General features: G+C 71.9%; 54 protein-coding genes (2 of these 54 only partly in view). 15 read left to right on the plus strand and 39 right to left on the minus strand.

Going from position 1 to position 55,913, the window contains the following annotated elements; genetic code table 11:
• The 9 genes from BEK98_RS21275 to BEK98_RS21315 all read right to left on the minus strand — a co-directional run.
• Nucleotides 1-1,370 carry the 5' portion of a DUF1996 domain-containing protein gene (locus BEK98_RS21275; RefSeq protein WP_094218182.1) on the minus strand. The gene continues 193 nt to the left of window position 1, outside the view, so the window shows 1,370 of its 1,563 coding nt (coding positions 1-1,370); the start codon lies at nt 1,368-1,370; the stop codon falls past the left edge of the window.
• Nucleotides 1,371-1,544: 174 nt separating this feature from the next.
• Nucleotides 1,545-2,198: a LuxR C-terminal-related transcriptional regulator gene (locus tag BEK98_RS21280; RefSeq protein WP_094218183.1), complete on the minus strand. Its 654-nt coding sequence runs from the start codon at nt 2,196-2,198 to the stop codon at nt 1,545-1,547.
• Nucleotides 2,183-3,454, minus strand: coding sequence for a sensor histidine kinase (locus BEK98_RS21285; protein ID WP_094218184.1), 1,272 nt, complete (start codon nt 3,452-3,454; stop codon nt 2,183-2,185). The genes BEK98_RS21280 and BEK98_RS21285 overlap by 16 nt, the downstream gene beginning before the upstream one ends.
• Before the next feature lie 52 nt (nt 3,455-3,506).
• Nucleotides 3,507-4,529, minus strand: coding sequence for an SDR family oxidoreductase (locus BEK98_RS21290; RefSeq protein ID WP_094218185.1), 1,023 nt, complete (start codon nt 4,527-4,529; stop codon nt 3,507-3,509).
• Between the two features lie 67 nt (nt 4,530-4,596).
• The gene (locus BEK98_RS21295; protein ID WP_094218186.1) at nt 4,597-5,172 is read right to left on the minus strand and encodes a winged helix-turn-helix domain-containing protein; all 576 of its coding nucleotides are present in this window, start codon (nt 5,170-5,172) and stop codon (nt 4,597-4,599) included.
• 119 nt (nt 5,173-5,291) lie between these two features.
• Nucleotides 5,292-5,414, minus strand: a complete 123-nt coding sequence (locus tag BEK98_RS50895) for a hypothetical protein (protein WP_094218187.1) — start codon at nt 5,412-5,414, stop codon at nt 5,292-5,294.
• A 251-nt stretch (nt 5,415-5,665) separates the two neighbouring features.
• The gene (gene glnII / locus BEK98_RS21305; protein WP_094218188.1) at nt 5,666-6,697 is read right to left on the minus strand and encodes a glutamine synthetase; all 1,032 of its coding nucleotides are present in this window, start codon (nt 6,695-6,697) and stop codon (nt 5,666-5,668) included.
• A 421-nt stretch (nt 6,698-7,118) separates the two neighbouring features.
• A complete protein-coding gene (locus BEK98_RS21310; RefSeq protein WP_094218189.1) occupies nt 7,119-7,841 on the minus strand; it encodes an RlpA-like double-psi beta-barrel domain-containing protein in 723 nt (240 codons plus the stop codon).
• 120 nt (nt 7,842-7,961) lie between these two features.
• Nucleotides 7,962-8,330: an arsenate reductase family protein gene (locus tag BEK98_RS21315; RefSeq protein ID WP_179851726.1), complete on the minus strand. Its 369-nt coding sequence runs from the start codon at nt 8,328-8,330 to the stop codon at nt 7,962-7,964.
• 349 nt (nt 8,331-8,679) lie between these two features.
• On the opposite strand from BEK98_RS21315, the gene BEK98_RS21320 reads away from it, so the two are divergent.
• A complete protein-coding gene (locus tag BEK98_RS21320) occupies nt 8,680-8,994 on the plus strand; it encodes a hypothetical protein (protein ID WP_094218190.1) in 315 nt (104 codons plus the stop codon).
• Between the two features lie 45 nt (nt 8,995-9,039).
• On the opposite strand, the gene BEK98_RS21325 is transcribed toward BEK98_RS21320, so the two are convergent.
• Nucleotides 9,040-10,224 (minus strand): winged helix DNA-binding domain-containing protein, encoded by a 1,185-nt coding sequence (locus tag BEK98_RS21325; protein ID WP_094218274.1) that lies wholly within the window; start codon nt 10,222-10,224, stop codon nt 9,040-9,042.
• Between the two features lie 170 nt (nt 10,225-10,394).
• Between BEK98_RS21325 and BEK98_RS21330 the strand changes: the two genes are divergently transcribed.
• Nucleotides 10,395-11,762, plus strand: a complete 1,368-nt coding sequence (locus BEK98_RS21330; protein WP_094218191.1) for a DUF2252 domain-containing protein — start codon at nt 10,395-10,397, stop codon at nt 11,760-11,762.
• Nucleotides 11,763-11,781: 19 nt separating this feature from the next.
• Here the strand turns inward: BEK98_RS21330 and BEK98_RS21335 are convergent, their stop codons facing one another.
• Nucleotides 11,782-13,428 carry an alpha/beta fold hydrolase gene (locus tag BEK98_RS21335; RefSeq protein WP_094218192.1) on the minus strand — a complete coding sequence of 549 codons (1,647 nt, stop codon included), beginning with the start codon at nt 13,426-13,428 and terminating at the stop codon, nt 11,782-11,784.
• A 90-nt stretch (nt 13,429-13,518) separates the two neighbouring features.
• Here BEK98_RS21335 and BEK98_RS21340 point away from each other — a divergent pair, with 90 nt between their 5' ends.
• Entirely contained in the window at nt 13,519-13,788 is a 270-nt protein-coding gene (locus BEK98_RS21340) for a hypothetical protein (RefSeq protein ID WP_094218193.1), read from the plus strand.
• 16 nt (nt 13,789-13,804) lie between these two features.
• Here BEK98_RS21340 and pspAB read toward each other — a convergent pair whose 3' ends face one another.
• The 4 genes from pspAB to BEK98_RS21360 all read right to left on the minus strand — a co-directional run bounded on the left by pspAB (nt 13,805) and on the right by BEK98_RS21360 (nt 17,170).
• A complete protein-coding gene (gene pspAB / locus BEK98_RS21345) occupies nt 13,805-14,389 on the minus strand; it encodes a PspA-associated protein PspAB (protein WP_094218194.1) in 585 nt (194 codons plus the stop codon).
• A gap of 53 nt (nt 14,390-14,442) precedes the next feature.
• The gene (gene htpX, locus BEK98_RS21350) at nt 14,443-15,363 is read right to left on the minus strand and encodes a zinc metalloprotease HtpX (protein WP_094218195.1); all 921 of its coding nucleotides are present in this window, start codon (nt 15,361-15,363) and stop codon (nt 14,443-14,445) included.
• Between the two features lie 101 nt (nt 15,364-15,464).
• Nucleotides 15,465-16,865 carry a HEAT repeat domain-containing protein gene (locus BEK98_RS21355; RefSeq protein ID WP_094218275.1) on the minus strand — a complete coding sequence of 467 codons (1,401 nt, stop codon included), beginning with the start codon at nt 16,863-16,865 and terminating at the stop codon, nt 15,465-15,467.
• 47 nt (nt 16,866-16,912) lie between these two features.
• On the minus strand, nt 16,913-17,170 hold the full coding sequence (locus tag BEK98_RS21360) for an SCO2583/SCO2584 N-terminal domain-containing protein (RefSeq protein WP_094218196.1): 258 nt from the start codon (nt 17,168-17,170) through the stop codon (nt 16,913-16,915).
• Nucleotides 17,171-17,445: 275 nt separating this feature from the next.
• Between BEK98_RS21360 and BEK98_RS21365 the strand changes: the two genes are divergently transcribed.
• Entirely contained in the window at nt 17,446-17,691 is a 246-nt protein-coding gene (locus BEK98_RS21365) for a hypothetical protein (protein ID WP_094218197.1), read from the plus strand.
• A gap of 82 nt (nt 17,692-17,773) precedes the next feature.
• Here BEK98_RS21365 and glnA read toward each other — a convergent pair whose 3' ends face one another.
• Nucleotides 17,774-19,183: a type I glutamate--ammonia ligase gene (glnA, locus tag BEK98_RS21370; RefSeq protein WP_094218198.1), complete on the minus strand. Its 1,410-nt coding sequence runs from the start codon at nt 19,181-19,183 to the stop codon at nt 17,774-17,776.
• Between the two features lie 208 nt (nt 19,184-19,391).
• Between glnA and BEK98_RS21375 the strand changes: the two genes are divergently transcribed.
• The gene (locus BEK98_RS21375) at nt 19,392-19,859 is read left to right on the plus strand and encodes an RDD family protein (RefSeq protein ID WP_094218199.1); all 468 of its coding nucleotides are present in this window, start codon (nt 19,392-19,394) and stop codon (nt 19,857-19,859) included.
• A gap of 73 nt (nt 19,860-19,932) precedes the next feature.
• On the opposite strand, the gene BEK98_RS21380 is transcribed toward BEK98_RS21375, so the two are convergent.
• The 4 genes from BEK98_RS21380 to lipB form a co-directional block, all read right to left on the minus strand.
• The gene (locus BEK98_RS21380; RefSeq protein ID WP_094218200.1) at nt 19,933-20,634 is read right to left on the minus strand and encodes a DUF4191 domain-containing protein; all 702 of its coding nucleotides are present in this window, start codon (nt 20,632-20,634) and stop codon (nt 19,933-19,935) included.
• 58 nt (nt 20,635-20,692) lie between these two features.
• On the minus strand, nt 20,693-20,890 hold the full coding sequence (locus tag BEK98_RS21385; protein WP_094218201.1) for an SCO2195 family GlnR-regulated protein: 198 nt from the start codon (nt 20,888-20,890) through the stop codon (nt 20,693-20,695).
• A gap of 226 nt (nt 20,891-21,116) precedes the next feature.
• Complete coding sequence (lipA, locus tag BEK98_RS21390) at nt 21,117-22,082, minus strand: lipoyl synthase (RefSeq protein WP_094218202.1); 966 nt, start codon at nt 22,080-22,082, stop codon at nt 21,117-21,119.
• 123 nt (nt 22,083-22,205) lie between these two features.
• Nucleotides 22,206-23,003, minus strand: a complete 798-nt coding sequence (gene lipB, locus BEK98_RS21395) for a lipoyl(octanoyl) transferase LipB (protein WP_094218203.1) — start codon at nt 23,001-23,003, stop codon at nt 22,206-22,208.
• A 239-nt stretch (nt 23,004-23,242) separates the two neighbouring features.
• On the opposite strand from lipB, the gene BEK98_RS21400 reads away from it, so the two are divergent.
• The gene (locus BEK98_RS21400) at nt 23,243-24,706 is read left to right on the plus strand and encodes an NsdA family TPR-like regulatory protein (RefSeq protein ID WP_094218204.1); all 1,464 of its coding nucleotides are present in this window, start codon (nt 23,243-23,245) and stop codon (nt 24,704-24,706) included.
• Nucleotides 24,707-24,828: 122 nt separating this feature from the next.
• Here BEK98_RS21400 and BEK98_RS21405 read toward each other — a convergent pair whose 3' ends face one another.
• The 3 genes from BEK98_RS21405 to BEK98_RS21415 all read right to left on the minus strand — a co-directional run bounded on the left by BEK98_RS21405 (nt 24,829) and on the right by BEK98_RS21415 (nt 28,578).
• Nucleotides 24,829-26,193 carry an NAD(P)/FAD-dependent oxidoreductase gene (locus BEK98_RS21405; protein WP_094218205.1) on the minus strand — a complete coding sequence of 455 codons (1,365 nt, stop codon included), beginning with the start codon at nt 26,191-26,193 and terminating at the stop codon, nt 24,829-24,831.
• Between the two features lie 204 nt (nt 26,194-26,397).
• Nucleotides 26,398-27,291, minus strand: coding sequence for a TIGR01777 family oxidoreductase (locus BEK98_RS21410; RefSeq protein WP_094218206.1), 894 nt, complete (start codon nt 27,289-27,291; stop codon nt 26,398-26,400).
• Between the two features lie 93 nt (nt 27,292-27,384).
• A complete protein-coding gene (locus tag BEK98_RS21415; protein ID WP_094218207.1) occupies nt 27,385-28,578 on the minus strand; it encodes a MarP family serine protease in 1,194 nt (397 codons plus the stop codon).
• Nucleotides 28,579-28,775: 197 nt separating this feature from the next.
• On the opposite strand from BEK98_RS21415, the gene BEK98_RS21420 reads away from it, so the two are divergent.
• Nucleotides 28,776-29,639: a peptidoglycan recognition protein family protein gene (locus BEK98_RS21420; RefSeq protein ID WP_244201917.1), complete on the plus strand. Its 864-nt coding sequence runs from the start codon at nt 28,776-28,778 to the stop codon at nt 29,637-29,639.
• Between the two features lie 64 nt (nt 29,640-29,703).
• Entirely contained in the window at nt 29,704-29,886 is a 183-nt protein-coding gene (locus BEK98_RS21425; RefSeq protein ID WP_094218209.1) for a hypothetical protein, read from the plus strand.
• Here the strand turns inward: BEK98_RS21425 and BEK98_RS21430 are convergent.
• The 8 genes from BEK98_RS21430 to BEK98_RS21465 form a co-directional block, all read right to left on the minus strand.
• A complete protein-coding gene (locus BEK98_RS21430; RefSeq protein ID WP_167444225.1) occupies nt 29,866-30,384 on the minus strand; it encodes a DUF4240 domain-containing protein in 519 nt (172 codons plus the stop codon). The two genes, BEK98_RS21425 and BEK98_RS21430, sit on opposite strands and share 21 nt — an antisense overlap.
• Before the next feature lie 59 nt (nt 30,385-30,443).
• Nucleotides 30,444-31,427: a helix-turn-helix transcriptional regulator gene (locus tag BEK98_RS21435; RefSeq protein ID WP_094218211.1), complete on the minus strand. Its 984-nt coding sequence runs from the start codon at nt 31,425-31,427 to the stop codon at nt 30,444-30,446.
• 75 nt (nt 31,428-31,502) lie between these two features.
• Nucleotides 31,503-34,214 (minus strand): pyruvate dehydrogenase (acetyl-transferring), homodimeric type, encoded by a 2,712-nt coding sequence (aceE, locus tag BEK98_RS21440; RefSeq protein ID WP_094218212.1) that lies wholly within the window; start codon nt 34,212-34,214, stop codon nt 31,503-31,505.
• A gap of 272 nt (nt 34,215-34,486) precedes the next feature.
• Entirely contained in the window at nt 34,487-35,110 is a 624-nt protein-coding gene (locus BEK98_RS21445) for a GntR family transcriptional regulator (RefSeq protein ID WP_094218213.1), read from the minus strand.
• A 182-nt stretch (nt 35,111-35,292) separates the two neighbouring features.
• Entirely contained in the window at nt 35,293-37,068 is a 1,776-nt protein-coding gene (sucB, locus tag BEK98_RS21450; RefSeq protein ID WP_094218214.1) for a 2-oxoglutarate dehydrogenase, E2 component, dihydrolipoamide succinyltransferase, read from the minus strand.
• 60 nt (nt 37,069-37,128) lie between these two features.
• Nucleotides 37,129-38,517: a dihydrolipoyl dehydrogenase gene (gene lpdA, locus BEK98_RS21455; RefSeq protein WP_094218215.1), complete on the minus strand. Its 1,389-nt coding sequence runs from the start codon at nt 38,515-38,517 to the stop codon at nt 37,129-37,131.
• Between the two features lie 246 nt (nt 38,518-38,763).
• Nucleotides 38,764-40,290: a leucyl aminopeptidase gene (locus tag BEK98_RS21460; protein ID WP_094218216.1), complete on the minus strand. Its 1,527-nt coding sequence runs from the start codon at nt 40,288-40,290 to the stop codon at nt 38,764-38,766.
• 239 nt (nt 40,291-40,529) lie between these two features.
• Nucleotides 40,530-41,312 (minus strand): adenosylcobinamide-GDP ribazoletransferase, encoded by a 783-nt coding sequence (locus BEK98_RS21465; RefSeq protein WP_094218217.1) that lies wholly within the window; start codon nt 41,310-41,312, stop codon nt 40,530-40,532.
• 60 nt (nt 41,313-41,372) lie between these two features.
• Between BEK98_RS21465 and BEK98_RS21470 the strand changes: the two genes are divergently transcribed.
• Nucleotides 41,373-42,149: a hypothetical protein gene (locus tag BEK98_RS21470; protein WP_094218218.1), complete on the plus strand. Its 777-nt coding sequence runs from the start codon at nt 41,373-41,375 to the stop codon at nt 42,147-42,149.
• Here the strand turns inward: BEK98_RS21470 and BEK98_RS49585 are convergent.
• The 3 genes from BEK98_RS49585 to cobT all read right to left on the minus strand — a co-directional run bounded on the left by BEK98_RS49585 (nt 42,077) and on the right by cobT (nt 45,771).
• Complete coding sequence (locus BEK98_RS49585; protein WP_208643180.1) at nt 42,077-42,817, minus strand: hypothetical protein; 741 nt, start codon at nt 42,815-42,817, stop codon at nt 42,077-42,079. The two genes, BEK98_RS21470 and BEK98_RS49585, sit on opposite strands and share 73 nt — an antisense overlap.
• A 10-nt stretch (nt 42,818-42,827) precedes the next feature.
• Nucleotides 42,828-44,615, minus strand: coding sequence for a phosphatidylglycerol lysyltransferase domain-containing protein (locus BEK98_RS21480; protein WP_094218219.1), 1,788 nt, complete (start codon nt 44,613-44,615; stop codon nt 42,828-42,830).
• 61 nt (nt 44,616-44,676) lie between these two features.
• Nucleotides 44,677-45,771 (minus strand): nicotinate-nucleotide--dimethylbenzimidazole phosphoribosyltransferase, encoded by a 1,095-nt coding sequence (gene cobT / locus BEK98_RS21485; RefSeq protein WP_094218220.1) that lies wholly within the window; start codon nt 45,769-45,771, stop codon nt 44,677-44,679.
• Between the two features lie 132 nt (nt 45,772-45,903).
• Here cobT and BEK98_RS21490 point away from each other — a divergent pair, with 132 nt between their 5' ends.
• Complete coding sequence (locus tag BEK98_RS21490; protein WP_094218221.1) at nt 45,904-46,899, plus strand: class I SAM-dependent methyltransferase; 996 nt, start codon at nt 45,904-45,906, stop codon at nt 46,897-46,899.
• Nucleotides 46,900-47,008: 109 nt separating this feature from the next.
• Here BEK98_RS21490 and BEK98_RS21495 read toward each other — a convergent pair whose 3' ends face one another.
• Nucleotides 47,009-48,211: a bifunctional adenosylcobinamide kinase/adenosylcobinamide-phosphate guanylyltransferase gene (locus tag BEK98_RS21495; protein ID WP_094218222.1), complete on the minus strand. Its 1,203-nt coding sequence runs from the start codon at nt 48,209-48,211 to the stop codon at nt 47,009-47,011.
• A 79-nt stretch (nt 48,212-48,290) separates the two neighbouring features.
• On the opposite strand from BEK98_RS21495, the gene BEK98_RS21500 reads away from it, so the two are divergent.
• Entirely contained in the window at nt 48,291-48,503 is a 213-nt protein-coding gene (locus tag BEK98_RS21500) for a hypothetical protein (RefSeq protein ID WP_094218223.1), read from the plus strand.
• Between the two features lie 48 nt (nt 48,504-48,551).
• On the opposite strand, the gene BEK98_RS21505 is transcribed toward BEK98_RS21500, so the two are convergent.
• The 3 genes from BEK98_RS21505 to BEK98_RS21515 all read right to left on the minus strand — a co-directional run bounded on the left by BEK98_RS21505 (nt 48,552) and on the right by BEK98_RS21515 (nt 51,119).
• Complete coding sequence (locus BEK98_RS21505) at nt 48,552-49,622, minus strand: S1C family serine protease (protein WP_094218224.1); 1,071 nt, start codon at nt 49,620-49,622, stop codon at nt 48,552-48,554.
• A gap of 85 nt (nt 49,623-49,707) precedes the next feature.
• On the minus strand, nt 49,708-50,409 hold the full coding sequence (locus BEK98_RS21510) for a class I SAM-dependent methyltransferase (protein WP_094218225.1): 702 nt from the start codon (nt 50,407-50,409) through the stop codon (nt 49,708-49,710).
• 83 nt (nt 50,410-50,492) lie between these two features.
• Complete coding sequence (locus tag BEK98_RS21515; protein ID WP_094218226.1) at nt 50,493-51,119, minus strand: DUF3043 domain-containing protein; 627 nt, start codon at nt 51,117-51,119, stop codon at nt 50,493-50,495.
• Between the two features lie 278 nt (nt 51,120-51,397).
• On the opposite strand from BEK98_RS21515, the gene BEK98_RS21520 reads away from it, so the two are divergent.
• The gene (locus BEK98_RS21520) at nt 51,398-52,189 is read left to right on the plus strand and encodes a PspA/IM30 family protein (protein WP_094218227.1); all 792 of its coding nucleotides are present in this window, start codon (nt 51,398-51,400) and stop codon (nt 52,187-52,189) included.
• 34 nt (nt 52,190-52,223) lie between these two features.
• Nucleotides 52,224-52,502 carry a PspA-associated protein PspAA gene (pspAA, locus tag BEK98_RS21525; RefSeq protein WP_094218228.1) on the plus strand — a complete coding sequence of 93 codons (279 nt, stop codon included), beginning with the start codon at nt 52,224-52,226 and terminating at the stop codon, nt 52,500-52,502.
• On the opposite strand, the gene BEK98_RS21530 is transcribed toward pspAA, so the two are convergent.
• Nucleotides 52,499-53,851 carry a DUF3616 domain-containing protein gene (locus BEK98_RS21530; protein WP_094218229.1) on the minus strand — a complete coding sequence of 451 codons (1,353 nt, stop codon included), beginning with the start codon at nt 53,849-53,851 and terminating at the stop codon, nt 52,499-52,501. The genes pspAA and BEK98_RS21530 overlap by 4 nt on opposite strands.
• Before the next feature lie 207 nt (nt 53,852-54,058).
• Between BEK98_RS21530 and BEK98_RS21535 the strand changes: the two genes are divergently transcribed.
• Both BEK98_RS21535 and BEK98_RS21540 read left to right on the plus strand, forming a co-directional pair.
• Nucleotides 54,059-55,279: a sensor histidine kinase gene (locus BEK98_RS21535; RefSeq protein ID WP_094218230.1), complete on the plus strand. Its 1,221-nt coding sequence runs from the start codon at nt 54,059-54,061 to the stop codon at nt 55,277-55,279.
• Nucleotides 55,276-55,913 carry the 5' portion of a response regulator gene (locus BEK98_RS21540; protein ID WP_094218231.1) on the plus strand. The gene runs 43 nt beyond the window's last position, so 638 of the gene's 681 nt are visible here — the first part of the coding sequence; it begins with the start codon at nt 55,276-55,278; its stop codon lies beyond the right edge, outside the window. Before BEK98_RS21535 ends, BEK98_RS21540 begins: the two co-directional genes overlap by 4 nt.

Here is a 55,913-nt window from a genome sequence, read left to right on the forward strand (position 1 = left end):
GTCAGCTGCGGGATCGCCTTGAAGCCGTTCCCGCAGACACCGCTCGCCGGATCGGCGAAGGCCACGTGCGTACGGTGGTTGGCGCTGTCGATGTTCTGCCCGTCCCAGCAGCTCTGGAAGGCGAACGTACGCACCACCTTGCTGCCCTGCGGGCAGATCGGGTACTGCGTCGTCAGCTGCACCTTGTTCTCGAAGCCGGTGCAGCTCCAGTGCGCGTTGGCGTTCGCCAGACCGTTGGTCGTGGTCTTGGCGTCACCGGTGATGATGCGCAGGAACTGCGGCATCGCGACGACCTTGCTGGCCGGGCTGCCGACGTACTTGATCTGCGCCGACACCGGCGTCAGGATCTTGCCGACGTTGCCTTCCTTGCCACCGCCGTCCGCGTTCTGGTCGAAGTCCTGCGAGCCGTCCTGGATCCGGACCACCGGCCAGTAGTACGACGACAGGTCGCTCTTGTTCTGGCAGCTGGTGCCGCCCTGCAGGAACGTCTGGTTGCTGGAGAACGCGTTGACCTTCTGGTTGCCGACGTAGTCGTGCAGGTGGTGCGCACCGTTGGTCACGCCGGGCGCCACGATCACGTTGTCGGTGTTGTGGTTCTTGTTCGCGTTCACACCGCAGCGCGTGGTGAACGTGCCCGTCGAGGCGTTGCCGGACTTCTGCGGCTTCGCCAGGACGTTCGCCGCGACCTTCGTGATGTCCACGAAGTCGGCCGCGACCGGGCCGTTGCCGGCCTGCCCGCCGATGTTCTGCTGCTGACCGGCGTTGCCCTGCTGCTGGCCGCCGTTCTGCTGCTGACCACCGGTGTTCTGCTGCTGCCCACCGTTCTGCTGCTGACCACCGGTGTTCTGCTGCTGCCCACCGTTCTGCTGCTGACCACCGGCGTTGGTCTGGTTGGCGGTCTGCGTCGTACACGCGGCGAGCTGCTTGAGCGAGTTGTCGAAGGAACCGCCGACCCGCTGGATGTCGATCCTGATCCGGTCGATCGTCGCGGCCCGCTTCTCCTTGAGGGGGCCGACGATCGCGTTCTGCACGAAGCTCGGATCGTTCGTCTGCGCCTGCCGGGTGGAGGCGAGCCGGGAGTAGGCCTCGGTGATCTGCTTGTCGAGGTTCGCCAGCTCCGTCGCCACGCCCTGGCGGGCCTGGTTCGGCACGTTCGTCAGCTTCTGGCCGACGTCCGGGCAGGAGATCGTCGCGACCGAAGCCGTCGCGGCCTTGGTCTGGTTGCCTCCCCACGACTGGTTGTTCGACTCGTGCGCCGAGGCGTAGAAGTTCGCCCAGATCAGCCCGCCCCCACCGAGCGCTAGGGCCGCCGATGCGGCTATGGCCTTGGTGGCCAGCGGCGTACGGCGTTTTCGTGTGTTGCGTCCCATGGAACTCCTCTGACTTCCTTGCGGGGCAGCATCGAGGCGCCCGACAGGAGTGAAGCGGCGTCCATCCATACGGACGCCGCCCCAGAGGTGTTCAGCCGTCTCACAAATTAGTCAGAGGATTACCCCGCACTCGGGTCTCAAATGCCCCCTGAGCAGCGGAAGTTGATGCGAGGCTCAGTGGTCGTGGTCGAGGTAGGCGAGCACGGCCAGAACGCGGCGATTGTCGTCGTCCGACACCTCAAGGCCCAGTTTGCCGAAGATGTTGGAGGTGTGTTTGGCGATGGCCCGTTCCGTCACCACCAGCTGCGCGGCGATCGCCGCGTTGGACCGACCCTGCGCCATCAGCTCCAGCACCTCCCGCTCCCGCGGGGTGAGGTTGCCCAACGGCCGGTCCTCCGCCGACCGCCGCGACAGCAGCTGCTGGATCACCTGCGGGTCCATGGCCGTACCGCCCGCGGCCACCCGTCGTACGGCGTCCACGAACTGGTCGGCGTCGAAGACCCGGTCCTTGAGCAGATAGCCCACCCCGCCGCTGCCGTCGGCCAGCAGCTCCCGCGCGTACAGCTGCTCCACGTGCTGGGAGAGGACCAGCACCGGCAGCCCGGGCCGCTCCCGCCGCGCCCGCAGCGCGCACTGCAGGCCCTCGTCGGTGTGCGTGGGCGGCAGCCGTACGTCGACCACGGCGACGTCCGGCTCCAACTCGGCGAGCGCGCGGGTGAGTTCGGGCCCGGACTCGACGGCCGCCGCGATCTCGAAGCCGTAGGCCTCCAGCAGCCGGACCAGTCCGTCGCGCAGCAGGAAGAGGTCTTCGGCTAGGACAACACGCACGGGATCTCCATGGTCACCAGGGTGGGACCGCCCGCGGGGCTGCTGACGGCCAGGACGCCGTCGAATGTACCGAGCCGCCGCTCGACTCCGGCGAGCCCCGAGCCCGCGCCGATCACGGCACCGCCCCTGCCGTTGTCGGTGACCGTGATCCGCAGCAGGTCGCCGGCCTGGTGCAGGTCCACCCAGAGCCGGTCGGCCCCGGAGTGCTTGACGGCGTTGGTGAGCACCTCGCTGACCGCGAAGTAGGCGGCCGACTCGACGGGTGCCTCCGCGCGGCCGGACAGCTCCACGCTCACCTCGCTCGGCAGGGGCAGCCGCAGCGCCAACGCCCGTACGGCGTCCCCGAGTCCGCGCTCGGCCAGCACCGGCGGGTGGATGCCCCGGACCAGGTCGCGCAGTTCCTCCAGGGCCTCGGCGGAGCTCCGGCGGGCCTGGGAGAGGAGCTTCTTCGCCTGCGCCGGGTCCTTGTCCAGCAGCATCTCGATCGTGCCGAGGTCCATGCCCATCGCGACCAGCCGGGCCTGCGCCCCGTCGTGCAGGTCCCGCTCGATGCGGCGCAGCTCGGCGGCCGAGGTGTCCACGGCGTCGCGCCGGGTCTCGGTCAGCACCCGTACCCGTTCGGCGAGTTCGCCTTGGTCGGCGCCGAGGACGGCCCGGGTCAGCGTGAAGTGGGCCGTCAGCAGGCGCGGGGTGAGGCGGTAGGCGGCGACCAGGAGGACCGCGGCGGTGGCGGCGGCGCCGAGCGCGGAGGGCTGGTCGGTGACCGGCACGAAGCCGTACCAGTACGTCTCGTCCTTCGCGAGCACCCGCCACAGCCCGGCCGCCACCGCGAACCCCTCGAAGGGGTAGAAGAGCAGGACGGCCGGCAGCAGCGCGGTCACGAAGCCGGCCGTCATGTCCACCGGCAGCCACAGCAGGTCCCGCCGGACCTGCGGGTCGTGCAGCATCGCGAACGTCCGCGTCCAGGGGTTCGCGCCGGCGGGGACCGGCCGGTAGACCGACGGGATCCGCACCCCGCACCACTCGGCCGCGAGTTCCCGGCGCTTGTCCGCGAGGGCCCGTACCGCGGTCAGGATCGGCGGGGTCGTGACGAGGCCGACACCGATCGGGATGAGCGCGACGGAGACGAGGGTCAGCACGAGGAACAGCACCGAGAAGGGCAGCACGGCCACGGCCAGCGCGAGTCCCTGTACGGCGGCCAGCAGTACCTCTCGGGTCCGCGCGCGGGCACGGCCACTGTTCGTTTCGGTGTTCATGCCGCAAGTCTCGCCGACCCGTCGGCCCCGGTCACTGGGCCGAAGTCCCATGTCAGGGGGTGGTGTCAGGTACACCCCCGCCCGCGGCCAGCACCTTCGCCTCCACCTCCGGGTCCAGGCCCTTGGCCGTACGGTCCGGGCGCTGCGGTGCGGTGTCGCCGATCTCCGTCAGCCACCGCCAGGTGTCGGCGACGGTCTCGCCCACCGGCCGGCACTCCAGCCCGGTGGCCAGCGCCCGGGACACGTCCGCGCGGTGTACGCAGGACAGCTCGCCGTCCGGCGGCACCCACACCGGCAGCTGCGTCCACGGCTCGATCCCGGCGTCCAGGATCACCTCCGGGTCGGTCCAGCGCAGGTCGGCGTCCGCGCCGGTGACGTGCACGCAGGCGCGGAGCAGCTCGCCCATGGTGGTGTGGCCGGGCGGGCTCACGAGGTTGTACGGCCCGTTCAACTCCCGCTCCACCGCCCCGACGACCCAGTCGGCGAGGTCGCGCGCGTCGACGTACTGGAGCGGCAGGTCCTGCGGCCCCGGTGCCAGGACCGGGCCGCCGCGGGCGATCCGGGTCAGCCACCAGGGCAGCCGGCCGACGTTCTCGTACGGGCCGAGGATCAGCCCGGCCCGTACCAGCAGCGAGTCCTCGGTGCCGAAGGCCTCGACGGCGGCCAACTCGCCACCCCGCTTGTCCTTCGCGTACTCCGTCGCCCCGGCGTCGGCGGCGGCGCCCTCGACCAGCGGAGCGTCCTCGCCGGCTCCGGGGGGCCAGGGCCAGGCGTACACGGACCGGCTGGAGACGTACACGTACCGTCCGGCACGGCCCCGCAGCAGCCGTGCCGCCTCCCGGACCGCGCGCGGCGCGGCCGACCAGGTGTCGACCACGGCGTCCCAGGTGCCGTCGTCACCGGCGAGGGCGGCCAGGCCGTCGGGGGCGGTGCGGTCGCCGTGCAGCGACCGCACCCCCTCGGGAGGCCGGTGCCGTCCCCGGTGGAAGACGGTCACCTCCCAGCCGCGCCCGAGCGCGGCCTCCACGACGGCCCGCCCCACGAACTCCGTACCGCCCAGCACGAGAAGTCTCATGCCAGGGAGCGTGCCCGGTACGGGCCCGGGGAGGGAAGAGCTGTCTGCCGTCGGCAGACAGCCCGGGTCAACGCCCGGTCGGCGGGGTGTACTTGTAGCCGACCCGGCGCACCGTCTGGATCGTCTGGCGGTGCTGTGCGCCCAGCTTGCGGCGCAGCCGGGCGATGTGGACGTCGACGGTGCGGCCGTCGCCGACGTGGCCGTAGCCCCAGACCGTGGTGACGAGCTGGTCGCGGGTGTGCACCCGGTGCGGGTGTGCCACCAGGTGTGCGAGCAGCTCGAACTCCAGGTAGGTGAGGTCGAGTTCGCGGCCGTCGACGCTGGCGGTGCGCTGCACGGAGTCGATCCGCACCAGCGCGTCGCCGTCCGCCTGCGCGGCCGTCTCCGGCTGGTCCGGCACCGCGACCGGCAGGAACGGGGGCCGCTGGTCGGCCGGGACCAGCACCAGGTAGCCGACCATCGGCGGCTGGCCGGGCAGGGTGGGCAGGGTGTGCTGCGGCGCGGGCAGCCAGGTGGCGCCCGGCGGCAGGAAGTCCGCCACGTCCACGACCTCGTCCCGGTCGACGGCCCGCAGCCGGTGCCGGGTGCCGCTCGGGGCGGGGGTGGTGAGGGTGGCGGTGGAAAGAGAACGAGTGGTCGCCATGAGGGGTCAGCTCTTTCGCGCGAGAAGTTCGTCGGGCAGGACGACGGCCGCGATTCGTGGTCGGGCGCGCCGGGGGACGTACGTCGTTTCGCGCTGGCCGAAGGCCGGGGTGTACGGCTTTAGAGGGCCCGCGCGTTCATCGCGCGGCAACACACCCGGTCGAAGTCGTGGTGCTGACGGGAAGGCCAGAACGGCTCGAGGTCATGGCGACCTGTCGCGGTGTAGTACTGGAAGCTGGCCATGCGCTCATTGAAGCAGAAGAGCGCGCCGAGCAGGACCCTCCTCTCACTGCTTGGACGCTTCCTTGACGTGAAGTTGGCGTTGCATGTGCCCTTCGGGCGGTCGTACGGCCCTGGTCAGCGGCTTTCCGGTCGTCGGCACGTCCGAAATGCCGTCTCACGATCCGGACGAGTGCTGTTCGGCAGGCCACTTGGGGCATGCGGAAGGGGCGCCCACCAGGTCGGTGGGCGCCCCTTCGTGCAGAGCGTGCGGATCAGACCTGGCCGGCCTTCTCCAGGGCGGAGCAGCAGGTGTCCACCAGGAGGCGGGTCACCACGTACGGGTCGACGTTGGCGTTCGGGCGGCGGTCCTCGATGTAGCCCTTGCCGTCCTTCTCGACCTGCCACGGGATGCGGACCGAGGCACCGCGGTTGGAGACGCCGTAGGAGTACTCGTTCCACGGGGCGGTCTCGTGCAGACCCGTCAGGCGGTCGTCGATGCCGGCGCCGTAGTTCTTGACGTGGTCGAGCGGCTTGGAGCCCTCACCGAGCGACTCGCAGGCGGTGATGATCGCGTCGTAGCCCTCGCGCATCGCCTTGGTGGAGAAGTTGGTGTGCGCACCGGCGCCGTTCCAGTCGCCCTTGACCGGCTTCGGGTCCAGGGTCGCGGAGATGCCGAAGTCCTCGGCGGTGCGGTACAGCAGCCAGCGGGCCACCCACAGGTGGTCGGAGACCTCCAGCGGGGAGACCGGGCCGACCTGGAACTCCCACTGGCCGGGCATGACCTCGGCGTTGATGCCGGAGATGGCGAGACCCGCCTTCAGGCAGTTGTCGAGGTGGGCCTCGACGATCTCGCGGCCGAAGATCTCGTCGGCGCCGACGCCGCAGTAGTAGCCGCCCTGGGGGGCCGGGAAGCCGCCCTCGGGGAAGCCCAGCGGGCGGGCGCCGTCGAAGAAGGTGTACTCCTGCTCGATGCCGAAGATCGGCTCCTGCGCGGCGAACTTCTCGGCGACCTCGGCCAGCGCGGCACGCGTGTTGGAGGAGTGCGGGGTGAAGTCGATGTCCAGGACCTCGCACAGGACGAGGATGTCGTCGCCGCCGCGGATCGGGTCCGGGCAGGTGAAGACCGGCTTGAGCACACGGTCCGAGGAGTGCCCCTCGGCCTGGTTGGTGGACGACCCGTCGAAGCCCCAGATCGGCAGCGCGTCGAGACCGGCGGGGGAACCCGTGATGATCTTCGTCTTGGAACGCAGCTTGGCCGTCGGCTCGGTGCCGTCGATCCAGATGTACTCAGCCTTGAAGGTCACGGGGCCACATCCTTCGGGGGTGGGTCGGGTGCACTCGCGGGTGCTTGCGGCGCTGCGGCACTGGGGCGCCGCGTCGATCTGCCGGGCAGCCTGTCAACAGGCGATTTCCCGTCCATTGCTCGCGTGTGAACCCCGTGTTACCTGGTGGTTCTGTGTCCCGACTCACGTTGTGAGGGCGGGGGCGGCGGGGTATGGGCCACCCCCTGGGCCCCCGAAGGCCGTTCGCGGGGCGGCGGCCGGAGACGGCCGGATCGCGGTGAGCCGGCCGGCCCCGGCCGGTGAGCCGGGGAACGGTTGCGTACGACAAGGCGCTGACCGGAGCCCCCGCCCCGAACACCCCGGCCGGCGACCGCCACCCCCGTAACGGTCGCCGCCCGGGGCGCCTGATCACCTCATCGATGTCCTGTCCGGTGGCCGAGCCTCACCCCACCTTCTCGATCACCGCACGGCGGATGAGGAACTTGCCCGGCTCCCGGACCTGTTCGAAGGCCGCGTTGTTCAGCAGGACACAGCTGCCGGAGACCGAGGTGACCTTCACCGTCGTGGACTTGTTGTTGTCCAGGTTGGTGACCTTCAGGGTCGTACCCGCCGGGAACTGGTTACTGGACGCGGCCGGGGCACCGCCCTCGCCGGAGAGCGTCACGGTGGAGCCCTTGCAGACCTGCTGACCGGAGGCCGCGGCAGCGCCACCGCCGGCGTTTCCCGCGGCGCCGGTCTGCGCGGGCTGCGCGGACTGCTGGGCGCCGCCCGCCTGCTGGTTGCCCTGCTGACCCGCGTTGCCCTGCTGACCCGCGTTGCCCTGCGCCGCCTGGGAGCCCTGAGCCGACTCCCCAACGGTGCATCCGGCAGCCTTCTGCTGGACCTCGATCTGTTTGATGACCGCCTCGCGGTTGGCGATCCGGGCCGCCGACTGCGCGTCCGGGTTCGCCTTCTGGTCCGCGATGAACTTGTCGTTGTTGCCGTGGGCCGTGGCCAGCCCCTGGCATACGGTCGAGTCCCCGGCGGACAGCGTCTTGGCGTTCTGCGGGCTCTGCGCGGCGTTCGAGGTGGACGCCAGCGCGAAGGCCCCGCCGCCCGCCACCGCCGCGGCGCTGAGGAGCAGCGCGAGCTTCTTCTTGGTGCTGAGAGTTCGCCTACGCGACATGCGCGCCTCCTGAAGAGGTAGGGGAGCGTACGCCGCTATGTACGAGATCCCGAACGAGGTTACTCAGCGGTTTACAGGAGTCACCGAAGTAACCTGCGTCACAAAGGAGTTGAGTCGCGCTCAGCTCTTGTTCCGGGAAAGCGCCTCCTGTACGGCCTCTTCGGTGCGGGCGACCAGGGCGGTTCCGTCCTCGGCCGTGATGATCGGGCGCTGGATGAGCTTGGGATGCTCGGCGAGGGCCGTGATCCACCGGTCCCGTGCCGTCTCGTCGCGCGCCCACTCCTTGAGCCCCAGCTCCTTGGCCGCGGCCTCCTGGGTGCGGGTGATGTCCCACGGTTCGAGCCCGAGCCGGTCGAGTACGGCCCTGATCTCGTCCTCGCTCGGCACGTCCTCCAGATAACGCCGGACGGTGTAGTCGGCCCCCTCGGCGTCGAGCAGGCTGAGCGCGCTACGGCACTTGGAGCAGGCCGGATTGATCCAGATTTCCATGCGGTCCACGGTATGCGAGAACGGTCTCCCGCCGGTGTCGCGGGTGGGGGCCACTCTGGGTGGCTTCATGGTGCAATGCGGTCATACGCTCGTTGCGTGCCATGGTCGCGGCCGTCGGCACCGGCCCGGGCGGACCACCCTCGCCGGTGGGCTCTGTTCGATTTTGACGCCACCTCACGCGTACCTCTCGAACCTGCCGTGACATGGCGGCAATTTCCCTGCTGACCTGGACCTTTGACGGACCCTCCGGACTCCCTCATTGTCAGTGCCCGGCAGTAGAATGGAGTCAGTGTTCGAGGGTATCGCCGGAGCCTGCCGGTGCTGCCCTGACCGCGACAGGAGGATGCCTGTGCCCGCTGCCGCCCTGACGACCAAGCCGTTGCCGACCCAGTCCACCGCCAAGCGTTCCGTTCGGCTCGACTCGCCCTACGTGCCGATGGAGAAGCGTGCCCTGCCGGCCGGGCGGCCGCGCGAGTGGTACGTGACGCACAACCGGCGCCTGAAGGCCATGCGCCTCGCCATAGCCCTGCTCGACCTGGGCATCTACCTGCCCAACCAGGCGCGCAACGAGACGATCCGCAGCACCGCGGAGAAGATCGGCGTGCACCCGCCGTCGGACACGACGTGCCACATGGTGCGGGCGTTCATGCGGTACTCGCGCTGAGCCGTGGTGCCGGGTGCCCCGCGTCCGTGCGGGGCACCCGGCACCTCACGCCGACAACTCCCGCTCCCACGGCGTCCGGAACCGCGGAGTCACCTTCGTCGCCCCCACCCACGCCCGCAGCCGCTCCGCCTCCGCCGCGACCGCCGCCTCGGCCTCCCGGCGTACCCCAGGCTCGGCGATGCGCCAGACGATCTCCCCGTCCGCCCGCTGGGCCCAGCCGCCCACCACCCTGCCGTCCCACCACACCGTCGGGCCCACGTTGCCGCTGCGGTCGAAGAGGTACGGGCGCAGGTCCGGGGCGAGATACCAGTCGCGCTGCTGCCAGGCCATGGCCGTCGGGTCGAGGCCGGGCAGCAGGGCCGCCCAGGGCTCCCCGGGGGCCGCCACCGGGTCCGCGTCACCGTCGGCGACGTAGCCCGTGCCCTCGTCCAGAACGACCTCCTGTGCGCCGATCGCGGACAGGGCGCGGCGCACCTCGGTGACCCGCCAGCCGGTCCACCACTTCAGGTCCGCCTCCGTCGCCGGGCCGCACGCCCGCAGCCAGCGGTCCAGCAGGTCCGCCTGGGCCCGTGCCGTGTCCAGTTCGGGGTGCTCGGGTGCCGGCGCCCAGCGGAACTGGCTGGACGTCCAGGAGCCGAGCGGGCGGCCGCGGATCACCTTGCCCTCGACGCCGAGCACGCGCAGCAGGCGGGAGGAGACCGTGTGGACGCCCTCGTAGCTCTTCCCGGCCGCGTACACGAACTGCTCGCGCAGGCGCGGCTCGTCGGCCGTCAGCTCCGCCGCCGTCGCCTGGCCCCGCCGGGCCAGCGCGGCCAGCGCGGACGCCTCGACCTCGGCCAGCCAGGCCGCGTCCGGGGCGCCTGCCTTGGCCATGTCCTTGAGCAGGTGGGCCCGTTCGCGGGCGGCCACCGTGAGACCCGTCGACGCGTGGACGACGGCCGTCAGCTCGGCGGGGAACACGAACACCGTGTGCCGCATGCCGTGCATCCGGACCAGTGTGCGGTCCTCGTACAGCGCCCGCTCCGTCTCCGGCACCGCCTTCGCCGGGTCGGCGAGCCGCGCCGCCACCGCCAGGTACACCGTCGCCGGGTCCGAGCCGTGCAGGGCCACCAGCGAGGCAGCGACCTCCTCGGGCGTCGCAGCCCGTGCCGTACCCGCCAGGCGGTGCCGCAGGGCGAGCCGGGCCCGCCGCTCCGCCACGTCGATGTGCCGCCGCCGTCCGTCACCCATGCCGACCTCCCCGTCGCTCACGCTGCCCTTCCCTGCATGGTCGCCGACGCCACTGACAGTCGCCCCCTTCACCCGATCGCCGTGCCCGGCATGCGCACGACCGCCCCCGCGTCCTTCACTGCGAACAGGAGGTGGCGGGAGGGCGAGGCCCCGGAGAGAGAGGCTGTCGTATGAGCATCCCCGAGGTCCATCCGGCGCGCGGTACCCCCGAGGACCGGGCCCGGCGCGGCAAAGAGGCCCGCAAGCACGCCCCCCGCTCCGCGCACGCCCTCTGGCTCCCGTCCGCCGACCGACGCGACCCCGTCGCCGTACTGGAGCGGCAGGGCCGGGACCGGCTGCCGGAGCTGCTGCCGATCCGGTACGGGCGGATGGCCGGCTCGCCGCTGGCCTTCCTGCGCGGCGCCGCCGCGGTGATGGCCGCCGACCTCGCCGGCCAGCCGCACACCGGGCTCACCGTGCAGCTGTGCGGCGACGCCCACCTGCTCAACTTCGGGCTCTACGCCTCCCCGGAACGTGCCCTGCTCTTCGACCTCAACGACTTCGACGAGACCCACCCCGGGCCCTTCGAGTGGGACGTCAAACGGCTCGCGGCCAGTGTGGCCGTGGCCGCCCGGGAGAACGGGCACACCAAGGCCGGGGAACGGGTCGCGGCCCGGGCGGCCGCCGCCGGGTACCGCACCGCCATACGCCGGATGGCCGGACTCGGGGAGCTGGCCGTCTGGTACGAGCAGGTCGACGCCGAGAGCCTGCTGCCCCTCGTCCGCTCCGCCCGCCGCCGGCGCCGCCTGGAGTCCAGCCTCACCCGGGCGCGCCGCCGCACCAGCCTCCAGGCGCTCGGCAGCCTGACCGAGGTGGTGGGCGGGCGGCGCCGGATCATCCACGACCCGCCGCTCCTGGAACCCGCCGGCGTGCCGGACATGGCCTCCCTGCGCAAGATCTTCTGCGACTACCGCTCCACCCTCGCCGAGGAGCGCCGCCACCTCCTCGACCGCTACCGCTTCGTCGACGCCGCCCGCAAGGTCGTCGGCGTCGGCAGCGTCGGCACCCGCTGCTTCATCGTGCTGCTCGCCGGGCGGGACGCCGACGACCCGCTGTTCCTGCAGATCAAGGAGGCGCGGGCCTCGGTGCTCGAGGAGCATCTGCCGAGCGGTCCGTACGTCCATCCCGGGCACCGGGTGGTCGCCGGACAGCGGCTGCTGCAGTCCGCCACCGACATCTTCCTCGGCTGGATGAACGGGCCGCAGGGCCGCTCCTTCTACTGGCGCCAGCTGCGCGACATGAAGGGCTCCGCCGAGGTCGCCGGCCTGGACCCGGCCGGTCTGCTCGCCTACGCCCGGCTGTGCGGCGCCACCCTGGCCCGCGCCCACGCCCGCTCCGGCGACCGCATCGCCATCGCCGCCTACCTCGGCACCGCCGACACCTTCGACCACGCCGTCGCCGACTTCGCCGTGGCCTACGCCGACCGGACCACCGCCGACCACGCCACCCTCGGCGCGGCCATCACTGCGGGCGTGGTGACGGCGACGCCGGGGGTGTGACCGGGGCCGGGGGCGCCGCTCAGCCGTACCGCTCCAGCAGCCCGCGCACATACGCCTCCAGCCGCCCGCCCAGCACCTCCGGCGTCAGATCGGTACGCCCCAGCTCACGCCACGGTCCGGCCAGCTTCTCCGCGTCGGGGGAGTAGGCCAGGGCGTCCAGCAGCCGCCAGTACAGGTGGTCCGGCCCGTCCGCGAGCCCGTGGGCGCCCTGTTCCTCGTACCGGTCCCCGAAGGCGAGCCCGTGCGCCGGGCCGTGCAGCAGGGCCAGCGCGGTCGAGCAGTGGGCGACGTCGAGGTCGGCGGGGCCCCACGAGGTCTCCACCCAGTCGACGACCCCGCTGACCCGCATTCCGTCGCCGGCCCCGGTGAAGAGCACGTTCCCGGGGTGGTAGTCCCGGTGCAGGAAGCGGCCCCGGTACGGCGGCGGGTCGCGGCGGATCACGTCCACCGCCCGCTCCCACATCCCGCCCTCCGGGGTGCGCACCCGCTCCGGCGAGGTCCACGCCTGGTACGGGCGCGGACGCTCCTCGGGGTCGACCGTGTGGATCCGCACCAGCTGGGCGGCGAGCAGGTCCAGACGCCGGTCCAGGGACTCCCGGTCCTCCTCGTCCACCCGCACCAGACCCGGCAGCCGGGTCATCAGCAGCGAGGGGTGGTCGCAGTGTTCGCCGCCTGCGTCCACGGCGACCAGCGCCGGGGCCGGGATGCCCTCCTGCCCCGCCAGCAGGCCGAGAACGCCCGCCTCACGGGACAGCAGGCCCGGGGCGTGCCGCCGGAAGAAGGGCTTCACGAAGGTGCGCAGCACCAGCTCCTTGCCGTCGTCCAGGGTGAGCCCGCGCATCTGCGAGGACCAACCCCCTGAGAGCGGGCGGGAGTCGGTGACCGAACGCCCCTGCGGAAGCTGCTTGGCCACCCACCTCCGCGTCGCCGCCCAGCCCTGCTCCTCCAGCCCGCCCAGCAGAGCCGCGACGAACTCCCGCCGGTCTCCGGCGTGGTCGCGGAACCACAGCCCCAACCGGTGCTCGGCGTCCGGGAGTTCGAAGCGGGTGTACTGGGCGCGCGCCGCCAGCGCGTCCTGGACGGCCTCCGTCACCTCCGGCGGGATGACCGCGTCCGTGCCGGGTACGGCGAGCACCGCCCGGCCCTCGTACGCCCGCAGGGCCGTGAGGGCGGGGGAGTTCCGCCAGCTGCCGGGCGTCCGGATGATCTCGCTGAACCTGCCGTTGCCCTCCCCGAAGGGCACGTCATGGGCCTCCGGCGCGTACACGGCGGGTGCGCACAGGCCCACGGCGGCCACCCGTGGGCCGTAGTGCCGTACGAGATCCGCGACCGTCTGGCCGCTCATGCTGAACCCCACCAGGACCAGCGGGTCGTTCGCCGGAGCGTGTGCGTCGAGCACGGCCACCGCCTGTTCGAACCGCCGGCGCAGGCTCAACTCGGCGAGCGCGCCGGTGCTTTCGCCGTGTCCGGAGAAGTCGAAGGCCAGGGCCCGGCAGCCGTGCGAGGCGGCCTCGGTGAGCAGGGGCAGCAGCCGCTCCTTGCTGCCGTTGCCCGCGCCGTGCAGGCAGACGACGGTGGCCCGGCCGGGACCGCCGCCGTACAGACCGCTGAGGCGTTCACCGTCGTACGCGTGAGTGAAGGAGATCGGCTCGCTCATGACACCCATTCACTCACGGAAATCGGGATGCACTCCGAGTGACCGGATCCCTACGCTGGATGCACGCCGATCACACATCCACGCGAACGGAGGACCGTCATGGGCACCATCGTCCTGTCCGGGACCGCCGTCCTGGTGATCCTCGGATTCGGAAACCACACCTGGTGGCTCGCCGCCGTCGCCGTGCTCTTCCTCTACGTGCGGTACGGGCGGGGCGAAACCCCGTCCGCCGGGGGAGGACAGCCGGGCGCGCCCACCACCTACCAGGCCTACCGCGAGCGCCGGGACCGCCAGGCCAAGTGGGAGCGCCGCTACCGTCGCGAGCGCCCCTACGAGGCCCGGCGCCAGGAGCGCGAGAAGAGCAAGTGAGCCAGGGAGCCCCCGGTCACAGGCCGGGGGCTCCCCACACCGGGAACCAGCGGCTCAGGTCCTGCTCGATCCTGAGGTCGTTCACGAGCTGCGCCTTCACCTGCAACTCCAGCGCGCTGTCCCGGCGTTCGGCGGCGCCGGGCAGGGGCGCGAAGGGATAGAAGGTGCCGCGCTTGTAGAGGTAGACGAGGGCCAGGCGCCGTCCCCGCTCGTCCTCGAAGGCGGCCAGGGAGCACAGCAGCTGCGGTCCAAAGCCGTTGACCTCCATCGAGCTGTTCACCGCGTGCAGGTCGTTGACCAGCTGGGGCAGCTGGTCGGGGGCCCGCCGGGAGACCAGCCAGGAGTAGCCGTAACCGTCCTGGGTCAGTTCCACCGGGGGACCGGCGCGGTCGGCGTCCGCGTCGAGCAGGGCCTGCACCTCCCGGTGGGTCTGCTCGAAGGCCGCGCCCTCGACCGTGGCGAAGCACACCGCACCCACCCCGGTCGGCGTGAACCCCGCTGCCGCCTGGAGCGTGATCGCCGCCGAGGGCAGCGCGAACAGCTGGTCGAGGTCGGGCGCGACGGGTTTCGTCCGCCCGAGCAGGATGTCCAGCAGCCCCAAAGTTCAGCCCGCCTTCCGCAGCTGCCTCATGTGTTCAGCCCGCCCACGAATGTTCAGCCCGCCTTCCCGGGAGCCGCCGCCTCGCCCAGCTCAGCGGAGATCCGCCCGAGCTGGTCCAGCCGCTGCTCCAGGGTCGGGTGGGTGGAGAAGAAGCGCTCGATGCCGGGCTCCTTGCCGGTCGCCGGGGTGAAGTAGAAGGCGTTGAAGGCCTGGGCCGTGCGCAGGTCCTTGGTCGGGATCCGGGCGATGTCCCCGGTGACCTTGGTGAGCGCCGAGGCCAGTGCCGAGGGCCGGCCGGTCAGATGCGCGGCCGCCCGGTCGGCCGCCAGCTCCCGGTACCGGGACAGGGTCCGGATCAGCAGGAAGCTGATCGCGTACACGGCCGCCGAGACGCCCATCACGGCGGCGAACACGACGGCGGTGTTCTGGTCCCTGCGGCCCCCGCCGAAGAGCTGCGAGTAGAAGGCGAACCGGACGATCAGTCCCGCGATCACCCCGAGGAAGGACGCGATCGTGATCACGGCGACGTCCTTGTGCGCCACGTGCGACAGCTCGTGCGCGAGCACACCCTCCAGCTCGGCGGGCTCCAGCCGCCGCAGCAGGCCCGTGGTCACACAGACCACGGCGTGGTCGGGATTGCGCCCGGTCGCGAACGCGTTCGGCATGTCCATGTTGGAGACGGCGACCACCGGCTTGGGCATGTCCGCGATCGCGCACAGCCGGTCGACCACCGCGTGCAGCTCGGGATACTCCTCCCGCTCCACGACCCGCCCGTGCATGGCGAACATCGCGATCCGGTCGGAGAACCAGAACTGGGCCACGAACATCGCCCCGATCAGGACGACGACCAGCAGCCAGGACTTGAGCAGCACGATCAACGCGGCGACGAAGGCCACGTACAGCAGCCCGAGCAGGAACATCGTGACCGTCATCCGCACGGTCAGCCGCCGATCGCTCCTAAAGCGGCTCTGCATCTTGCATCACCCCGCAGTCAGGCACTCGTCCCGATGTCCAGTGTGCACCTGCGGAATCCCATAAGGAGGTCGCGAGCAGACCTAGGGGCAGCAAAGGCTTCCTATGAATCCTGGGCCGGAACCGGGGCGCCTCGGCCCAGGTGGGAACGGGCCCGGGCGAGCAGCTCCGCGACCTCGGCGTCCGGTCCCCACGGACCTGCCCACCGCACGGTCAGCTCGGCCCGCGTCCGCAGCCGCTCGTCCGCGTCGGCGAGCAGCGCCACGGCCGCCCGCAGCCGTACGACACCGCCGCGCGCGTCCAGCAGCCGGTACGCCGACACCCGTACCCACCGCGGCCGCCCGGCCGCCAGCCGCTCCGCCAGCCATGCCTCGGGCAGCAGCCCGGCGGAGGGGAGCAGCGCGAGGGTGGCCTCGCCGACGACCCCGGGCGCCGGATCGTCCAGCAGCCGCAGCATCCGCGGCACGTCCGTCACATCCAGCGAGCGCAGCCCGGCCACCGCCTTGGCCCGCACGCCGGGCGCCGGGTGGTCCAGCAGCGGCCACAGCAGGCCGGCGTCCGCGCGGGTCCCGCACTCCGCGAGCCCGATCGCGGCACCTGGCGGCAACGCGGGGTCACCGGGGTCGGCGCACCGGTCCCGGTACCAGGGCAGCGGATCGGTCCCGTACTGCCGTACGACATACCGGGCGCAGGCCCGCACCAGCGCCGACCGGTCCGCCAGAAACCCGATGGCCCGATCGGGCCGCCCCAGGCGCCGCAGCGCGGTCACCCCGGCGGACCGGGCCCGGGGACTGCGGGCGCCGAGCAGCGCCCCCAGCACCTCCTCCGCGTCCTCTTCTGCCACGGCGGCCAGGGCGGCCTCGCTGCACAGGGTCTGTACGACGGCGTCGTCGTCCCCGGCGGCAGCGCGAGCCAGCTCAACGGCGGAGAGAAGCCCCTCCTCGACGGCGAGACCGTACGCGAACCGGCGTACGGGGCGGTCGGGGGAGGTGAGAAGCGGGGCCAACCGCTCACCGGGCGCCTTCCGCAGCACCTCACCCAGCAGGCCGAGGGCGTGGTCGCCCCGGTGACGGTCGGCGAGGCGCCGGACCAGCGGGGCGAGCCGTGCCGCCGTCTCCGCGTCCAGCGCCTCGGCCAGCCGCTTCCTGGCCCGCTCCCGCACCGGCTGCGCCCAGTCCGCGCACCGCACGACCACCAGCGGCAGCAGCGCCGGGCGCCCGGTGACCCGCCCGAGCGCCCGGTACCGGATCCGGCCGTCCCGGTGGCACAGGGCGAGTGCCAGCTGCCCTTCGGTGAGCGGGCCGTCGGCGTGCAGGGCGGCGGTCAGCGAACGCCCGCCGGGCGTCTCCTCCCAGCTGGGGACGGTGTACGGCACGAAGTACCACTCGTCCGTCCGCACCCCCTCGTCCAGCCACAGCCAGGCGCTCGCGTCGCCCGTGTCGATCACGTCCCGCAGCGCCGCGCCCTCGGCCAGCCGCAGCGCGGCCCGGCTCCCCTCCCGCACCCCCCGCACTCCCCTTACTCCTCTTACTCCTCTTACTCCTCTTACTCCTAATACGGAGAACGCATCTGCGCGTACCCGAGCAGCACTATCACCGCGGCCACACAGCCCAGCACCACGGCCGTCGACACCCACGACGACCGCCGCGGCGCCGACGGCTCCGGGTCGGCGCGGAAGGGTGCCGGGTCCGGCGGGTTCTCCTTCCAGCGGGCGGCGAGCATCCGGGCCCGTGCGGAGGGCTCCTTGTGCTCGGCAGAGTTCGCCCATCTGTGATCGAACTCGAGCTCCCAGTCGTCCCGTTCGGTCATCCCCGTTCAACCTCTCTCGTCGGACAGAACCAGGAGGATGATCCCCCGAGAGTAGGAAGCATGGGAAGCGGCAAAGGTTGCCCAGGATGCTGCATGGTCGTTTCGCGGCTAGCATTTTCCGTGAGAGCCGCACCGCAGGGTGTCCGACGTCGTCTGCCCTGCTTTCTCCTACGCGTGCGGCGCCCCCTACCCGCGCCGGACTTTTCACTCCGAGGTCGCGGCCATCAGTCTCGTGCTTCGGAAAGCCGCACGAGGGGTGGAAGGAAGGTGGATCCATGAATGCACATCGCGCGAGGCGACTCGCCGCAGTGTCCGCCGTCGGCGTCCTCATGCTCGGCGGTGCCGCGATCAGCACGGCAGGTACCGCGTCGGCAGCCACCCCGACGCAGGTGTCCACCAACCGTGGCTGCTTCAACAGCTGGCGGGGCAACTGCTTCAACAACGGCTTCTTCGGCTTCAACAACGGGTTCGGCTTCAACAACGGGTTCAACACCCCCGTCGTGGTGATCGTGGTGGGCTGACGGCGACGGGTCGGAAACACGGCCGAGGGCCGCCACCGGGAACGTTCCCGGTGGCGGCCCTCGCACGCTGGGGCAGCGTCGATCACACGTCGAAGTACAGCTCGAACTCGTGCGGGTGCGGACGCAGCTGGAGCGGCGCGATCTCGTTGGTGCGCTTGAGGTCGATCCAGGTCTCGATCAGGTCCGGCGTGAAGACGTCGCCCTGGAGGAGGAACTCGTGGTCGGCCTCGAGCGAGTCGAGGACGGCCGGCAGGGAGGTCGGGACCTGGGCCACGTTCGCGTGCTCCTCGGGAGCCAGCTCGTAGAGGTCCTTGTCGATCGGCTCGGCCGGCTCGATCTTGTTCTTGATGCCGTCCAGGCCCGCGAGGAGCAGGGCCGAGAAGGCGAGGTACGGGTTGCCGGAGGAGTCGGGCGCGCGGAACTCGACGCGCTTGGCCTTCGGGTTGGAGCCGGTGATCGGGATACGCATCGCGGCGGAGCGGTTGCGCTGCGAGTACACCAGGTTGATCGGCGCCTCGAAGCCCGGGACCAGGCGGTGGTACGAGTTCACCGTCGGGTTGGTGAAGGCCAGCAGCGACGGGGCGTGCTTGAGGATGCCGCCGATGTAGTAGCGGGCCATGTCCGACAGGCCCGCGTAGCCGGCCTCGTCGTAGAACAGCGGGTCGCCGTTGCTCCACAGCGACTGGTGCACGTGCATGCCCGAGCCGTTGTCACCGAAGATCGGCTTCGGCATGAAGGTCGCGGTCTTGCCGTTGCGCCAGGCCACGTTCTTCACGATGTACTTGAAGAGCTGGAGGTCGTCGGCGGCGGCGAGCAGCGTGTTGAACTTGTAGTTGATCTCGGCCTGGCCGGCGGTGCCCACCTCGTGGTGCTGGCGCTCGACCTTCAGGCCGTTCTTCTCCAGCTCCAGGGAGATCTCGGCGCGCAGGTCGGCGAAGTGGTCGACCGGCGGGACCGGGAAGTAACCGCCCTTGTAGCGGACCTTGTAACCACGGTTGTTCTCGACCGCACCGGTGTTCCAGGCGCCCGCCTCGGAGTCGATGTGGTAGAAGGACTCGTTCGCGCCGGTCGCGAAGCGGACGGAGTCGAAGACGTAGAACTCGGCCTCGGGGCCGAAGAACGCGGTGTCCGCGATACCGGTCGACGCGAGGTAGGCCTCGGCCTTCTTGGCCACGTTGCGCGGGTCACGGGAGTACTGCTCGCCCGTGATCGGGTCGTGGATGAAGAAGTTGATGTTGAGGGTCTTGTCGCGGCGGAACGGGTCCACGCGGGCCGTGGAGAGGTCGGCGCGCAGGGCCATGTCGGACTCGTGGATGGCCTGGAAACCACGGATCGACGATCCGTCGAAGGCCAGCTCCTCGTCCGGGTCGAACGCCTCAACGGGCACCGTGAAGTGCTGCATGACGCCCGGCAGGTCGCAGAACCGGACGTCGACGAACTTGACGTCCTCGTCCGCGATGAACTTCTTGGCCTCGTCGGCGTTCTGGAACATCCAGCTCCTCCTACTCCCGACCGTCCCGCCGGGGTGGTAGATCGTTCGTGCGGCCAGTGCGGTGGCACACGCTGCCTCCGACCCTAGGGACGGGTGATTTCTCGGGCGTGACCCATTTGTTTCGCAGAAGTTAACCGGCCACGCTTCCACCGTAGCGCCGACACACCCCTGTGCGCCCTGCCCGAATCCGGGCGCGTACCGTGGACGGGTGGACAACAGGCAAGCAATGGGATCGTGGCTTTCCGGGCCGCGCGCGGCCATGGAAGAAGCCGGAGCCGACTTCGGATACCGGGGCGAACAGCTCGGCCTCCCGGAGGACGGACCGAACTCGATCGCACGGCCCGGCAGGCGCCTCGGGGCCCTGGCCGTCGACTGGGGTCTGTGTGTGTTGATCGCATACGGCCTGATCACGCACGGCAACAGCCCCGCCACCAGCAACTGGGCCCTGCTCATCTTCTTCGCGATGAGCGCCCTTCTGGTCGGCACGCTCGGCTTCACCCCGGGCAAGCGCCTCTTCGGTATCCGGGTCGTGGCCCTGCAGACCGGCACGGTCAACCCGCTCCGGGCCCTGCTGCGCACGGTCCTGCTGTGCCTGGCGCTCCCCGCCCTGATCTGGGACCGGGACGGCCGCGGCCTGCACGACCGGCTCGCGCAGACCGTCGAGGTCCGCAGCTAGCCCGAGTACGACGAAGGGGGCGTCCGGTCACTCCGGGCGCCCCCTTCGTCGTACGCGTCTCGTACGAGGAGGTCTAGCGGGCCTTCGGGCCGCCCTTCGGCATCCGCATGCCCTTCGGCATCGGGCCCTTCGGCAGCGGCATGTTGCTCATCAGGTCGCCCATGGCGCGCAGTCGGTCGTTGGTGGTGGTCACCTGGGGGCCGGTCAGCACGCGCGGGTACTTCAGCATGGTCGTGCGCAGCTTCTTCAGCTCGATCTGGCCCTCGCCCGAGCCCACGATCACGTCGTGCACCGGCACGTCCGCCACGATGCGGTTCATCTTCTTCTTCTCGGCGGCCAGCAGGCTCTTCACCCGGTTCGGGTTGCCCTCGGCGACCAGCACGATGCCGGCCTTGCCGACCGCCCGGTGCACCACGTCCTGGCTGCGGTTCATCGCCACCGCCGGAGTCGTCGTCCAGCCCCGGCCGATGTTGTCCAGCACGGCCGCCGCGGCCCCCGGCTGGCCTTCCATCTGCCCGAAGGCGGCCCGCTCGGCCCGGCGGCCGAACACGATCGCCGTCCCGAGGAAGGCGAGCAGCAGGCCCAGGATCCCGAGATAGACGGGATGACCGATCAGAAATCCGATCACGAGGAAGACACCGAGGATGCCGATGCCGACACCCGCGAGTACAAGACCGATCTTCTTGTCGGCCTTGCGGGTCATCTTGTACGTGAGGGCGATCTGCTTCAGTCGCCCTGCGTTCGCGGCGTCCGCCGCGGTTTCCTTCCTCGCCATGCCACGAAGTCTACGTGCCCCCGGGAGTGCCCACGACGGCAGTGCCCGGTGGGGGGATTCAGGAGCGGGTGGCGGCCTGGTCGAGCACGCGCTGCGCCTCGACCCGGTCCTTGGCGCGGCGGCGGTCCTCCAGCACGGAGGTCCAGGCGTTGCGGCGGGCGGTGCGCTGGCCGCTGCTCATCAGCAGGGACTCGACGGCGCGGAGAGCGTCGGTGAAGGACGGAATGGCGGTGGCGCGGACGGGCGCGGCCTGCATGATCGAGGTCCCCCCTCGGTCGGGTGTACGTGGCGTGATATCAGAGTCACTGATTGGTGTTACCAGGGCGTGACCGACCGGTCAAACACCAATGAAGCCTTGATACAGAGCGCTGAAACAGCGACGCGGCCCTGACGGTCGCCCTCATCAGCGAGGACGGTCAGAACCGCGTCGACTCGGCCATTACTGGCCAGTAATTACTTGTGCGCGAATTCACACGCGCTGCTCACACCGCCTGGGTCGCGATGTACGAGCCCCGCTTCTCGATTGCCATCTGGTACAGCCGCCCGGCACGGTACGAGGACCGCACCAGCGGACCGGACATCACGCCGGAGAAGCCGATCTGCTCGGCCTCCTCCTTCAGCTCCACGAACTCGTGCGGCTTGACCCAGCGCTCCACCGGGTGGTGGCGCACGGAGGGGCGCAGGTACTGGGTGATGGTGACCAGCTCGCAGCCCGCCTCGTGCAGCTGCTTGAGCGCCTCGCTGACCTCCTCGCGGGTCTCGCCCATGCCGAGGATCAGGTTGGACTTGGTGACCAGGCCGTAGTCGCGGGCCTCGGTGATGACCTTCAGCGAGCGCTCGTAGCGGAAACCGGGGCGGATGCGCTTGAAGATCCGCGGCACGGTCTCGACGTTGTGCGCGAAGACCTCGGGGCGTGAGGAGAAGACCTCGGCGAGCTGCTCCGGGACCGCGTTGAAGTCGGGGGCCAGCAGCTCGACCTTCGTGCGGCCGGCCTCGCGGTCCGCGGTCTGCTGGTGGATCTGGCGCACGGTCTCGGCGTACAGCCAGGCGCCGCCGTCCTCCAGGTCGTCGCGGGCGACGCCGGTGATGGTGGCGTAGTTCAGGTCCATGGTGACCACGGACTCGCCGACGCGGCGCGGCTCGTCACGGTCCAGGGCCTCGGGCTTGCCGGTGTCGATCTGGCAGAAGTCACAGCGCCGGGTGCACTGGTCGCCGCCGATGAGGAAGGTCGCCTCGCGGTCCTCCCAGCACTCGTAGATGTTCGGGCAGCCGGCTTCCTGGCAGACCGTGTGCAGGCCCTCGCTCTTCACGAGGTTCTGCATCTTCGTGTACTCGGGACCCATTTTCGCCCGGGTCTTGATCCACTCGGGCTTGCGCTCGATGGGGGTCTGGCTGTTGCGGACCTCCAGGCGCAGCATCTTGCGTCCGTCGGGTGCGACTGCGGACACGACCGGCTCCCTGCTGTTTGCTTTGCGTAGTCTTCGATTCTTCGGCGCACACCAGCGTACGCCCGTGTTAACTGAGCCCTTCAGCTGAGGCCAACCTCACGGCCGCAGGGCGCATTCCCTGGATCAGGCGGATGTCTTCTCGATCACCCGCGGCTTCAGCTCCGCGTTCTCCAGGATGTCCGTCAGGTGGCGCCGCACCACCGGCAGGACCTCCTCGATCGTGATCTCCCGGCCCAGCTCGTTGGCCAGGGAGGCCACCCCCGCGTCCCGGATGCCGCACGGGATGATCCGGTCGAACCAGCGGTTGTCCGGGTTCACGTTGAAGGAGAAGCCGTGCATCGTGACGCCCTTGGCGACGCGGATGCCGATCGCGGCGATCTTGCGGTCCTCGCGGCGCTGGCCGGCGTTGGAGGGGGCGTACTCCGGGCCGTTGAGACGGGGGTCGAACTCGTCGTCGTGCAGCCGCGGGTCGAAGTCGAGGGAGAGTCCGCCGAGCGCCGGCCGCTGCTCGACCGGGTCGCCGAGCACCCACACGCCGCTGCGGCCCTCGACCCGGGTGGTCTCCACGCCGAACTCGGTGCAGGTGCGGATGAGCGCCTCCTCCAGACGGCGCACATGCGCGACGACGTCCACCGGGCGCGGCAGCTTCTGGATCGGGTAGCCCACCAGCTGACCGGGGCCGTGCCAGGTGATCTTGCCGCCGCGGTCCACGTCGATGACCGGGGTGCCGTCCAGCGGACGCTCGCTGTCCTCGGTGCGGCGGCCCGCCGTGTACACCGGGGGGTGTTCCAGGAGCAGCACGGTGTCGGGGACCTCGTCGGCGAACCGGGCCGCGTGCACCCGGCGCTGCTCGTCCCACGCCTCCTGGTACTCGACGGCATCCGCGCCGAACCCCATGTGGACGAACCGCAACTCACTCACGGCAAGCGCCTCCCTCAGCGATGGGTGTGTCAGGCACGTAAAGCGCCCACGCCACTGTACGTCCGTCCGGCGTACGTCAGCCCGGAGGGCAATCCTCACACGATCGGATGAATGCGCCGGGAAGTGTGTGATCGTCTATTCACTCTCCGCTACATTCGCGCCGTTCGTGATGCCAAAAGGGCAGCTCACAGGCAATCCCGGCACTTCAGAAGCCCGGAAGGCAGGAGACCGCACCACAGATGACGGACCGACCCGCGCAGCGCACCCCCAACCGCCAGCTCGCCGCGCTCATCGCAGAAGCGGGGTTCTCCAACGCGGGACTGGCCCGTCGCGTCGACCAGCTCGGTCTGGAACACGGGCTGGACCTCAGATACGACAAGACCTCGGTCACCCGCTGGCTGCGCGGGCAGCAGCCCCGGGGCACGACGCCCGCGCTGATCGCCGAGGTGTTCACGCGCCGGCTCGGGCGCCGGCTCACGGCCCAGGATCTCGGCCTGGACGCCTGTGCGCCGGTGTACGCCGGGCTCGAGTTCGCGGCCACTCCGGAGGAGGCCGTCGACATCGTCAGCGGGCTGTGGCGCAAGGACTCCGGCAGCCACGCCGAGCTGCGCAAGATCGCCTTCACCCCGGCGGGGCTGGTCGTGCCCAGCCGGGACTGGCTGATCGGCAAGGCCGACGACAAGGTGGCCCGGGAGCCGGCGCCCCGGGTGCCCGCCCAGGTCCGCCCCGGCGCCCAGGGCCGCCCGGAGGCCGTACCGGCTCCGCCCCGGCCCCGCGGCCACGCCGCCCGCGCCCCCGGCCACAAGGTCAGCGGCGGTGACATCGCCGCGCTGCGCTCGGTCGGCGAGCTGTTCCGCACCCTCGACGACGCCTACGGCGGCGGCCACGCCCGGCAGGCCCTCGTGCGCTACCTGGAGCACGAGTGCGAGCCGATGCTGCGCGGCACCTACGACGAGCAGACCGGCCGCCGCCTGTTCGCCGCGGCCGCCGACCTCACCCGGCTCGCGGGCTGGACCTCGTACGACATCGCCGCGCACGGACTCGCCCAGCGCTACTTCGTGCAGGCCCTGCGCCTCGCCCAGGCGGCCGGTGACCGGTCCTACGGCTCCTACGTGCTGGTCACCATGAGCCGCCAGGCCGTCTACCTCGGACACGGCAGGGAGGCCGTGCAGCTGGCGCGGGTGGCCCAGCAGGGGGTCGGCACCGGCGCGCCGCCGGTCGTGCAGGCGCTGCTGCACGCCTCCGAGGCCCGCGCGCACGGGGTGCTCGGGGAGGTGCGGGCGTGCACCGGGGCGCTGGTGCGGGCCGAGCGCGCCCTGGAGGCGGCCCGGCCCGGGGACGACGTGCCGTACTGGGCCCGGTTCTTCGACGAGGCGCAGCTCGCCGACGAGTTCGGGCACTGCCACCGCGACCTGCAGCAGTTCCGGGCCGCCGCCCAGCACGCGGAACGCTCCCTCCAGCTCCGCGCCCCCTCCTACGCCCGCAGCCGGCTGTTCTGCCGGGTCGTCCTCGCCACCGCCCGGCTCGGCCTCGGCGAACTCGACCAGGCCTGCGCCCTGGCCGCCGAGGCCGCCGGCCAGGCGGCGGAGATGCGGAGCGCTCGCGCGATCGAATACGTGAAGGACTTCGAACGCAGGCTGGAGCCGTATCGGGACGCGGCACCGGTGCGGGGGTATCGGGAGAAGGTGGCGGCGTTGGGGTGAGCAACAGCAGCCACTCGCCGTTGCGGGTTGCGGTTGTTCAGCCGGTGACGCCGCCGTCGTGGCTGGTCGCGCCCACGCGGCGGAGCCGCATATCGATACGGTCCCGCGCCCCTTCAGGGCGTCTACGCCGCCCGGGGCAAACTGGGTGTCGGGTCCGCGCTGTGCAGCGAACCCGTCGCCCCCAGGTCCGCCAGGACCGCCGCCGCGGCGCGGTGAGCCGAGTGCAGGGCGCCCTGGACGGTGCTGGTGTCGCGGTGGTCGCCGCAGACGTACAGGCCGGCCAGGAGGCGTACCGGGCGGCGCAGGTCGTGCGGGGGGCGCATCGCCGGTATCGCCTGCGGGGTGTGGTGCACGGCGAGTGTCTCCCAGCGGCGCGTCGAGGTGCCGTAGAGCCGCGAGAGGTGGATGCGGACGGCGGTGTCGATCCCGTCGGGCGGGGTGCCCAGCACGGTCGACGAGATCAGCACGCGGCCGGCCGGGGCGCGGCTCGGGTCGACGTTGCTGAGCACCGCCGTGTGCGCGACCGGGCCGCCGCGGTCGGCGTCCAGCAGCAGCGACGTGCCCGTCGCGAGGACCGCGGCCGGCTCGTCCGTGGTGTGGTGGACGACCGTCACCGGGTGGAAGTCCGGCACCCTGAGCCCCGGCAGCAGCTCGGCCGCGGCCCGCGCGTCCGTCGCCAGCAGCACCGCACGACAGCGGATCTCACCGTGCTCGGCCGTGGTCACCGAGGTCGTGGACACGGAGGTGACCCGCACCCCGGTGCGCACGGTGCCGGGCGGCAGCGCGCCGGCCAGCAGCTCCGGCAGCACCTCGGCGCCGCCCTCCGGCACGCACAGCCGGCCGCTCGCGAAGGAGTGCAGCGCCAGGTCGGCGCACCGGCTGGACGTGGTCAGCTCCGGGTCGCACAGGAGCGCGGCGAGCAGCGGACGGAGGAAGCCGTCGATCGTCCGGGCGGGCACCCCGCGGGCCGCGAGGGCCTGTGCGGCGGGCTGTTCGGGCCGGGACAGCAGACGTTCGACGGGGGTGGCGGCGATCCGGCCCAGGGCGGCGCCCAGGCGGGCCTGGTCGACCGCGCCGCCCACCGGCGCACCGGCCCGGCCCGGCCCGGCCGCCGGGCCCCTGGGGGCGCTTGCCAGGGCGCGCACCACATGGAGTGCGCCCCTTGCGCTCCCTGCGGCCGCCGGTGCGCCCGCGCGATGGGTGCGCCCGTCGCGGTGCAGCAGGACGCCGGGCGCGAAGCGGCGCAGGGTGAGTGAGTCGAGCCCCGCGGTGCGGCGGAGCTCGGGATAGGACGTGGACAGCAGCTGTCCGATGCGGTCGAGTCGGAAGCCGTCGACCTTCTCGGTCGACATACGGCCGCCCACGTAAGGGGCGGCCTCCAGGACTGCGGTCGTTACTCCTGCGCTGGTGAGCCGATGAGCCGCCGAGAGTCCGGCGATGCCGGCTCCCACGATGACGACGTCCACCTGGTACGCGGGCTCAAGCACGAGGCCCCTCCTGTGGTTGCGCGGCCGGTGGAGACGTCATGCCCCCAACTGGCTCCAGGGATACCCGAGTTCGGGTCGAGGTTAGGGCCGTGATCGGTCAGGAACAGTCGCGCATCAACAGGGCACGGTCGCACGGCGGTCGCATGCGGTCACAAGAAGTCGCAGGAGGTCACAGGAGATTTCAGGAGCTTCCCTGACGTGGTGTCAGGCCGCGCGGATCGCGTCGTCGATACCGGGGAACGCAAAGGTGAACCCGGACTCCAGCAGCCGCTTCGGCACCACCCGCGCGCTGCCCAGCACCTCCCCGGCCATCTCGCCCAGCGCCGCCCGCAACGCCGGCGCCGGGACGGCGAACAGCGTCGGCCGGTGCAGCACCCGCCCCATCGCCGCCGTGATCTCACGGTTCGTCAGCGGCTGGGGCGCGGTCAGGTTGAACGGCCCGGACAGCGTGTCATGGTCGATGAGGAACCGGATCGCGGCGACCTCGTCGTGCAGCGCGACGTACGACCAGTACTGCCGTCCGTCGCCCATCCGCCCCCCGAGCCCCGCCTTGAACAGCGGGAACAGGCGCCCCCAGGCCCCGCCGCCCCGCGCGACCACCAGCCCCGTGCGCACGAACACCGTCCGCACCCCCGCCTCCTGCGCGGGCGCCGCCGCCTCCTCCCACTCCACGCACAGCGACGGCAGGAACCCGTCCCCGGGCGGCGCGTCCTCGTCCACGGCCCGGTCGCCCGTGTCGCCGTAGATGCCGATCGCGCTGCCGTTCACGAAGACCCGCGGCGGTGCATCCAGCGAGGCCACCGCCTCCGCCAGCGCCGCCGTGCCGAGCACCCGGCTGTCCCGCACCAGCCGCTTGTACTCCGGTGTCCAGCGCCGGTCACCGATCCCCGCCCCCGCGAGGTTGACCACCGCGTCGCAGCCGACCAGCCCGGCCGCGTCCACCTGCTGCCGCTCGGGGTCCCAGCGGACCTCGCTCCCGTCCCGGGGCGCACGGCGGACCAGGCGCACCACCTCGTGCCCGTCCGCGGTCAGGGACCGCACCAGGGCGCTGCCGATGAGACCGGACGCACCGGCCACCGCGATTCGCGAACGTTCCATGCGCCCCATCCTTCCCCCTCGCACCTAAGGAGGCCGTGATACGGCGAGGACGCGCCAGGAGACGACACGCAACGAGGCGACGCACGACCAGAGCTACGACGTGACCAACTGCCCCGTGTCCACCGGCGCGGTCGCCCTGGCCGCGCGCCCCGCGTCGCTCGACACCTCGGCCGCCGTCAGCACGTACCCCGTCTCGGCGTCCGAGGTGGAGCGGGCGAAGACCACGCCGAACACCCTGCCGTCGGTGGTCAGCAGCGGGCCGCCGGAGTTGCCCGGCCGGACCGTCGAGCGGATCGAGTAGATCTCCCGGGTGACCGTGTGGTCGTTGTAGATGTTCTGGCCGGTCGCCCGCACCCGGTTCGCCACCGTCGCCGCCTGCAGGTTCAGGTTCCCGTCCTGCGGGTAGCCCGCGACCACCGCCGAGTCGCCGCGCGAGGCGTCCTGATCGAACCGCAGTACCGGGGCGCGCAGCTCGGGCACGTACAGCACCGCCACGTCCCGGTCGGGGTCGAAGAGCACCACCCGGGCCTCGTACGACCGCCCGACCCCGCCCACCCGCACGCTCGGGTGGTCGATGCCCGCCACCACGTGGGCGTTCGTCATCACGTGCCGCGACGCGTACACGAAGCCACTGCCCTCGCGGCCCTCGGTGCCGGAGGCGCCCTCGATCTTCACGGTGCTCCGCTTGGCGGCGTCGGTCGCGGCCGGCGTGACACTGTCGCCCGTGGGCCTGGGCACCTGGGCCGTCGACTCGTTCTCGAACGGGTTGAAGACCTGCGGGAAGCCTGCCTCGGTCAGTGCGGACGTCGCCCGCGAGAACCACACGGGGGTCGTCTCCGGCATCGTCTGCTGCACCGCGCCCAGCAACGCCGAGTTCCGTATCGACGTCGTCAGGGTCTGCGACGAGGACGCGCCCAGCACACTCGCCGCGACCCAGGCCACGATCAGCACGGCGACCGAGTTCGCCGCCGCACCTCCTATCCCGTCCGCCACCCGCAGCGGACCCCGGCCCTCCCGGTCCAGCTCCCGCCGCAGCCGCAGCGCCAGCCGGCCCGCCAGCTCGTGCCCCACCACCCCCGGCACCAGCACCGTCAGCACTGCCAGCACGGTCGCGGCCGCCGACCCGCGGGCCACCAGACCGGTCACCCACGGCAGCACCCACACACCGATGACCGCGCCGCCCACGAACCCGGCCAGGGAGACGCATCCGGCCACCAGGCCGCGCCGGTACCCGGACGCCGCGTAGACGAGGATCACCAGTGCAAGCACCAGGTCGAGCAGGTCCACGGAGCCGCCTTTCTCTCGGACCCCCTTATACGGCCGGGACGGGCCCGATGATCAGTCCCGCGCGCGGGAGCGGCCACCGGGCGGCGGACCGGCCACGTGTGCGTATATCCCCAGAAACGTCCTCCACCAGGACGATGGTTCCACCGGGTGGCACAGCACACATCGCGAGCCCGGCGTACCGGCCCGACAGTGGGCTCATGTCTGTCCTCCGAAGATCGCGTGGGACGCGGAAGCGGCGGGCCCTGCGCGTTCCCGGCGCCGTACTGGTGCTGCTGGGATGTCTGCCCGGACTGACCGCCCTGCTCGCGCTGGCCCTGTTCGCCCGCGGTGTCGAGCGCCCGGTCGCGGTCCGGCTCGGCCAGCCCGCCGCGGACCGGCCCCAGCCGGCCCACCGCGCCCCGCGGCCGCGGATCGTGCCCCGCTCCGCCTGGATGGAGCGCACCGCGGCCACGCCCAGCCAGCCGCCCCCGCGCTACGACGACAAGGTGGTCGCCGTCTTCGTCCACCACACCGACTCGCCCAACCGCTACCAGTGCGACGACTCTCCCCGCATCATCCGCGACCTGTACGCGGGGCAGACCGGCCTGCGCCGCTGGGACGACATCGGCTACAACTTCCTCGTCGACCGCTGCGGCACCATCTACGAGGGCCGCGCCGGAGGCGTCGAGCGGCCCGTCACCGGCGCCCACACCCAGGGCTTCAACCACCGCACCGCCGGAATCGCCGCCCTCGGCACCTTCACCGCCGGCGTCCCCGTGCCGCAGGCCATGACCGACGCGATCGCCGCCGTCGCCGCCTGGAAGCTCGGCCTCGCCGACGTCGACCCGCGCTCCCGCACCCGCCTGGTCTCCAGCAACGGCCTCAGCCGCTACAAGGCGGGCAGCACCGCCACCCTGCCCGCCGTGGCCGGCCACAACGAAGGCTTCATGACCAGCTGCCCGGGCGCCGCCCTGACCGCCCGGCTCCCGGAGATCAGACGGACCGCGGCCCGCCTGCAGGGCCGTGTCCCGGCCGGCCCGGTGCCCACAGGAACGCCACAGGCGGCTCACCGCACCCCCTGAGGTCTCCGCCCTACCGTCGAGGCACGCACTCAGCGCGAGATGCGCCGACTGGAGGTGGGGAACGATGAGCGGTCGTACGCAGCAGCGGAACGAGTCCGTGTGGACCCGGGCGGTGCGCCGCCCCTGGACCGTCGTCTGCGTGGTCGCGGCGGTCGTGGTCGGGCCGGCCGCCGCGACGGCCTCGGCCCTCGACCGGGCCAACGCGGCGCCGCCGCTGCACGCGGAGTCAGCCCTTGAAACGCGTTGAGAGCCGGGGATACAGCTCGGTGAGGACCGCCTCGTTCTCGAAGTCGATCGGGGTGCCCTCGGGTTCGGCGGGCGCCGGCGCGATGCCGAGATCCGGGGCGACGGTGCCGGTGAGCTGTTCGTACGCCTCGTCGGCCGCGTAGCCCAGCTCCTCGCCGTCGCCGTCGATCTCCTCGTCGAACTCCTCCAGCAGCTCGGCCAGGGAGTCCGGTTCGTGCACGGCGCCCTCGAAGATCTCCCGGCCCTGTCCGATGAGCCAGCACCGGAAGAAGTCGAAGGCGTCGTCGCTGGCCCCGTCGAGCAACACCCAGGCGGCGCCCCACAAATCCCAGGTGTAGGCACGGTTGTAGCGGGACTCGAAGTGACGGGCGAAGTCCAGGACCGTCTCGGGGTCCAGCTGGAGGAGCCGCTCCACGAGCACGTCGGCCTGGTCCTCGGGGTCGCCCTCGGCGGCCTCGCGGGCGGCGTCCATCAGCTCCCAGAACTCCGTCTCTTCCATCACGGCACCAGCATCGTGCCTGAGCCGGTGGGGCGCACGCGGAGTGCGGAGGATCGTTATCAGACGTTCCCGCACCCGTACCGCGCGGCGAGCGCGGCCGCGTCCGCCGCGAACCGCTCCCGCAGGCTCCCCGGCGCCAGCACCTCGGCCTCCGGCCCCAGCGCCGTCAGCTGGCTGTGCGCGACCTCCTCCGACTCCACCGGCACGGTCACCGTCACCCACCCCTCGCCGTCCGGCTCGCCCGCGCCCGTGAGCGCCTCGCGCGCGGAGAGCGGGTCGACGGCGTACGGCAGCCTGCGCACGCCGTCCGGGGACAGCCGTACGACGACCTCGGCGCGCAGGATCGACCGGGCGAACCGCTCGGCCTGCTCGGCCCAGTGGCGGGGCAGGTCGAACTCCGGATCACGGCCGAAGCGCTCGTCGCGGGCCTCGACGGTGTCGAACCGGTCGATCCGGTACGTCCGGAAGGCGCCGCCGTCGGGCACCCGCGCGCACAGGTACCAGACGCCCGCCTTCAGCACGAGCCCGTACGGCTCCAGCTCCCGCTCGACCACGGCGTCCCCGCGCCGGTAGCCGGCACCGATCCGCCGGTCCTCCCACACCGCCTCGGCGATCACGGGCAGCAGCGCGGGGGTCTCCGGCTCCCGGAACCAGGCGGGCGCGTCCAGATGGAAGCGCTGGGCGGCGCTGTCCGGGGCGTCCCGCAGGGAGGGCAGCAGAGCGGCGGAGACCTTCAGCCGGGCGGCGGAGGCGACGTCCTCCAGACCCATCTCCCGCAGCGCCCCCGGCACCCCGCTCAGGAACAGGGCCTCGGCCTCGCTGCGCGCCAGCCCCGTCAGCCGCGTGCGGTACCCGCCGATCAGCCGGTAACCGCCGGCCCGCCCCCGGTCGGCATACACCGGCACCCCCGCCTCCGACAGCGCCTGCGCGTCCCGGGTCACGGTGCGCTCGGACACCTCCAGCTCCCGGGCCAGCTCGGCGGCGGTCATCGAGGGCCGGGACTGGAGGAGGAGCACCATTTTGATGAGGCGGGCCGCACGCATGGCCTCATGATGCCGGGGGCCACTGACAGAGAAGGGGTACGGCAGATGCCGTACCCCTTCCCAGGACCTCGGTGACTACAGCCCGTACTTCTCCCGGGCCTCCTTCACCGCCGTCGCCTTGACCTCGCCGCGCCTGGCGAGCTGGGCCAGGGCCGCGACGACGATCGACTGGGCGTCGACGCCGAAGTGGCGGCGGGCGGCCTCGCGGGTGTCGGAGAGGCCGAAGCCGTCGGCGCCCAGCGAGGAGTAGTCCTGCTCGACCCACTGCGCGATCTGGTCCGGGACCTGGCGCATGTAGTCGGACACCGCGAGCACCGGGCCCTCGGCGCCCTGCAGGGCCTGGCGCACGAACGGCACGCGCTCCTCGCCGCGCAGCAGGGCCGCGTCGGCCTCCATCGCGTCGCGGCGCAGCTCGGACCAGGAGGTCGCGGACCACACGTCGGCGGCCACGCCCCACTCCTCGGCGAGCAGCTTCTGGGCTTCGAGGGCCCAGTGGATCGCCGTACCGGAGCCGAGCAGCTGGATGCGCGGGGCGTTGGCAGGGGCGGTCACGCCCGCGGACTCGGCCGTGTTGAAGCGGTACAGACCCTTGACGATGCCCTCGTCGATGCCGAGTCCGGCCGGCTTGGCCGGCTGCGGCATCGGCTCGTTGTAGACCGTCAGGTAGTAGAAGACGTTCTGGTCCTCGCCCGGCTTGGCCTCGCCGTACATCCGGCGCAGACCCTCACGGACGATGCCCGCGACCTCGTACGCGAAGGCCGGGTCGTACGTCAGCGCCGCCGGGTTGGTGGCCGCGATGACCGGGGAGTGGCCGTCGGCGTGCTGCAGGCCCTCGCCCGTCAGGGTCGTACGGCCCGCCGTCGCGCCGACGAGGAAGCCGCGGCCGAGCTGGTCGCCGAGCTGCCACATCTGGTCGGCGGTGCGCTGCCAGCCGAACATCGAGTAGAAGATGTAGAAGGGGATCATCGCCTCGCCGTGCGTGGCGTACGCGGTGGACGCGGCGATGAAGTCGGCCATCGAACCGGCCTCGGTGATCCCCTCGTTGAGGATCTGGCCGTTCTTGGCCTCCTTGTAGTACATCAGCTGGTCGCGGTCGACCGGCTCGTACGTCTGGCCCTTGGGGGAGTAGATGCCCAGGGACGGGAAGAGGCTCTCCATGCCGAAGGTGCGCGCCTCGTCGGGGACGATCGGCACCCAGCGCTTGCCGGTCTCCTTGTCGCGGACCAGGTCCTTGACCAGCCGGACGAAGGCCATCGTGGTGGCCACGTTCTGGGAGCCGGAGCCCTTGTCGAAGGAGGCGAAGGCCTTCTCGGCGGGGGCGGGCAGCGGGGCCAGCGCGTGCGTGCGGCGGGCCGGGGCCGGGCCGCCGAGGGCGGCGCGGCGCTCCTGGAGGTAGCGGACCTCGGGGGAGTCGGCGCCCGGGTGGCCGTAGGGCACCACGCCGTCGACGAAGTCGCTGTCCTTGATCGGCAGGTCCAGCAGGTCCCGCATCGTCTTGAACTCGTCCACCGACAGCTTCTTCATCTGGTGGTTGGCGTTCTTCGACGCGAAGCCCTCGCCGAGGGTGTGGCCCTTGACCGTCTGGGCCAGGATCACGGTCGGCGCGCCCTTGTGCTCGACGGCGGCCTTGTACGCGGCGTAGACCTTGCGGGCCTCGTGACCACCGCGCGAGAGGTGGAAGACCTCGAGGATCTTGTCGTCGCTCAGCAGCTTCGCCATCTCGACGAGCGCCGGGTCCTTGCCGAAGAAGTCGGCGCGGATGTAGGCGGCGTCGCGGGTCTGGTACGTCTGGATCTGCGCGTCCGGTACCTCGCGCAGGCGGCGTACGAGCGCGCCCGTGGTGTCGAGGGCGAACAGCTCGTCCCAGGCGGTGCCCCAGAGCGTCTTGACGACATTCCAGCCGGCGCCGCGGAACTGGGCCTCCAGCTCCTGCACGATCTTGAAGTTGGCGCGCACCGGGCCGTCGAGACGCTGCAGGTTGCAGTTGATGACGAAGGTGAGGTTGTCCAGCTCCTCACGGGCGGCGAGCGCGAGGGCCGCCGTCGACTCCGGCTCGTCCATCTCGCCGTCGCCGAGGAACGCCCACACGTGCGAGGCGGAGACGTCCTTGATGCCGCGGTTGGTGAGGTAGCGGTTGAAGCGCGCCTGGTAGATCGCGGAGAGCGGGCCGAGGCCCATCGACACCGTCGGGAACTCCCACAGCCAGGGCAGCCGGCGCGGGTGCGGGTAGGACGGCAGGCCGTTGCCGCCGGACTCCTGGCGGAAGTGGTCCAGGTGGTGCTCGTTCAGGCGGCCGTCGAGGAAGGCGCGGGCGTAGATGCCGGGGGAGGCGTGGCCCTGGATGTACAGCTGGTCGCCGGAGCCGGCGGCCTCCTGGGATTCCTTGCCCTTGAAGAAGTGGTTGAAGCCGGTCTCGTAGAGCCAGGCCGCGGAGGCGAAGGTGGCGATGTGGCCGCCGACGCCGTACTTCGAGCCGCGGGTCACCATGGCGGCCGCGTTCCAGCGGTTCCAGGCGGTGATCCGGGACTCCATCGCCTCGTCACCGGGCAGGCCCGGCTCGGCGGCGGTGGGGATGGTGTTGACGTAGTCGGTCTCGAGGAGCTTCGGCAGCGCGATGCCGCCCGCCTCGGCGCGCTCCAGCGTGCGCCGCATCAGGTATGCGGCGCGGTGCGGCCCGGCCTCCCTGGCGACGGCGTCGAGGGAGGCCTGCCATTCGGCGGTCTCCTCCGGGTCGCGGTCGGGGAGCTGGTCGAGCGCGCTCGGCTGGATGGCGTTGGGGTCGGTCATGTCGCCGCCTTCCTCAGTCGAAGGGGGTTCCCTCATCGGTAAGGGTTCGGGGGTGCCCTTGGTCTTTGGCAGGACAGGGCAGGCGGACTTCGGTGGAAGTCCGTCGGAGACTGTAACTCCCTGATCGATGATCGATCAAAGGGTTGCGGGGCAAAACTTCTCGATTCCGAGAAAGTGGGCACCCGGTGCCTTCGACGATGGCACCGGGTGACGTTGAATCGCCTTGTTTTCGCAGGTGGGACGGCGTCTGAGCGGGGGTGCGCTCTCCTGCATCAAGCCCGCGGCGCGCAGCCGAGCACGTGGGCCTTCACCAGCTCCGCGATCCTCGGATCCCGGCGCTTGAAGGCCTGCACCAGCTCCTCGTGCTCCTCCGCGTACGACTGCTGGACCGTGCCCAGCCAGCGGATGGACAGGGCCGTGAAGACCTCGATGCCCAGGCCCTCCCAGGTGTGCAGCAGCACCGAGTTGTGCGCGGCGCGCACGAGTTCGCGGTGGAAGCCGACCGTGTGGCGGACCTGGGCCGTGCCGTCGGCCTTGCGGTCGGCCTCGTACAGGGCGAGGACGTGCGGCTCCAGGGCCGAGCAGTCCTCGGCGAGGCGGTCCGCCGCCAGCTCCGCGGCGATGGCCTCCAGGCCGGCTCGGACCGGGTAGCTCTCCTCCAGGTCGGCCGCGGTCAGGTTCCGGACCCGTACGCCCTTGTTCGGAGCCGACTCGATCAGCCGCAGGGACTCCAGCTCACGCAGGGCCTCGCGGACCGGGGTCTGGCTGACCTCCAGCTCGGTGGCGATCCGCCGCTCCACGATGCGCTCGCCCGGCTGCCAGCGCCCGCTGACGATTCCCTCCACGATGTGCTCGCGGATCTGCTCGCGCAGCGAGTGGACGACGGGCGCGGTCATGAGGGCTCCTTAGGGAGGGCTGACGTTTAGACAATACGGCGGGTTCGCTCCGTGAGTAGGGCGTGTGGGGGTGCTTTTGCGCAGGTGAGACGAGCCTTACACGCTGAGCGTCCCGACAAACACGAACACCCCGTCCGGAAAGCTCCGGACGGGGTGCCGTACAGGCATGAAGCCCAGGTGGCTTACAGGCCGAGCTCGACCTCGAACTCGCCCGCCTCCAGGATGGCCTTGACCGCCGTCAGGTAACGGGCCGCGTCGGCGCCGTCGACCAGGCGGTGGTCGTAGGAGAGGGTCAGGTAGGTCATGTCGCGGACGCCGATGACCGTGCCCTCCTCGGTCTCGATGACGGCCGGACGCTTGACCGTGGCACCGATGCCGAGGATCGCGACCTGGTTCGGCGGCACGATGATCGTGTCGAACAGCGCGCCACGCGAACCGGTGTTGGAGATGGTGAAGGTCGCGCCGGACAGCTCGTCCGGGGTGATCTTGTTGGCGCGGACCTTGCCCGCCAGGTCGGCCGTGGCCTTGGAGATGCCGGCGATGTTCAGGTCGCCCGCACCCTTGATGACCGGGGTCATCAGGCCCTTCTCCGAGTCCACCGCGATACCGATGTTCTCGGTGTCGAAGTAGGTGATCGTGCCCTCGGCCTCGTTGATCCGGGCGTTGATGACCGGGTGGGCCTTCAGCGCCTGGGCGGCGGCCTTGACGAAGAACGGCATCGGGGAGAGCTTGACGCCCTCACGGGCCGCGAACGAGTCCTTCGCCTTGGCGCGCAGCTTCATCAGGCGGGTGACGTCGACCTCGACGACCGACGACAGCTGGGCCTGCTCGTGCAGGGCCTTGACCATGTTGTCGCCGATGACCTTGCGGATGCGGGTCATCTTGACGGTCTGGCCGCGCAGCGGGGAGACCTCCAGCGCCGGAGCCTTCTTCGCGGCGACCGGAGCGGCCGCGGCCGGAGCCGGGGCAGCGGCGGCGGCCTTCGCGGCCTCGGCGGCGGCGATGACGTCCTGCTTGCGGATACGGCCGCCGACGCCGGTGCCCTTGACGGTGGACAGGTCGACGCCGTTCTCGGCGGCGAGCTTGCGCACCAGCGGGGTGACGTAGGCGCCCTCGTCGGTCGCCTGGGCGGCGGGGGCGGGAGCGGCCGGAGCCGGGGTGACCGGGGCCGGAGCGACCGGCGCGGGGGCCGGGGCAGCGGCAACCGGAGCGGGCGCCGGAGCCGGGGCGGCCGGAGCGACCGGGGCCGGCGGAGCCACGGGGGCGGCCGGAGCGACCGGAGCCGGGGCAGCGGCGGCCGGGGCCGGAGCGGCGGGGGCCGGGGCGGCGGCCGGAGCCGCACCCGCGGCGCCGATGACGGCGAGCTTGGCGCCGACCTCGGCGGTCTCGTCCTCGTTCACCACGATCTCCAGCAGCACGCCGGAGGCGGGCGCCGGGATCTCGGTGTCGACCTTGTCCGTGGAGACCTCGAGCAGCGGCTCGTCGGCCTCGACGGAGTCACCGACCGACTTCAGCCAGCGGGTGACGGTGCCCTCGGTGACGGACTCACCGAGCGCGGGCAGGACCACGTCCGTGCCGGTGGCGCCACCGGCCGGGGCGGCGGGAGCGGCAGCGGGGGCCGGGGCCGCCGGGGCCTCGGCGACCGGCGCCGGAGCGGCCTCGGCGACCGGGGCGGCCACCGGCTCGGCGGCCGGGGCCGGAGCGGCGGCCGGCGCACCGGTGCCGTCGTCGATGATCGCCAGCTCGGCCCCGACCTCAACGGTCTCGTCCTCGGCGACCTTGATCGAGGCCAGGATGCCCGCGGCCGGCGCCGGAATCTCGGTGTCGACCTTGTCGGTCGACACCTCGAGCAGCGGCTCGTCGGCCTCGACGCGCTCGCCTTCGGCCTTCAGCCAGCGGGTGACAGTGCCCTCGGTGACGCTCTCGCCGAGCGCCGGAAGGGTTACGGAAACCGCCATGGTTTCGGTTGCTCCTTACGAATTGCGGAAGTCTGTGTCGTCGCGCCCGTGACCGAAGGCTCAGTCGTGGGAGTGCAGCGGCTTGCCGGCCAGCGCCAGGTGTGCCTCGCCGAGCGCCTCGTTCTGCGTCGGGTGGGCGTGGATGAGCTGGGCGACCTCGGCCGGCAGCGCCTCCCAGTTGTAGATCAGCTGGGCCTCGCCGACCTGCTCGCCCATGCGGTCGCCGACCATGTGGACGCCGACCACGGCACCGTCCTTCACCTGGACGAGCTTGATCTCGCCCGAGGTGTTGAGGATCTTGCTCTTGCCGTTGCCCGCCAGGTTGTACTTCAGAGCGACGACCTTGTCCGCGCCGTAGATCTCCTTGGCCTTGGCCTCGGTGATACCCACGGAGGCGACCTCCGGGTGGCAGTACGTCACCCGCGGGACACCGTCGTAGTCGATCGGGACGGCCTTCAGACCGGCCAGACGCTCCGCCACCAGGATGCCCTCGGCGAAGCCGACGTGCGCGAGCTGGAGCGTCGGGACCAGGTCACCGACGGCGGAGATGGTCGGAACGTTGGTGCGCATGTACTCGTCGACGAGGACGTAACCGCGGTCCATCGCGACGCCCTGCTCCTCGTAGCCCAGGCCCTGGGAGACCGGGCCGCGGCCGACGGCGACGAGGAGGACCTCGGCCTCGAACTCCTTGCCGTCGGCGAGGGTGACCTTGACACCGTCCTGGGTGTACTCGGCCTTCTGGAAGAAGGTGCCCAGGTTGAACTTGATGCCGCGCTTGCGGAACGCGCGCTCAAGAAGCTTCGAAGAGTTCTCGTCCTCGACCGGGACGAGGTGCTTCAGACCCTCGATGACCGTGACGTCCGAGCCGAAGGACTTCCACGCCGAGGCGAACTCGACGCCGATGACACCGCCGCCCAGGATGATCGCGGACTTCGGCACGCGGTCCAGGACGAGGGCGTGGTCGGAGGAGATGATCCGGTCGCCGTCGATCGTCAGGCCCGGCAGCGACTTCGGCACGGAGCCGGTCGCCAGCAGGACGTGGCGGCCCTGGATGCGCTGGCCGTTCACGTCGACGGAGGTCGGGGAGGACAGACGGCCCTCACCCTCGATGTAGGTCACCTTGCGCGAGGCGATCAGGCCCTGCAGACCCTTGTACAGGCCGGAGATGACACCGTCCTTGTACTTGTGGACGGCCGGGACGTCGATGCCCTCGAAGGTGGCCTTGACGCCGAACTGCTCGCTCTCGCGGGCCTGGTCGGCGATCTCGCCCGCGTGCAGCAGGGCCTTGGTGGGGATGCAACCCCGGTGCAGGCAGGTGCCGCCGACCTTGTCCTTCTCGATCAGGGCGACGTCCAGGCCCAGCTGCGCCCCGCGCAGGGCCGCGGCGTAACCACCGCTACCACCGCCGAGGATCACTAGGTCGAAAACGGTGCTGGCGTCGTTCGCCACGTCACGTCCTCCATGCATGTGCGCCGTAGACCGGTCTCCAGTGACCGGCGGGCGGCTGGTGTCCGGCCGCTTGATGCTTCGGCCCTTCGGTGGGGGCCCTGTCCTGCCGGGCTCCATCTTTGCACTTGTTCGAGGCGGACGAGACGCCGGGCCGGGGTGTGACACATCGCACTGGTGGCGAGCAACGGGACAAAACGGCTCCGGAGTGAAGGACACCCCGGAGCCGTCATGGCAAAGGACTCAGCCTCAGCCGAGGTCACCCGCCGCGGTGAGCTCCGCGAGCCGCACCAGCGTCCGCACCGCGCTGCCCGTACCGCCCTTCGGCGTGTAACCGAACGCACCGCCCTCGTTGAAGGCCGGCCCGGCGATGTCCAGGTGCGCCCAGGTGATGCCCTCGCCGACGAACTCCTTCAGGAACAGACCGGCGACCAGCCCGCCACCCATCCGCTCACCCATGTTCGCGATGTCGGCGACGGTGGAGTCCATCCCCTTGCGCAGGTGCTCCGGCAGCGGCATCGGCCAGGCGGGCTCGCCGACCTCCTCCGCCGCCTCGTACACCGCGGAGCGGAATGCGTCGTCGTTGGCCATGACCCCGAAGGTCCGGCTGCCCAGCGCCAGCATCATCGCGCCGGTCAGCGTGGCCACGTCCACGATCGCGTCCGGCTTCTCCAGCGAGGCCGCCCACAGCGCGTCGGCCAGGACCAGCCGGCCCTCGGCGTCGGTGTTGAGCACCTCGACGGTCTTGCCGCTGTACATGCGCAGCACGTCACCCGGGCGCACCGCGGAGCCGGAGGGCATGTTCTCGGCCAGCGCCAGCCAGCCGGTGACGTTGACCTCCAGGCCGAGGCGGGCGGCGGCGACGACCGCGGCGAACACGGCGGCGGCACCGCTCATGTCGCACTTCATGGTCTCGTTGTGACCGGCCGGCTTCAGCGAGATGCCGCCCGAGTCGTAGGTGATGCCCTTGCCGACGAAGGCCAGGTGCTTCTCGGCGTTGGGGTGCGTGTACGTCAGCTTGACCAGGCGCGGGGTCGCGGCCGAGCCGCCGCCGACGCCCAGGATGCCGCCGTAGCCGCCCTTGGTCAGAGCCTTGTCGTCGAGCACCTGCACCTTGAGGCCGTGCTCCTTGGCCGCGTCCTGGGCCACCGCGGCGAACACCTGCGGGGTGAGGTCGTTCGGCGGCATGTTGATCAGGTCGCGGGAACGGTTCAGCTCCTCGGAGACCGCGACGGCCCGGGCCACGGCGGCCTTGTGGACCGCGTCCCGCGGCTTGCCGCCGAGCAGCGCGGCCTCGGCCAGCGGCGCCTTGCCGTTCTTGGCCTTGGCGTCCTTGCCGGAGTCCTTGTACGTGTCGAAGGCGTAGGCGCCGAGCAGGACGCCCTCGCCGATCGCGCCGACGGCGTCCGGGCCTTCGAGGGGCAGCGCGAACGCGGCCTTCTTGGAGCCGGCGAGCGCCCGGGCGGCCACGCCGGCGGCCTTGCGCAGCGCCTCGGCGTCGTACCCGGCGTCCTTCTCGGGCACCGCGCCCAGGCCCACCGCCACCACGAGCGGCGCCTTGAAGCCGGCCGGGGCGGGCAGCTTCGTCAGCTCGCCCTCGGCACCCGAGGCGCCGAGGGTCTCCAGGACGCCGGCCAGCTTGCCGTCGTACGCGTTGTCCACGGCGTCGGCGCCGGGCGCGACGACGGGTCCCTTGGCGCCCTTGGCGACACCGATCACGATCGCGTCGGCCCGCAGGCCGGGCGCCGCGGCGGTGCTGAGAGTCAGAGCAGTCACGGTGGTGAAATCTCGCTTCCGATGTGAAGTTGCTGTGGCCGATGAGGGGTGGGTCGACCGGGCCCGAGAGCCGACCCTAGGTCCAGGCCTTGGGGTAGGTGGCAACCGGGGCCTTCACCCTGTCGGCGAACACCCGTGACGAGACTACGCGCGTACGACCGTTCGCTCATGCCTGCGGGTGTTCACCTGTGCGTGGCGTCGTGGCCACTTCTCGCCCCCGGGCGTCGGTGAGCCGCCGGCTAGCCCAGCGACAGCACCACGAGCGCGGCCGTCGCCGCCGTCTCCGCGAGGGCGCCGAACACGTCCCCGGTGACCCCGCCGAAGCGGCGGGTGCAGCGGCGCAGCAGGAGTTCGGCGGTGGCGAGGGACAGCAGGACCGCGGCCGCCGCGCGCACGGCGCCGTACGGGCCGAGGGCCGTGCCCCAAGCGGCCGCGACGATCGTGCAGGTGGCCGTGACGGCCAGCGCGCCCGGCACCGGCACCACGCCGGCGACCGCCGCCCCGAGACCCTCCGGACGGGCCGCCGGCACCCCGGTGCGCGCGGCCAGGGTGAGCGCGAGGCGGGCCGCGACCGCGGCGGTCACCGCCGCGGTGCCGCCCCGCACCCAGGAGTCGGCGTAGAGCTGTGCCAGAGCGGCGACCTGGGCCAGCAGGACCAGGACGAGGGTCAGCACCCCGAACGGCCCGATGTCCGACTGCTTCATGATCCGCAGCGCTTCCTCCGCGGGCTTGCCGCTGCCGAGCCCGTCCGCCGTGTCGGCGAGCCCGTCGAGGTGCAGACCGCGGGTCAGCGCGGCCGGTACGGCGACGGAGGCGACGGCGGCGAGCAGCGGACCGGCGCCCAGGAGGAGCAGCAGCAGCCCGAGCCCCGCCGCGCAGCCGCCGACGACCAGTCCGACGACCGGGGCGCCCAGCATGCCCCGGCGCGCGGCCTCCCTGTCCCACCGGTGCACCCGGACGGGCAGCACGGAGAGCGTGCCGAAGGCGAAGCGAAGGCCGTCGAGGGAGGAGGACTTGAGCACCGGCGCAGGTTACCGGGCCGTCGCGACGCCCCCTGATAGGGCCAGGGATAAAGTGCGCACATGGGGCACTGGTGGGAGCGGAACATCCTGGAGCCGGGGAAGCTTCCGCTGCTGCTGGCCCTGAGCGCCTTCGTCGTCACCTTCGTCGTCACCCGTGTGATCACCCGGCTGATCCGCGCGGGCAAGGGCCCCTTCGGCAACGTCAAGGCGGGCGGGCTGCACATCCACCACGTGGTCCCCGGGGTCCTGTTGACCGTCGTCGGAGGCTTCGGTGCCGTCGCCAGCGACCGGCACGGCGCGGGCGGGGCCCTCGCCGCGGTCGTCTTCGGCATGGGGGTGGGGCTCGTCCTGGACGAGTTCGCGCTGATCCTGCACCTCGACGACGTCTACTGGACCGAGGAGGGCCGCAAGAGCGTCGAGGTCGTCGTGGTCACCGCCGCCCTCGTCGGCCTGCTGCTCGCCGGGTTCGCGCCGTTCGGCGTCAACGACCTGTCCGCCGACGAACTCCAGGACCGGGGCACGGTCATCGCCAACATCGGCATGAACTTCGTCTTCTCCCTGGTCGCCCTGAGCAAGGGCAAGGCCCGGGTCGCGATCTTCGGCGTGATCGTGCCGCTGGTCGCGATGGTCGGCGCCATCCGCCTGGCCCGCCCCGACTCCTACTGGGCCCGCCGCTTCTACGGCCGCCGCCCCCGCGCCCGCGCCAAGGCCACCCTGCGCGCCTACCGCCACGACCGCCGCTGGGCCGGGCCCCGCCGCGCCCTTCAGGACTGGATCGGCGGCAAACCCGACCCGCGCCCGGTCCGCCTGCCCGACCGCCACCGCCACCGCCACTGACCGGGCCCCGGCAGCCGCCCGTACCGGTGCCGTACCGCAGCCACCAGACACAGCGTCCCCACACCCATCAGCGCGGCCAGATGCTCCTTGCCCGCCAGGTTCTCCTTGAGCAGCACCTCGACCACCATCGCCAACGTCACCGCACCCGACGTCACATAGGCGCCGTACCGCCAGCTCACATAGACGGCGAGCCCCACCACGGCCGCCGACGGACCGGTGTCCACGACCTGCGCGTCCGTCCAGGGCAGGCCGAACGCCGCATGCGGGCCCAGCGAGATGCCCACGCGCGCGTACAGCGTCCCGGCGAGCGTGGCCACGTACGCGATGGCCAGCGTCCGCCACCAGCCGATGCACACCTCGGCGACGCCGAACACGAACAGGATCTGCGCGAGCGCCCCCCACACAGGCAGGTCCAGCGCCGGGACGAACAGCGACAGGGGAGTGCGCAGCAGCGCAGGCCCCAGCGGGTCCTCCGCCCGTACGGCACCCATGTCCTGCACGATCTGATAGCCCCACGGCCGGTTCTGCACGAACTGCAGCAGCGCGGTCAGCAGCACCGCCCCCAGCGTCATGGGGAACGCCCGCCAACGGCGCTTGAGCAGGGGCTCGCGCACGGTGACGTACAGCAGCCCCCACTCGGCACGGGCCCAGTGGGCGAGCGTCCTCATCAAACGATCCTCATCGGTGCGTGTCCAGGTGCCTGCGGTGCAGCCACTTCGGCAGTCCCGGCGCCTCCAGGAAGCCTTCCGCGCGCGCCGACGCGATGCCGATGCGCGGCAGGTCCGCGCTCTTCTCGAAGAGCAGGAACCTGGGCTCCCAGATGGGCCGGTACTTGGCGTTGGCGCGGTACAGCGACTCGATCTGCCACCAGCGGGAGAAGAAGCTGAGCAGCGACCGCCACAGCCTCAGCACCGGTCCGGCACCGAGGCGCGCCCCACGTTCGAAGACCGATCGGAACATGGCGAAGTTGAGTGAGACCTGGGTGATCCTGATCTCGCCTGCCCGGCGCAGCAGTTCGATGACCATGAACTCCATCAGCCCGTTGGCAGAACCATCGACGTCTCGGCCCCTCCGCATGAGGTCCAGGGACAGTCCGTGCGGCCCCCAGGGCACGAAGGACAGCAGCGCGCGCAGCCTGCCCTCGGCGTCCGTGCACTCCAGCATCACGCACTGGCCGTCCTCGGGGTCCCCGAGCCGCCCCAGCGCCATGCTGAACCCGCGCTCGGTCGCCCCGTCCCGCCAGTCGTCCGCGCGCTCGACGAGACGCGCCATCTCGTCGGCCGGGATGTCCGCGTGCCGTCGGATGCGCACCCGGTACCCGGCCCGCTTCACCCGGTTGTACGCCTGCCGCACGGTGCGCATCGCCCGTCCCTCCAGCGTGAACTCGGCCACCTCCACGATCGCCTCGTCACCGAGTTCCAGCGCGTCCAGGCCGTGCCGGGCGTAGACCGTCCCCGCTTCCTCGCTCGCCCCCATCACCGCCGGGATCCACCCGTGCGCCCGTGCCTCCACCAGCCACGGCACGATCGCACCGGGCCACGCCTCCGGGTCGCCCAGCGGATCCCCGGAGGCCAGGCTCACCCCGCCGACGACGCGGTAGGCGACGGCCGCCTTCCCGGTCGGCGACCACACCACGCTCTTCTCCCGGCGCAGCGCGAAGTAGCCGAGGGAGTCCCGCTCTCCGTGCCGCTCCAGCAGCGCCCGCAGCCGCTTCTCGTCGTCCTCGGTGAGCGGGTCGACGGCCCGCCGGGAGCGGAAGGCGGCGTAGAACACGGCGAGGACGAGCAGCGTGCTGAGCACGTTGATCGCCACGTTGGCCCAGTTGGGCGGGTCGATGCCGGGGAAGCGCGACTCCTCGGCGGCCACCGACACCAGTCGCAGGGTGCCGTAGTGCCAGCGCTCCAGGAACGTCGAACGGGCCGCGTCCGGTGCCGTGTTGGTGACCGTGATCAGCAGCCCGGCGAGCAGCGAGGCGACGAGCCCGCCGCCGACGGCGACGGTCGCGGCGAGCCGCGGGTTGGACCGGTCACCCTTGGCGTAGAACTCCCGGCGCCCGACCAGCAGCGCGCCGACGAAGGCGGCCGTCAGCACCAGGGAGACCCAGTTCTGCGCGTACCGCCGGATCTCCGGGAACGCCATGGCGAACGCGAACAGGGCCAGGAACGACCCGCTCAGCACCAGGTTCAGGATCCAGGCGGCCCGCTTGCGCCGGCGCATCGTGATCGCCAGGAACGCGGTGAACACGCCCGAGGCGAAGCCGGCCGTCAGCAGATACGGCGTGAAGTAGTTCTCCTGGTTGTGCCGGCGCACGTCCTGGCCCAGCGAGACCCAGACCGCGCTCAGGAAGTTGATGAAGGCGACGGCCCGCAGATACCAGACGGCGAAGGCGGCGGCCCGACGGGATGCCCCGCTGGACCGCCGCTCCGGCTCGGCTTGCAGTTCCACGGCAATTCGGGCATCTCCCATGGGGGAGGATCATATGGGGGCCGCCCGGGCGAACCATTCTTTTCCGGCTGCCGTGGTGCGACTACTCCTTCTCCTCGGGCTGCTCGGACTCCTCCGGCTCCTTCTCGGACTCCGGCTTCTCGGGAAGCTCGGCGGCCAGCGCCGCCGCGGCCCGGACCAGCGGCAGCGACAGCAGCGCCCCCACCCCCTCGCCGACCTTCACGCCCTGCTCCAGCAGCGGCTCCAGGGCCATCCGGTCCAGCGCCTTCGCCTGGCCCGGCTCCCCGCTGTCGTGCCCGGCCAGCCACCAGTCCGGCGCCCGGAACGCGACCCGCTGGGCGACCAGCGCACACGCGGCGGCCACCACACCGTCCAGGATCACCGGCAGCTTCCGCACCGCGCACTGCAACAGGAACCCGGTCATCGCGGCCAGATCGGCCCCGCCCACGGTCGCGAGCAGCTGCAACTGGTCCCCGAGCACCGGCCGCGCCCGCCGGAGCGCGTCCCGGATCGCCGCACACTTGCGCATCCACGCCAGGTCGTCGATGGCCAGCCCGCCCCGCCCGGTCACCACGGACGCGTCGGTCCCGCACAGCGCCGCGACCAGCACCGCGGCCGCCGTGGTCCCGCCCACGCTCACATCGCCGAGCACCACCAGATCCGTCCCCGAGTCGGCCTCCTCGTCGGCGACGGCCACGCCCGCCCGGAAGGCCGCCTCGGCCTCGTCGAGGGTCAGCGCGTCCTCGACGTCGATGCGACCGCTGCCGCGCCGCACCCGGTGCCGTACGACCTCCTCGGGGAAGGCGTCCGGCGGGCAGTCCAGGGCCATGTCCACGACCCGCACGGGCACGTCGAGCCGGCGCGCGAGGACGGACACCGGGCTGCCGCCCTCCAGCACCGCCCGCACCAACTGCTCGGCACTGCCCGCCGGCCGTGCGGAGACGCCGAGTTCGGCGATGCCGTGGTCACCGGCGAAGAGCACCACCCGGGGCCGTTCGACCGGCCGCACCGGTACGGCGCCCTGTGCGGCGGCCAGCCACTCGCCCAGCTCGTCCAGGCGCCCGAGCGACCCGGGCGGCACGATCTGGCGCTCCCTGCGGGCCTCGGCGTCACGGCGTACGCCCCCGTCCGGGCGCTCGATCAGATCGGTGAAGTCGTCCAGATTAAGGCTGCTCATTCGCCGAACAGTACCGCCAGTCCACGAACGCATCCGCGCCACACCGCCACCCCACGGTCGCGACGTCTTTGCACCCGGGAGGGGTATCCCATACGTTCCGGTTTGCAGCGGATTGTCGCCTAGGGAGCCGCCATGCAGCCCTCGCCCCTCATCCCCCAGGTCATCGAGCCGCGCGACCCCTTCCAGGAGCCGCGCCGCGAGGCCTGCCCCTGGTGCGGCTCCCGTCGGCTGCGGACCCGGCTGCGCGCCCCCGACCCGCTGCGGCAGCGGCCGGGCACGTTCGTCCTGGACGAGTGCGGAGACTGTGCGCACGTCTTCCAGAACCCCCGGCTCACGGCGGAGGGATTCGCCTTCTACCACCGGGACTTCTACGAGAGACAGCTGGAGGAGTTCACCGCGCGCGTCCTCTCCGAGCGCGCGGTCAGCCGCAGACACCGTGCCGCCGCCCACAAGCTGTCGGCGCTGCCCGAACCGGAGAGCTGGCTGGACGTGGGCACCGGGCACGCCCGGTTCCCGGAGGCGGCGAAGGAGTTCTTCCCGTACACCAGCTTCGACGGCCTGGACCTGACGGCCCGCGTGGAACAGGCCCTGCTGGAGGGCCGGGTGGAGGAGGCCCACCGCGGCTGTCTGACCACCCCGGGGATGGCGGCCCGGCTGCGCTCCCGCTACGACGTGGTCAGCATGTTCCACCACCTGGAACACGCCCCGGACCCACGCGCCGAACTCCGCGCCGCGCTCACGGTCCTGCGCCCCGGCGGCCACCTCGTCATCGAAGTTCCCGACCCGCGCAGCGTGTTCGCCGCGCTCCTCGGCAAGTGGTGGTTCCCCTACGGCCAGCCCCGCCACCTCCACCTGCTGCCCCTGCCCAACCTCCGCGCGGAACTGGAGACCCAGGGCTGCACGATCCTCGTGACGGACCGCACGTCCCCCCACGTCCCCTACGACCTCTCGGCGGCCCTCACCCTGGCCCTGGCCCCCGCCCCCCTGCTCCTGAGAGCGATGGCCGCCCCGGCACTCGACGTGGCCGCGATCCTGGACCACGCACTGGCTCCGCTGTTCCGCCACACCCCGTTCTCCAACGCGTACCGGCTGGTGGCCCGCAAGGGGGCTGGCTGCGCAGCTCCGTAGCTGCGGGCAGTCGTGCCGCTTGGGGCGGCACCCGCTGCCAAAGAGAGCGGCACCCGGCCAGCGCCGGGAAGCGAACCCACCCCCGCCCGCCACCGCCCGACCCGCACACTCAACCCCGCAGCACCAACGCCTGCCCCGCCACCACCAACAGCACCTGCTCGCACTCCACCGCGAACGCCGCGTTCAGCCGCCCGAGTTCGTCCCGGTACCGCCGCCCGGAAGCAGTGGCAGGCACGATCCCCGAGCCCACCTCGTTCGAAACGGCCACCACGGTCCGCCGAGTGGCCCGCACCGCGGACGTCAGCTCCCGCACCCGCTCCCGCAGCGCCTTCTCCCCACCCCCCGCCCACTCCGCGTCGTCCCACGCCCCCACGGAGTCCATGACATCCGTCAGCCACAGCGACAGACAGTCGATCAGCACGGGCGGCCCGTCCACCCCCAGCAGCGGCACCAGATCGGTCGTCTCCGCCGTACGCCACGACCCCGGCCGCCGCTCCCGGTGCACGGCCACCCGCTCCGCCCACTCGGTGTCCCCGCCCCGCGTCCCGCCCGTGGCCACGTACAGCACCTCCGGGAAGGACTCCAGCCGCCGCTCGGCCTCCACCGACTTACCCGAACGCGCCCCGCCCAGCACCAGCGTCCGGCGCGGCACGTCCGGCACGTCCTCGTACACCCCGACCGTCAGCGTCGTACCGTCCGGCACCGCCCGCGCCCCGGCCGCCGCGAGCTGCCGCCGCAACTCCGCGCCCTGCGGCACGTCGTGGTCGAGGTGGACGGCCACGACGTCCGTGGTCGGCCCCACGGATCCGACCGCCCGCAGCCGGGCCAGCGCGTCCGGGCGTCCCACGACATCGGCGAGGACCATCTGGTACGTCTCCGCCGGCGCCCCCTCGAGACCGGCCGGCGCCCCGCCCGGCGGCAGGTACAGCAGCCGCTGCCCGTCCGGCCCGGTCACCGCGTACCCGGTGCCGCCGGCGTCCATCGCCACGGCCCGCACCCGATGCCCCGTCAGCAGCGCCAACTCCCGCCCGTCCGGCACCCGCCCGGGCTGCGGCAGGCCGGCCGGCACCTCCACCGCCGGACCGTCGTGCGGATGCGACAGCAGCACCTGCCGTACCCCGCCCAGCGAATGCCCCGACCGCGCGGCCGCGAACGCCGCCCCGGGCGTCAGGTCGAGCAACAGCGTCCCGTCCACCAGCAGCGCGGTGGCCGCCCGCGCGTCCGGCCCGAGCGCCGTCGCACAGACGGCACAGGGACAGTCGGGGCGGGGCAGTCCCGCGGGGGCACCGGTACCGAGCAGAGTCACTTCCACGCACCGATTTTCACCTGTCTCAGCAGGTCTTGCGCTTCCGGCTACGCTGCCGGAACGTGTTGGATCAAAGGAGGCCCACATGACGGCATGGACGTGGCGGTTCGAGAAGGCCGACGGGACGGAGGTCCAGCCCGCGGTGCAGCCGGAGGAGTTCACCACGCAGGGGGACGCCGAGTCCTGGATCGGCGAGCACTGGAAGGCGCTGGCGGAGGGCGGCGCGGACCAGGTGCGGCTGTTCGAGGACGGCAGCGAGATCTACGGCCCGATGAGCCTGCACGCCGAGGCGTCGTAACCCGATCGGGGGGTGAGGAGGGGACGCCCGGAGCAGGGGCCGCCCTCCTCACTGCTCGCCCAGCGTCACCTCCACCGTCTTCTCGACGCCGTCACGCTGGTAGGTCACCGTCGTCCGCTGCCCCGGCTTCAGGGCCGCCAGCGCCTCGGACAGCTCCGTGGTGGTGGTGACCGGGGCGTCGTCCACCTTGGTGATCACATCGCCGGGCCGCAGCCCCGCCCGGTCGGCCGCGTCGCCGCCCTTGACGGCGACCACCGCGGCCCCGGCCGGCTGGTAGCTCTCGTCCAGGACCGTCCGCGCGGTGATGCCGAGCGCGGCCCGGCCCGAGTCGACGACCTTGCCGCTCCTGACGATCTGGTCGGCGACCGTCTTCACCATCGACGCCGGGATGGCGAACCCGATGCCGGGCGCGGCGCCGCCGCCGAGGTCGGGATCGGTGGCGGCCAGCGTCGGGATGCCGATGATCTGCCCGTCGAGGTTGACCAGGGCGCCCCCGCTGTTGCCGGGGTTGATGTCGGCCGACGTCTGCACCATGTTCGCGATCGTGGCACCCGTACCCCCGCCCGAGCGGCCCTCGCTGACGGTCCGTCCGGTCGCCGAGACGATGCCCTGGGTCACGCTGGAGGACAGCCCGAGCGGCGAGCCCATGGCCAGCACGATCTGGCCGACCTGCACTTTCTCGGAGTTCCCGAACGTCGCCGGCTTCAGCCCGGCCGGCACCTTGTCGAGCCTGATCACCGCGAGGTCCTGGTCCGGGTAGGAGAACACCAGGCGCGCGGTGAGCGGTTCCTCGTTGTTGGCCGTGGTCACCTTGAAGGTCTTGTCGGAGCCGACCACGTGCGCGTTGGTGACGATGTGCCCCCGGTCGTCGTACACCACCCCGGAGCCCAGCGCATGGCTCGCCTGGATCTGCACGACCGACGGCAGGACCTCCTTGATGACCTTCAGATACTGGTTCTGCAGGTCGTCCACGGACATCGGGAGGGCCGCCCGGGTGGCCGCGGTGTCCTTCTTCGCCGACGACTCCGGGGTCGTACAGCCGGCGGCCACGAGCGCGGCCGCCACGAGCACGAGCACGACGGCGCCCCTGCGGAGGGCACGGGTACGGGAAGCGTCCATGCCCCGAGTGTCCCTTCGGGGTGAATGCCCAAGCTTGCCGTGTACGCCCGAACGGGCCCGATTCACACCCCGTACGGCCGAGGGCTCAGCCCCGCACCCCGCACAGATGCAGCAGCGCCGCGACCCCCCGGTACGGATCCGTCCGCCCGGCCCGCTCCTCGGCCGCCAGCAGCGTCTCCAGGTCGTCCGGTATCTCCGCCCCGTCCGCCGCCGTGTCCGTGAAGACCCGTACGCCGTACCAGGCGTGCAGCGCGGCGCCGATCCCGGCGAGCGTGGCGGTGAGCGCCGAGAGGCGGTCCGCCCGGACCTCCAGGCCGAGGCGATTGCGGTAGGTGGTGGTGTCGAACGCGGCCAGCGCGCCCGCCCAGTCCCCGGACAGGCCCGGCCGCACGGCGAGCGCGTCGCCGTTGCGCACGAGCAGCGACAGCAGCCCGCCCGGCGCGAGCATCCGGGCCAGACCCGCCACCAGCGCGTCGGGGTCCTCGACGTACATCAGGACGCCGTGGCACAGCACCACGTCGAAGCTGCCCGGCAGGAAGTGCACACCGGTGTCCCGCCCGTCCCCCTGTACCAGCCGCACCCGCTCGCGGATGCCGTCCGGCTCACCGGCGAGCGCCTCGCGCGCGGCCGCGATCATCGTCGCGTCCTGCTCGACGCCGGTCACCTGGTGACCGAGCCGGGCCAGCCGCAGCGCCTGCGTGCCCTGGCCCATGCCCACGTCGAGCACCCGCAGCCGCTGCCCGACCGGGAACCGCCCGGCTATCTGCTCGTCGAGCTGCCGGGCCACCAGCTCCTGTCGTACGACATCACGCAGCCCGCCCAGCTTGTTCAGCCAGGACTCGGCCGCGCCCCCGGTGAAAGCCTCTGCGCTCAGGGCCGCTCTCCGCGCTTGACCTGCGGCTTCGGCAGCCGGAGCCGGCGCATCTGGAGGGAGCGCATCAGGGCGTAGGGGACGGCGCCCCGGCGGTTCTGGTCGGGGAAGCGCTCGGCCAGCCGCTTCTTCAGCCGGAGGCCGCTGAGGGCCGCGTCGAGCACGATCAGCACGATCACGATCAGCCACAGCAGCAGCGCGATGTTCTGGATCGCCGGCACCCGCACCACGCTGAGCACCAGGATGACCACGGCCAGCGGCAGGAAGAACTCCGCCACGTTGAACCGCGAGTCGGTCCAGTCGCGCGCGAACTTGCGCACCGGGCCCTTGTCCCGGGCGGGCAGATAGCGCTCGTCGCCGCCGGCCAGCGCCTGGCGCTGCCGCTCCAGCGCCTGCCGGCGCTCCTCGCGCTGACGCTTGGAGGCGTCCTTGCGGGTCGTCGGCGTGTTGGCGACGCTGCGGCGCTGGGACTGGGCCTCACTGCGCTTGGGCGTGGGCCTGCCCTTCGGGGCCTGCGGGTCGCGGGACTGCTTGGAGAAGTTCACCGGCGCCTTGTCGGCGGGGGCCTTCTCTTCTTTGGCACGGCTACGGAACACAAAACCCAAGGGTAAGGGCTTCCCGGGCATGGACCCCAGTCCACCGGGGAACGATCCGGCAACACCGGACGTCTGTAGGGGGACAGAGGGGACGTTGCAGACGCTTCACCCGGCGGTCATCGAAGGGCCCGAGGAGCCCACCCGGAGATCCACCTACTCCTCACGCCGGAGCGGTACCGTCCGCAGTCGTCCTTGGGGATGAGCGCATCACTCCCCGAACAGTGCGGTAATGGAGTCAGGGCCCGTACTGTGGGTTCTGTCGCAGGATCTGTGAGCTGGAGTCCGTCAGAAGGGGGCGCGCGAAGCCCATGAGCGGTGTCATGAAGCGTATGGGGATGATCTTCCGCGCGAAGGCGAACAAGGCCCTTGACCGGGCCGAGGACCCGCGCGAGACCCTCGATTACTCGTACCAGAAGCAGCTGGAGCTGTTGCAGAAGGTGCGTCGCGGCGTCGCCGACGTGGCGACCTCCCGCAAGCGCCTGGAACTCCAGCTCAACCAGTTGCAGCAGCAGTCCTCCAAGCTGGAGGACCAGGGCCGCAAGGCGCTCGCGCTCGGCCGCGAGGACCTGGCCCGTGAGGCGCTGTCCCGCCGTGCCGCCCTCCAGCAGCAGGTCACGGACCTCGAGACGCAGCACACGACCCTCCAGGGCGAGGAGGAGAAGCTCACCCTCGCGGCCCAGCGGCTGCAGGCCAAGGTGGACGCCTTCCGTACGAAGAAGGAGACCATCAAGGCCACCTACACCGCCGCCCAGGCCCAGACCCGCATCGGCGAGGCCTTCACCGGCATCTCCGAGGAGATGGGCGACGTCGGCCTCGCCATCCAGCGCGCCGAGGACAAGACCGCCCAGCTCCAGGCCCGGGCCGGCGCCATCGACGAACTGCTCGCCTCCGGCGCCCTGGACGACCCCACCGGCATGGCCAAGGACGACATCGCCGCCGAGCTGGACCGCATCTCCGGTGGTACGGATGTAGAGCTGGAACTGCAGCGCATGAAGGCGGAGCTGGCCGGAGGCTCGCCGCAGCAGGCGATCGAGGGCGGCACCGGCCAGGGGCAGTCCCAGCAGCAGCCGCAGGACACCCCGCGCTTCGACAAGCAGTAGTCCGGCGCCGGGACCCCGAGCCGAGGAGGCCGACGTGATCGTACGGATCATGGGGGAGGGCCAGGTGAAGCTGGACGACGCCCACTTCACCGAGCTGAACAAGCTGGACGACGAGCTGCTGGCGGAGATGGAGAGCGGCGACGACGAGGGCTTCCGTCGCACGCTCTCCGCGCTCCTCGACGCCGTCCGCCGGCTCGGCACTCCGCTGCCGGACGACGCCCTGGAACCCTCGGAGCTGATCCTTCCGTCCTCGGACGCGACGCTCACGGAGGTCCGGGAGCTGCTGAGCGACGACGGACTGATCCCGGGCTAGCCCAGGGTGAACCAGGTGGTGCGGGACTTCTGCCACTCCGGGTGGCCGAGGTCCTTCGCCTCGACGCCGTCGCCGTAGAGGTCGGCGGCCCCGTCGTCGGTGATCAGCTGCACCCGGGCGCCGGTGGCGTCCAGGTCGGGCACGGACACGACCGACTCCCAGGCCCCCGCGTCCGAGGTCGGCAGGTCCAGCACCTTCACCGGCTGGTGTCCGGCCACCCCGTCCCAGCGGTACAGCGCCTGCGGGTCGCTGTTGTCGTCGGCCGCCCAGGACCCGGCCAGGATCAGGTACTGCCCCTTGTCGTTCCGGCGCAGGTCACGGACGGACAGCCCGCCGAGGTCCAGCTCGATCGGCGTACCGAACGTGGCCTGCGTGCCGTGCACCACCCGGTCCATGTCGGTCACCGGCACGATCAGCGCCTTCCCGCCCGACTGCGGCGGCACCAGCGGGGCGCGGAAGCCGACGTAGGCGGTGGTGGTGGAGCCCGGCGCGAACTCCAGGCCCTCCACGTTGAAGCCGTCCACCTGCTTCGGGGTCTGCCCGTCGGCCGTCCCCGCGGCGAAGCCGTACCGGTCGCCGTTCGCCTCGTCCCAGGCCACCAGGTCGTCGCGCAGGCTGTGCCCGGCGCTGCCGAAGGTGAGCGAGGTGGTGGCGCCCGAGCCGGAGACGGTGGTGGTGAAGACCGTGTTGCGGTCCGGCTTGTACACACCGTCCTTGTTGTTGCCCAGCGAACCGGTCCAGTAGATCGTGTCGCCGACGCGCGCCGCGCCCTCGATGTCGACCTCCTTGGCGGCGCCCAGCGCCCCGCCCAGGTCCCAGGTCTTCACCGGGGCACCCGAGGCCGTGCCGTCGTACAGGCGCAGGGTGTTGTCCTCGTCGTTGCCGACGACGACGTACCCGCCCCCGACGTCCACCGCGGCGGAGGCGTCCGAGGCACCGGTCAGATAGCGGGCGTCGGCCGCGTACTGGACCGCGGGGGAAGCCGCGTAGTGCAGCGTCGTGGTGGCGGTCTTGCCACCGAGCCCCGTCACCTTCAGCGTGAGGTCGGCGTACCCCTGGGCGTGCGCGGTGACGGCGACGGTACGGCCGCTTCCGGCGCCCGTGACCCGTATGTCGGAGGTGGCCGCCACGGCGGTACGACTGCTCCGGGTGGCCGTCACCGTCAGCGCCGAGGCGTCCGCGCCGCTCTGCGCGACCGTCACGGCGACCGTCGGGTCACCGGTGCTGCCGACCGCGCCCGACAGGTAGGCCGACGACAGCTTGATCGTCGGGGTGCCGTAGGTGACGGCCTGCGCGGGGGTGACCACAACCGTGGCCGAGGCGAGGGCGAGGGCTGCGGCGGGCCACATGAGGGAAGCGCGCACGAGGGCTGCCTTTCGTCGACAGGACGCATCCGGCCGGGGCGGCGCGAATGCCGACGAGAAGGTTGAGCATGTACGGCCAACACGGGGCGTCCGGCTGCCGTACCCCCCGCGAACACCGGTCGACAGCTGACGGCGGGTGAGCTGCACCTCGCTCTGTTCCGGCACCCCGCCAGGGCCCGTACTGTTCACCGGGTGAGCACTCTCGAACGCGCCCGGTGCAGCCTGAAGGCGCACCCCCTCGCGCTGGACGCGGCCATCGCGGCGGGGGTGCTGGTGTGCATGGTCGCGGGCTCCTTCGTGGATCCCCGTGGGGAGAACGGCGTGACCTGGGGTGTCCGCAGCCCGGACACGCTCAGCCTGCTCCTGATGACCCTCGGCGCCGCCGCCCTCGTCTTCCGGCGCCGCGCACCCAAGACGGTGCTCGCGGTCGCCGGCACCCTGTCCCTGATCGAGTGCGTCACCGGCGACCCGCGCGCCCCGGTCGCCATGTCCGCCGTGGTCGCCCTCTACACCGTCGCCTCGGCCACCGACCGCACCACCACCTGGCGCGTCGGCCTGCTCACCATGACCGTACTGACCGCCGCCGCCATGCTCGGCGGCCCCCTGCCCTGGTACGCGCAGGAGAACCTGGGCGTGCTCGCCTGGACCGGTATCGGCGCCACCGCCGGGGACGCGGTACGCAGCCGCCGCGCGGTCGTCCAGGCCATGCGGGAGCGCGCCGAGCGGGCCGAGCGCACCCGCGAGGAGGAGGCCCGCCGCCGGGTCGCCGAGGAGCGGCTGCGCATCGCCCGAGATCTGCACGATGTCGTCGCCCACCACATCGCGCTGGTCAACGTGCAGGCCGGAGTCGCCGCCCACGTCATGGACAAGCGGCCCGACCAGGCCAAGGAGGCCCTCGCCCACGTCCGCGAGGCCAGCCGCTCCGCGCTCAACGAACTGCGCGCCACCGTCGGCCTGCTCCGCCAGTCCGGCGACCCCGAGGCCCCCACCGAACCCGCCCCCGGCCTCAGCCGTCTCGACGACCTCGCCGGCACCTTCCGCAGCGCCGGACTCCCCGTCGAGGTGGCCCGCGCCGACCACGGCACCGCACTCCCCGCCGCCGTCGACCTGGCCGCCTACCGGATCGTCCAGGAGGCCCTGACCAACGTGCAGAAGCACGCGGGCACCGACGCCAAGGCCGAGGTCAGCGTCGTACGCGTCGGACCGAACATCGAGGTCACCGTCCTGGACGACGGCACCGGCGCGGCCGCCGAGCCCGGGGGCGGCGGCGGGCACGGGCTGCTCGGCATGCGGGAGCGGGTCACCGCCCTGCGCGGCACCCTGACCACCGGACCCCGCTACGGCGGCGGCTTCCGCGTCCATGCGATCCTGCCGGTCAAGACCCGTACGACGGCACCGGGGGAGCCCGCATGACGATCCGTGTCCTGCTCGCCGACGACCAGGCACTGCTGCGCAGCGCGTTCCGGGTGCTGGTCGACTCCGAGCCCGACATGGAGGTGGTCGGGGAGGCCTCCGACGGCGCCGAGGCGGTCCGGCTGGCCAAGGAGCACCGCGCCGACGTCGTCCTCATGGACATCCGGATGCCCGGCACCGACGGCCTCGCCGCCACCCGCCTGATCAGCGCCGACCCGTCCCTCGCGCACGTCCGCGTGGTCATCCTGACCACCTTCGAGGTCGACGACTACGTGGTCCAGTCCCTGCGCGCCGGGGCCTCCGGCTTCCTCGGCAAGGGCAGCGAACCCGAGGAACTGCTCAGCGCCATCCGGGTCGCCGCGGGCGGCGAGGCGCTGCTGTCCCCGGCCGCCACCAAGGGCCTGATCGCCCGCTTCCTCGCACAGGGCGACGGCGACGACGGCCGCGACCCCGCCCGCTCGGAGCGCCTCGACGCGCTCACCGGCCGGGAGCGGGAGGTGCTCGTCCAGGTCGCCGGCGGCCACTCCAACGACGAGATCGCCGAACGCCTCGAAGTCAGCCCGCTGACCGTGAAGACGCACGTCAACCGGGCCATGGCCAAACTGGGCGCGCGGGACCGGGCCCAGCTCGTCGT

It is taken from the genome of Streptomyces diastatochromogenes, assembly GCF_002242805.1.
In the GTDB taxonomy this organism is placed as follows: domain Bacteria; phylum Actinomycetota; class Actinomycetes; order Streptomycetales; family Streptomycetaceae; genus Streptomyces; species Streptomyces diastatochromogenes.

Excerpts from the sequence above, each read along its gene's own strand:
- BEK98_RS21330 (WP_094218191.1), top strand. The coding sequence starts at position 10,395 with ATGAGCATCCCCGAGGTCCATCCGGCGCGCGGTACCCCCGAGGACCGG.
- BEK98_RS49585 (WP_208643180.1), bottom strand. The coding sequence starts at position 42,817 with ATGAGGACGCTCGCCCACTGGGCCCGTGCCGAGTGGGGGCTGCTGTAC.
- BEK98_RS21430 (WP_167444225.1), bottom strand. The coding sequence starts at position 30,384 with ATGGAAGAGACGGAGTTCTGGGAGCTGATGGACGCCGCCCGCGAGGCC.
- BEK98_RS21435 (WP_094218211.1), bottom strand. The coding sequence starts at position 31,427 with ATGCGTGCGGCCCGCCTCATCAAAATGGTGCTCCTCCTCCAGTCCCGG.
- BEK98_RS21385 (WP_094218201.1), bottom strand. The coding sequence starts at position 20,890 with ATGCAGGCCGCGCCCGTCCGCGCCACCGCCATTCCGTCCTTCACCGAC.
- BEK98_RS21500 (WP_094218223.1), top strand. The coding sequence starts at position 48,291 with ATGACGGCATGGACGTGGCGGTTCGAGAAGGCCGACGGGACGGAGGTC.
- BEK98_RS21400 (WP_094218204.1), top strand. The coding sequence starts at position 23,243 with ATGACGGACCGACCCGCGCAGCGCACCCCCAACCGCCAGCTCGCCGCG.
- BEK98_RS21420 (WP_244201917.1), top strand. The coding sequence starts at position 28,776 with ATGTCTGTCCTCCGAAGATCGCGTGGGACGCGGAAGCGGCGGGCCCTG.
- BEK98_RS21470 (WP_094218218.1), top strand. The coding sequence starts at position 41,373 with ATGGGGCACTGGTGGGAGCGGAACATCCTGGAGCCGGGGAAGCTTCCG.
- BEK98_RS21360 (WP_094218196.1), bottom strand. The coding sequence starts at position 17,170 with ATGACCGAACGGGACGACTGGGAGCTCGAGTTCGATCACAGATGGGCG.
- BEK98_RS21445 (WP_094218213.1), bottom strand. The coding sequence starts at position 35,110 with ATGACCGCGCCCGTCGTCCACTCGCTGCGCGAGCAGATCCGCGAGCAC.
- cobT (WP_094218220.1), bottom strand. The coding sequence starts at position 45,771 with ATGAGCAGCCTTAATCTGGACGACTTCACCGATCTGATCGAGCGCCCG.
- BEK98_RS21315 (WP_179851726.1), bottom strand. The coding sequence starts at position 8,330 with ATGGAAATCTGGATCAATCCGGCCTGCTCCAAGTGCCGTAGCGCGCTC.
- BEK98_RS21480 (WP_094218219.1), bottom strand. The coding sequence starts at position 44,615 with ATGGGAGATGCCCGAATTGCCGTGGAACTGCAAGCCGAGCCGGAGCGG.
- BEK98_RS21515 (WP_094218226.1), bottom strand. The coding sequence starts at position 51,119 with ATGCCCGGGAAGCCCTTACCCTTGGGTTTTGTGTTCCGTAGCCGTGCC.
- glnA (WP_094218198.1), bottom strand. The coding sequence starts at position 19,183 with ATGTTCCAGAACGCCGACGAGGCCAAGAAGTTCATCGCGGACGAGGAC.
- BEK98_RS21365 (WP_094218197.1), top strand. The coding sequence starts at position 17,446 with ATGAATGCACATCGCGCGAGGCGACTCGCCGCAGTGTCCGCCGTCGGC.
- aceE (WP_094218212.1), bottom strand. The coding sequence starts at position 34,214 with ATGACCGACCCCAACGCCATCCAGCCGAGCGCGCTCGACCAGCTCCCC.
- sucB (WP_094218214.1), bottom strand. The coding sequence starts at position 37,068 with ATGGCGGTTTCCGTAACCCTTCCGGCGCTCGGCGAGAGCGTCACCGAG.
- BEK98_RS21520 (WP_094218227.1), top strand. The coding sequence starts at position 51,398 with ATGAGCGGTGTCATGAAGCGTATGGGGATGATCTTCCGCGCGAAGGCG.
- BEK98_RS21380 (WP_094218200.1), bottom strand. The coding sequence starts at position 20,634 with ATGGCGAGGAAGGAAACCGCGGCGGACGCCGCGAACGCAGGGCGACTG.
- BEK98_RS21285 (WP_094218184.1), bottom strand. The coding sequence starts at position 3,454 with ATGAACACCGAAACGAACAGTGGCCGTGCCCGCGCGCGGACCCGAGAG.
- BEK98_RS21295 (WP_094218186.1), bottom strand. The coding sequence starts at position 5,172 with ATGGCGACCACTCGTTCTCTTTCCACCGCCACCCTCACCACCCCCGCC.
- BEK98_RS21410 (WP_094218206.1), bottom strand. The coding sequence starts at position 27,291 with ATGGAACGTTCGCGAATCGCGGTGGCCGGTGCGTCCGGTCTCATCGGC.
- BEK98_RS21340 (WP_094218193.1), top strand. The coding sequence starts at position 13,519 with ATGGGCACCATCGTCCTGTCCGGGACCGCCGTCCTGGTGATCCTCGGA.
- BEK98_RS21310 (WP_094218189.1), bottom strand. The coding sequence starts at position 7,841 with ATGTCGCGTAGGCGAACTCTCAGCACCAAGAAGAAGCTCGCGCTGCTC.
- BEK98_RS50895 (WP_094218187.1), bottom strand. The coding sequence starts at position 5,414 with ATGGCCAGCTTCCAGTACTACACCGCGACAGGTCGCCATGACCTCGAG.
- BEK98_RS21530 (WP_094218229.1), bottom strand. The coding sequence starts at position 53,851 with ATGTGGCCCGCCGCAGCCCTCGCCCTCGCCTCGGCCACGGTTGTGGTC.
- BEK98_RS21290 (WP_094218185.1), bottom strand. The coding sequence starts at position 4,529 with ATGAGACTTCTCGTGCTGGGCGGTACGGAGTTCGTGGGGCGGGCCGTC.
- BEK98_RS21425 (WP_094218209.1), top strand. The coding sequence starts at position 29,704 with ATGAGCGGTCGTACGCAGCAGCGGAACGAGTCCGTGTGGACCCGGGCG.
- BEK98_RS21335 (WP_094218192.1), bottom strand. The coding sequence starts at position 13,428 with ATGGGTGTCATGAGCGAGCCGATCTCCTTCACTCACGCGTACGACGGT.
- BEK98_RS21505 (WP_094218224.1), bottom strand. The coding sequence starts at position 49,622 with ATGGACGCTTCCCGTACCCGTGCCCTCCGCAGGGGCGCCGTCGTGCTC.
- BEK98_RS21490 (WP_094218221.1), top strand. The coding sequence starts at position 45,904 with ATGCAGCCCTCGCCCCTCATCCCCCAGGTCATCGAGCCGCGCGACCCC.
- htpX (WP_094218195.1), bottom strand. The coding sequence starts at position 15,363 with ATGCAGAGCCGCTTTAGGAGCGATCGGCGGCTGACCGTGCGGATGACG.
- BEK98_RS21325 (WP_094218274.1), bottom strand. The coding sequence starts at position 10,224 with ATGGGTGACGGACGGCGGCGGCACATCGACGTGGCGGAGCGGCGGGCC.